The organism is Caballeronia sp., from assembly GCF_028292365.1.
In the GTDB taxonomy this organism is placed as follows: Bacteria; Pseudomonadota; Gammaproteobacteria; order Burkholderiales; family Burkholderiaceae; genus Caballeronia.
The window spans coordinates 1-47004 of record NZ_JAQGMM010000552.1; the positions used below are offsets into that span (position 1 = coordinate 1).

At 58.6% G+C, this 47004-nt stretch carries 44 protein-coding genes and 1 pseudogene; 17 read left to right on the top strand and 28 right to left on the bottom strand.

From position 1 onward, the window contains the following. The 3 genes from JWR14_RS32380 to JWR14_RS32390 form a co-directional block, all read right to left on the bottom strand. On the bottom strand, positions 1 to 333 hold a 333-nt coding region (locus JWR14_RS32380), incomplete at its 3' end, for a hypothetical protein (protein WP_299717596.1). 54 nt (positions 334 to 387) lie between these two features. Continuing rightward, positions 388 to 1755, bottom strand: coding sequence for an ATP-binding protein (locus JWR14_RS32385; RefSeq protein ID WP_299717598.1), 1368 nt, complete (start codon positions 1753 to 1755; stop codon positions 388 to 390). Then, positions 1756 to 2484, bottom strand: a complete 729-nt coding sequence (locus JWR14_RS32390; protein ID WP_299717600.1) for a response regulator transcription factor — start codon at positions 2482 to 2484, stop codon at positions 1756 to 1758. Between the two features lie 252 nt (positions 2485 to 2736). Here JWR14_RS32390 and JWR14_RS32395 point away from each other — a divergent pair, with 252 nt between their 5' ends. Both JWR14_RS32395 and JWR14_RS32400 read left to right on the top strand, forming a co-directional pair. Beyond that, a complete protein-coding gene (locus JWR14_RS32395; protein WP_299717602.1) occupies positions 2737 to 3453 on the top strand; it encodes a MipA/OmpV family protein in 717 nt (238 codons plus the stop codon). Positions 3454 to 3553: 100 nt separating this feature from the next. Next, on the top strand, positions 3554 to 4780 hold the full coding sequence (locus JWR14_RS32400; RefSeq protein ID WP_299717604.1) for an SDR family oxidoreductase: 1227 nt from the start codon (positions 3554 to 3556) through the stop codon (positions 4778 to 4780). Positions 4781 to 4889: 109 nt separating this feature from the next. On the opposite strand, the gene fliD is transcribed toward JWR14_RS32400, so the two are convergent. Next, entirely contained in the window at positions 4890 to 6392 is a 1503-nt protein-coding gene (gene fliD / locus JWR14_RS32405; RefSeq protein WP_299717606.1) for a flagellar filament capping protein FliD, read from the bottom strand. Positions 6393 to 6713: 321 nt separating this feature from the next. Beyond that, positions 6714 to 7649 (bottom strand): LysR substrate-binding domain-containing protein, encoded by a 936-nt coding sequence (locus tag JWR14_RS32410; protein WP_299717608.1) that lies wholly within the window; start codon positions 7647 to 7649, stop codon positions 6714 to 6716. 622 nt (positions 7650 to 8271) lie between these two features. Between JWR14_RS32410 and JWR14_RS32415 the strand changes: the two genes are divergently transcribed. The 5 genes from JWR14_RS32415 to JWR14_RS32435 all read left to right on the top strand — a co-directional run bounded on the left by JWR14_RS32415 (position 8272) and on the right by JWR14_RS32435 (position 12693). Next, complete coding sequence (locus JWR14_RS32415) at positions 8272 to 9195, top strand: transporter substrate-binding domain-containing protein (protein ID WP_299717610.1); 924 nt, start codon at positions 8272 to 8274, stop codon at positions 9193 to 9195. A 64-nt stretch (positions 9196 to 9259) separates the two neighbouring features. Then, on the top strand, positions 9260 to 10579 hold the full coding sequence (locus JWR14_RS32420; protein ID WP_299717612.1) for an FAD-binding oxidoreductase: 1320 nt from the start codon (positions 9260 to 9262) through the stop codon (positions 10577 to 10579). Beyond that, the gene (locus JWR14_RS32425) at positions 10570 to 11538 is read left to right on the top strand and encodes an amino acid ABC transporter permease (protein ID WP_299717614.1); all 969 of its coding nucleotides are present in this window, start codon (positions 10570 to 10572) and stop codon (positions 11536 to 11538) included. The genes JWR14_RS32420 and JWR14_RS32425 overlap by 10 nt, the downstream gene beginning before the upstream one ends. A 32-nt stretch (positions 11539 to 11570) precedes the next feature. After that, positions 11571 to 12320, top strand: a complete 750-nt coding sequence (locus JWR14_RS32430) for an amino acid ABC transporter ATP-binding protein (protein WP_299717616.1) — start codon at positions 11571 to 11573, stop codon at positions 12318 to 12320. A 322-nt stretch (positions 12321 to 12642) separates the two neighbouring features. Next, entirely contained in the window at positions 12643 to 12693 is a 51-nt protein-coding gene (locus tag JWR14_RS32435; RefSeq protein WP_299717677.1) for a hypothetical protein, read from the top strand. A 219-nt stretch (positions 12694 to 12912) separates the two neighbouring features. Here the strand turns inward: JWR14_RS32435 and JWR14_RS32440 are convergent, their stop codons facing one another. From JWR14_RS32440 to JWR14_RS32495, 12 genes are all read right to left on the bottom strand, one after another. Further along, a complete protein-coding gene (locus JWR14_RS32440) occupies positions 12913 to 13815 on the bottom strand; it encodes an SMP-30/gluconolactonase/LRE family protein (protein WP_299717618.1) in 903 nt (300 codons plus the stop codon). 15 nt (positions 13816 to 13830) lie between these two features. Further along, positions 13831 to 14790 (bottom strand): 3-hydroxyacyl-CoA dehydrogenase, encoded by a 960-nt coding sequence (locus JWR14_RS32445; protein WP_299717620.1) that lies wholly within the window; start codon positions 14788 to 14790, stop codon positions 13831 to 13833. A gap of 19 nt (positions 14791 to 14809) precedes the next feature. Continuing rightward, entirely contained in the window at positions 14810 to 16909 is a 2100-nt protein-coding gene (locus JWR14_RS32450; RefSeq protein ID WP_299717622.1) for an ABC transporter permease, read from the bottom strand. Positions 16910 to 16948: 39 nt separating this feature from the next. After that, the gene (locus JWR14_RS32455; RefSeq protein ID WP_299717624.1) at positions 16949 to 18475 is read right to left on the bottom strand and encodes a sugar ABC transporter ATP-binding protein; all 1527 of its coding nucleotides are present in this window, start codon (positions 18473 to 18475) and stop codon (positions 16949 to 16951) included. 42 nt (positions 18476 to 18517) lie between these two features. Next, on the bottom strand, positions 18518 to 19645 hold the full coding sequence (locus JWR14_RS32460; protein WP_299717626.1) for a sugar ABC transporter substrate-binding protein: 1128 nt from the start codon (positions 19643 to 19645) through the stop codon (positions 18518 to 18520). A gap of 70 nt (positions 19646 to 19715) precedes the next feature. Then, positions 19716 to 20492 (bottom strand): N-acyl homoserine lactonase family protein, encoded by a 777-nt coding sequence (locus JWR14_RS32465; protein ID WP_299717628.1) that lies wholly within the window; start codon positions 20490 to 20492, stop codon positions 19716 to 19718. 62 nt (positions 20493 to 20554) lie between these two features. Beyond that, complete coding sequence (locus tag JWR14_RS32470) at positions 20555 to 21487, bottom strand: 3-keto-5-aminohexanoate cleavage protein (protein WP_299717630.1); 933 nt, start codon at positions 21485 to 21487, stop codon at positions 20555 to 20557. Between the two features lie 42 nt (positions 21488 to 21529). Then, entirely contained in the window at positions 21530 to 22336 is an 807-nt protein-coding gene (locus JWR14_RS32475) for an SDR family oxidoreductase (RefSeq protein ID WP_299717632.1), read from the bottom strand. 45 nt (positions 22337 to 22381) lie between these two features. After that, positions 22382 to 23032 (bottom strand): GntR family transcriptional regulator, encoded by a 651-nt coding sequence (locus tag JWR14_RS32480; RefSeq protein WP_299717679.1) that lies wholly within the window; start codon positions 23030 to 23032, stop codon positions 22382 to 22384. A 342-nt stretch (positions 23033 to 23374) separates the two neighbouring features. Next, entirely contained in the window at positions 23375 to 23719 is a 345-nt protein-coding gene (locus JWR14_RS32485; protein ID WP_299717634.1) for a hypothetical protein, read from the bottom strand. A 102-nt stretch (positions 23720 to 23821) separates the two neighbouring features. Further along, on the bottom strand, positions 23822 to 24238 hold the full coding sequence (locus JWR14_RS32490; protein WP_299717636.1) for a universal stress protein: 417 nt from the start codon (positions 24236 to 24238) through the stop codon (positions 23822 to 23824). 94 nt (positions 24239 to 24332) lie between these two features. Next, positions 24333 to 24845 carry a transglycosylase SLT domain-containing protein gene (locus JWR14_RS32495; RefSeq protein WP_299717638.1) on the bottom strand — a complete coding sequence of 171 codons (513 nt, stop codon included), beginning with the start codon at positions 24843 to 24845 and terminating at the stop codon, positions 24333 to 24335. Positions 24846 to 25191: 346 nt separating this feature from the next. On the opposite strand from JWR14_RS32495, the gene JWR14_RS32500 reads away from it, so the two are divergent. Then, positions 25192 to 25413: a hypothetical protein gene (locus JWR14_RS32500; RefSeq protein WP_299717640.1), complete on the top strand. Its 222-nt coding sequence runs from the start codon at positions 25192 to 25194 to the stop codon at positions 25411 to 25413. Between the two features lie 53 nt (positions 25414 to 25466). Here the strand turns inward: JWR14_RS32500 and kdpE are convergent, their stop codons facing one another. The 6 genes from kdpE to JWR14_RS32530 all read right to left on the bottom strand — a co-directional run bounded on the left by kdpE (position 25467) and on the right by JWR14_RS32530 (position 33712). Further along, positions 25467 to 26165: a two-component system response regulator KdpE gene (gene kdpE / locus JWR14_RS32505; protein WP_299717642.1), complete on the bottom strand. Its 699-nt coding sequence runs from the start codon at positions 26163 to 26165 to the stop codon at positions 25467 to 25469. Next, positions 26162 to 28954: a sensor histidine kinase KdpD gene (locus JWR14_RS32510; RefSeq protein ID WP_299717644.1), complete on the bottom strand. Its 2793-nt coding sequence runs from the start codon at positions 28952 to 28954 to the stop codon at positions 26162 to 26164. Before JWR14_RS32510 ends, kdpE begins: the two co-directional genes overlap by 4 nt. Position 28955: 1 nt before the next feature. Beyond that, entirely contained in the window at positions 28956 to 29537 is a 582-nt protein-coding gene (gene kdpC / locus JWR14_RS32515) for a potassium-transporting ATPase subunit KdpC (protein WP_299717646.1), read from the bottom strand. An 87-nt stretch (positions 29538 to 29624) separates the two neighbouring features. Beyond that, positions 29625 to 31682, bottom strand: coding sequence for a potassium-transporting ATPase subunit KdpB (gene kdpB / locus JWR14_RS32520; RefSeq protein ID WP_299717681.1), 2058 nt, complete (start codon positions 31680 to 31682; stop codon positions 29625 to 29627). A gap of 129 nt (positions 31683 to 31811) precedes the next feature. Further along, complete coding sequence (gene kdpA / locus JWR14_RS32525; RefSeq protein ID WP_299717648.1) at positions 31812 to 33620, bottom strand: potassium-transporting ATPase subunit KdpA; 1809 nt, start codon at positions 33618 to 33620, stop codon at positions 31812 to 31814. After that, a complete protein-coding gene (locus JWR14_RS32530) occupies positions 33617 to 33712 on the bottom strand; it encodes a potassium-transporting ATPase subunit F (RefSeq protein WP_299717650.1) in 96 nt (31 codons plus the stop codon). Before JWR14_RS32530 ends, kdpA begins: the two co-directional genes overlap by 4 nt. Before the next feature lie 418 nt (positions 33713 to 34130). On the opposite strand from JWR14_RS32530, the gene JWR14_RS32535 reads away from it, so the two are divergent. Both JWR14_RS32535 and JWR14_RS32540 read left to right on the top strand, forming a co-directional pair. Then, complete coding sequence (locus JWR14_RS32535) at positions 34131 to 34367, top strand: type II toxin-antitoxin system Phd/YefM family antitoxin (protein WP_299717652.1); 237 nt, start codon at positions 34131 to 34133, stop codon at positions 34365 to 34367. Further along, positions 34367 to 34516: pseudogene (locus JWR14_RS32540) on the top strand (PIN domain-containing protein); the annotation flags it as partial. The gene JWR14_RS32535 and the pseudogene JWR14_RS32540, both read left to right, overlap by 1 nt. A gap of 115 nt (positions 34517 to 34631) precedes the next feature. Here JWR14_RS32540 and JWR14_RS32545 read toward each other — a convergent pair. Both JWR14_RS32545 and JWR14_RS32550 read right to left on the bottom strand, forming a co-directional pair. After that, positions 34632 to 35624, bottom strand: coding sequence for a sterol desaturase family protein (locus JWR14_RS32545; RefSeq protein WP_299717654.1), 993 nt, complete (start codon positions 35622 to 35624; stop codon positions 34632 to 34634). 58 nt (positions 35625 to 35682) lie between these two features. Further along, positions 35683 to 36690: a beta-propeller fold lactonase family protein gene (locus tag JWR14_RS32550; RefSeq protein WP_299717656.1), complete on the bottom strand. Its 1008-nt coding sequence runs from the start codon at positions 36688 to 36690 to the stop codon at positions 35683 to 35685. Positions 36691 to 36899: 209 nt separating this feature from the next. On the opposite strand from JWR14_RS32550, the gene JWR14_RS32555 reads away from it, so the two are divergent. From JWR14_RS32555 to JWR14_RS32570, 4 genes are all read left to right on the top strand, one after another. Next, positions 36900 to 38219 (top strand): Nramp family divalent metal transporter, encoded by a 1320-nt coding sequence (locus tag JWR14_RS32555; RefSeq protein WP_299717658.1) that lies wholly within the window; start codon positions 36900 to 36902, stop codon positions 38217 to 38219. Between the two features lie 166 nt (positions 38220 to 38385). Next, positions 38386 to 38766: a DUF2946 domain-containing protein gene (locus tag JWR14_RS32560; protein WP_299717660.1), complete on the top strand. Its 381-nt coding sequence runs from the start codon at positions 38386 to 38388 to the stop codon at positions 38764 to 38766. 111 nt (positions 38767 to 38877) lie between these two features. Beyond that, on the top strand, positions 38878 to 39795 hold the full coding sequence (locus JWR14_RS32565; protein WP_299717662.1) for a hypothetical protein: 918 nt from the start codon (positions 38878 to 38880) through the stop codon (positions 39793 to 39795). Positions 39796 to 39797: 2 nt separating this feature from the next. After that, a complete protein-coding gene (locus tag JWR14_RS32570) occupies positions 39798 to 40175 on the top strand; it encodes a copper resistance protein CopC (RefSeq protein ID WP_277032372.1) in 378 nt (125 codons plus the stop codon). Positions 40176 to 40232: 57 nt separating this feature from the next. Here JWR14_RS32570 and JWR14_RS32575 read toward each other — a convergent pair whose 3' ends face one another. Further along, positions 40233 to 41033, bottom strand: a complete 801-nt coding sequence (locus JWR14_RS32575) for a class I SAM-dependent methyltransferase (protein WP_299717666.1) — start codon at positions 41031 to 41033, stop codon at positions 40233 to 40235. A 65-nt stretch (positions 41034 to 41098) separates the two neighbouring features. Continuing rightward, the gene (locus tag JWR14_RS32580) at positions 41099 to 41947 is read right to left on the bottom strand and encodes an AraC family transcriptional regulator (protein WP_277032378.1); all 849 of its coding nucleotides are present in this window, start codon (positions 41945 to 41947) and stop codon (positions 41099 to 41101) included. A 302-nt stretch (positions 41948 to 42249) separates the two neighbouring features. On the opposite strand from JWR14_RS32580, the gene JWR14_RS32585 reads away from it, so the two are divergent. From JWR14_RS32585 to JWR14_RS32595, 3 genes are all read left to right on the top strand, one after another. Further along, positions 42250 to 43851 carry a sugar ABC transporter ATP-binding protein gene (locus tag JWR14_RS32585; RefSeq protein WP_299717669.1) on the top strand — a complete coding sequence of 534 codons (1602 nt, stop codon included), beginning with the start codon at positions 42250 to 42252 and terminating at the stop codon, positions 43849 to 43851. Then, complete coding sequence (locus JWR14_RS32590; protein WP_299717671.1) at positions 43848 to 44849, top strand: ABC transporter permease; 1002 nt, start codon at positions 43848 to 43850, stop codon at positions 44847 to 44849. Before JWR14_RS32585 ends, JWR14_RS32590 begins: the two co-directional genes overlap by 4 nt. 70 nt (positions 44850 to 44919) lie before the next feature. Next, positions 44920 to 46065 carry a substrate-binding domain-containing protein gene (locus JWR14_RS32595; RefSeq protein ID WP_299717673.1) on the top strand — a complete coding sequence of 382 codons (1146 nt, stop codon included), beginning with the start codon at positions 44920 to 44922 and terminating at the stop codon, positions 46063 to 46065. A 129-nt stretch (positions 46066 to 46194) separates the two neighbouring features. Here JWR14_RS32595 and JWR14_RS32600 read toward each other — a convergent pair whose 3' ends face one another. Then, complete coding sequence (locus tag JWR14_RS32600; RefSeq protein ID WP_299717675.1) at positions 46195 to 46620, bottom strand: GNAT family N-acetyltransferase; 426 nt, start codon at positions 46618 to 46620, stop codon at positions 46195 to 46197. Between the last annotated feature and the right edge of the window lie 384 nt (positions 46621 to 47004).

A 47004-nucleotide genomic window follows, 5' to 3' on the forward strand; every position in this document is an offset into this window, starting at 1 on the left:
AGCCGCCCGCTCGCTACTTTGCGGATAGGCAACATGGTCAGGATGACTGACTTCATTCATTAATGCTGGCCGTCTGAAGCGTAGTCGACGCGTCACGCCTAGCTGGCGATCGAAGAAAACTTCAACCACCTTGATTGCCCACGCGTGGGTGCCCTCTTGCGGAAGACGGGTTTTGCAGATCGGAACCTTGGCTAGTCCAAGCTGGGTACAAGTCGAGAGAAAATCCAGGTGACCCACACCCGCAAGCTCCGTGAGCGAAGCGTTCGGTATCATTCGGACTGCGACAAGACTGTTCGTCGCGCGCGGCGCGGTTGTGTCGAGATCGCCCAGCATGATCTCGACCGGCGTGTGCAAATGCTCCAGGCTGGCAGGACGTAGCATAGGCCATCAAAGTATGGGGTTGGTCACCGGCCGCCTCTTGTCACGGATAGTTGTCGCAACGCCTGACGTGCCCTCCACTTTCGGCAAGGACGCGGCAGGCAGCGTGATCAGAAAACGCGCGCCGCCGGAAGCGGATTCTTCCAGCCGTACCTCGCCGCCATGAACGAGCGCGACGCGACGCACAATCGCAAGCCCAAGCCCGAAACCGCCCGTGTGCCGGTCGCGGCTTGCGTCGAGCCTATGAAACGGTTCGAAGATTCGCGCACGTTCTGCAATGGGAATACCGGGACCGTCGTCGTCCACGATCAGCACGAGCGCGCCCGCCGGACCCAGGCACGCGCTAAGAGAAATGGCGCGCTGCGCGTAGCGGGTGCTGTTGCGGATCAGGTTCAACAGCGCCCTTGCGACCAGTTTCGGATCACAGACATGACTCGCAGGCGCGCCGACCGTTGTAACCGACAGGCGCAGCGCGCGGTCGGCGACGTCGTTGGCCATGCTCGCCGCCACGCTATCCAGCAGTTCGCTCACCGACACTTGCATCAGCAACATGTGCTCCGCGCCTTGTTCAAGCCGGCTTAACGTGAGCAATTCGGTCACGAGTTCATCGAGTTCACGCACGTCGCGGCGCAGCGCAAGTTGACGTTCGCGCTGGCGCTCCGGGGACTCAGGTGACTGCAACAACGCGAGGCCGAATTCGAGGCGTGCCAGAGGCGTTTTCAGCTCATGCGAGATACCATGCATCATGTCGCGCTGGTGCAGGATCGACGCTTCGATCTGCCGCGCCATTTCGTTAAACTGCTTCGAAAGATCGTAGATATTCGATTTCTTCGACAACGCCGCGCGAGTCGACAATTTACCTTTGCCGAACGCGCGGGCAGCGGCCTCGAGCTTCCTTAAGTCACGCCAGTGATAGTGGACCCAAAGGACAACGGACAACAGCGTCGCAAGCGCGACCAGGGCGTACGCCAGCGCCTTGATGTCCAGGTTGCCGGGCTCATCGGGATGGGCGTGAACGATCGTGCCGTCAGGCAATGGCAGATAGTAATCCTTTGCATCCCTGCTCAGCACCAGCTTGCCGTCGCGCAGGTCGCGCAACTGATCGGAATCGAGAACAGGGATCACGTCTTGCATCGTGAGCAGGCTAAAGCCCTCGTCGCCATGTTTTTGCAGTTCAGCCAGCGCGGCTGCCCGCTGCTCGCCCGGATGCCGTTGCAGGTAATCGGTCAACACGAACGCATAGGCTTTGACGCTCTCGCGCTGATTCGCTGTGACCCGCTCGTGGAAGAGCTGTGAGAAATATTCATTGACGAACACAATGGCTAAGCCGCCGCCCAGCAGCACGATCAAATACAGGCGGATCAGGGAGCGCAGCATTCAGTCCTCCCACGCCGACGGGCTGAACAGATAACCGCGGCCCCAGATCGTCTTGATCTTGTGCGGCTCCGGCGATGCGTCTTCAAACCGGCGCCGCAGCCGCGAAATACCGGAATCAACGGTACGGTCCAGCCCGTCGAATTCGATGCCGCGCAATTGCTTGAGGATATCGTCGCGGCTCAGCACGGTGCCGGCCGCGCGCGCCAGGATCACAAGCAGGTTGTACTCGGCGGTCTTCAGGTCGATGTCCTGACCGCGCCACGTCACCGTGCGGTTCGGCGGCGAGATCACCAGCTCGCCGAACGTGAGCGTGCCGGCAGCCACAGCCGGCGTCGTAATGTCCTCGGCCGGCTGTGACCGCCTGAGCAGTGCGCGGGCGCGCGCCACCAGCACACGCGGTTCAATCGGCTTGACAACATAATCGTCCGCGCCGGTTTCAAGTCCCGCAACCTGGTCGAAGACATCGACGCGAGCAGTCAGGATCAACACCGGCACGCTCGAGAAACCGCGAATGCGCCGGCACACTTCCATGCCGTCCATGTTGGGCAGCATCAGGTCGAGAATCACCAGCGCCGGTTTATGCTCGCGGACAGCGGCCACGGCAATGTCACCGCGCCGCACGATAGTCACCGCGAATTCATAGCCATCCAGATACTCCCCGATCAGTTGCGCGAGGCGGTCGTCGTCCTCGATCAGCAACACGTTGTACTTGGGTGAGATCTCGTTCATTTTTATTCTCCGCCTTGCGGCTGCACTAGCAACCGCCGATTCTATCCTCGCGCGCGTAAGGCAGGGCCGCGCGCAACACTCGCGGACACTTGAACACAATTCAGCACAATTTCGCCCAACTTCAAAACAGACACCGGTCGACCGCGTCCCTAGACTGCGGCTTCACTCCTAGAAAAAGACCTGACCGTGCGCAAACGCCTCTCCTATCTTTCCTGCCTGTGCTTCCCGCTACTTGGCCTGACGTATTCCTCCATGGCTCATGCCGAAAATTTCTACACGTTCGGTCTGGGCACCGGCGTCGCGCCGCGTTACCTCGGCAGCAAGGACTATCGTGGCCTGATCGCTCCAGTGTTCTCCGCTGAATTTTCCAATGGCTTTTTCATCAGCCCGTTCGAAGGCGCCGGCTATAAGAAGACCTTCGCCAATGGCATCTTCGTCTCGACGGCGCTCGACTATGACTTCGGCCGCAGCGACAGTAATCGCGCCGACCTGCCCGGCTCCAACTACCTGAAGGGCATGGGCCGCATTCCCGGCTCGCTGATGATGTCCTTCCAGGTCGGCGCCACTGTGTTCGGCGATACGACCATCAGCGTGACGCTCGACCAGCCGCTCACGCACACCACGCGCGGCGTCAGCGGGCACCTCGACGTGACAAAGCCCGTTCTGCACACGGCCAAAAACGACATCAGCATCACCGGCAGCCTGCACGCCGGCAGCGGACGTTATACGCAGACCTTTTTCGGCGTCACCGAAGCGCAGTCCGCGAGCAGTGGCTTCCGGTCCTACTCGGTGAAAGCCGGCATCGACAACGCAATGGTCTCAGCCGCGTGGACCTATTCCGTTACGCCGAAATGGTCAGTGCGGACATCCGGTGGCGTGTCGCGGATTCTCGGTTCGTCCGCGGACAGCCCCATCGTGCAAAAGAAGAGCGCTTATTTCGCAACGACAGCCGTGACTTATCGATATTAGACCCGGCGATACCAGGCGCGGCGTCGGCGCGGCAACCGTCCACTCCCCTGCTCCCGCTGCTGTTAGCCGCACCTCAATTTTCCTCTGAACGGAGAACGGTATGTTTGCATGGCAAACCCCTCTGTCCACCGCCTGGCAAGACAGCCTCACGGCGTCCACGCGCATGCATGTGGTGGGCATCGATCGACTGGTGCTGACCGGTGCTACCGGATTTATCGGCGGCACGGTGCTGGTGACGCTCATGAATGCCGGTCTGATCGAACGGCTCGTGTGTCTCGTGCGTGCGGAGAACACAGCCGAGGCGCTGACCCGCCTGCGTGCATCCGCCATACGTTGCGGTTTGCCGCACGTCCGCGCACAACGGCTGACCGAGACGAACGTGATCGTGGGAGACCTGGGCGGCGACTTTACGGAAGCGGATCTCGCGCGACTGACGGAGGCGTCGCATGTGATCAACTGCGCCGCCATGGCGTCGTTCTCCATGAATTCGCAAGTACTCGATATCAACGTGCGCGACACGTTGCGGTTCGCTTCGCACTTTGCCGACAGTCAAGTGCTGCGGCGTTTCCTGCACGTCAGCACGGCCATGGCCTGCGGCACGCAATGCAGTCCGGTCGTGTCCGAGCCCGCGTTCGACCATAACGAGAACGCGAACGAAGACGGGAGCAGGTACGGAAGCACAAGCGAACGCGAGACGAACCACCTGGTGCCCTATACGCAAAGCAAGCGCGATGTCGAGAGGCTCCTGCGCCTCTACTACCCATCGTTGCCGGTGGTCATGGTGCGGCCATCGATTGTCGTCGGACACACGGTGTTGGGCACGTTGCCCTCGCCGAGTATCTTCTGGGTGTTTCGCGTGGTGCATGGCGCGCGGCGCTTCAGTGCGAAGGCGATGACCCGGCTCGATGTGATCTCGGTCGACGATTGCGCCCGCGCGCTGGCCTTGCTCGCCGTCAAGCCGAAGCTGGCGTTCGACACCTACCACGTGTCGGCCGGATCGGAAGCGCCGACCATTGGCCAGATTATCGGCGCGATGGATGAGGCCACGGGCATATCGGGGAAACGCTACTCCATCTGCGCACCGCGCGACTTCCGCAGGATCGCGTGTGATGTGGTCGGGCGTCAGCGCTCGGGCGCGGCACGGCTGATTGAACATGCACTGGGAATCTATGCCGGGTTCGCCAACCTGGACTACCGGTTCGATAATCGCCGCCTGCGCGAAGAGATCGGCTTCGAGCCCCTGCCGTTTATCGACTATGTCAGCGAATGCGTGCGGACGTCGCGCGGCATTGGGATCGTCGAGCAGATGCGCTGGAATTTCCAGTAAGCAGCATAACTAAGCAAACACATTTACTTCGTCGCAAGACGAACCGGGGGCATCCAGACAGGACGCCCCCGGTTCGTTTACCGCTGCTCGGCACGCGGTGCGCTCCCGATCAACCCTTGCCTCCGGCCAGTGCGCCCGCACTGTTGGCCCCGCCGAACAACGCAGTCAGATAGCTCGTATTGCTGGCCATCTGCGCCATCAGCGTATTGAGCGCAGTGAACTGCGCGTTGTAGTTGTTTGTCAGTTGCGTGGCGAATGCATCCAGCTTTGTACCCTGGACCTTGATGTTGTCGAGGTCCTTGTTGAGCGCCGTTGTCCTGGTATCGAGCAGGCCATCTTTTTTCAGAAAAGTCGTGAGGGTCTTGTTCATCTCCGCGCCGATGCCGGAGCCCGCACTGAACAATGCGTTGATCGTGCCGGGCTTGGTGGTCAGCGCCGCGTTCAACACCGTGTCGTCAATCTTCAACGTGCTGTCCTTTTGCAGCGTGATGCCGATAGAACCCAGGTTCGCCATTCCCTTGACCCCGCCCGCTGAAGTCGGGACACCCTTGCTGATCACGGTCGCAAGCGCGTTCCTTACCGTGTTCATCATCGAGTCGCCAAGCAATGGCCCGCCTTGCGAACCCTTGGGTTGCGCAGCGTCGAAAGAAGTCAGCGACGCAGCCATGCTGACAAAATTGTTATACGCCGTGACGAAGGCCTTGAGCGAGGTCTGCTGGGCGGCTGTGTCTGAGCTGATGCTCAGCGTCTGGGTCATGCCCACGGACTCGGAAGTGAGGTTGATCGACAACCCCGCAATAGCCGATGTCACGCTGTTGGTCGGGCTGCTGACCTCGGTGCCGGCCACCGTCAGCAACGCGTCCCTGCCGGCCGCGGTTTGCTTCCAGTTCGCCGATGGTTCAATGGTCGTGTACGGCGCCACGGTCTTGGTCGGGTCCGTAGGGTCGACGGTCGATGTGGACGAGGTGACGTTGAGCTTCGATAACCCGGTGTTGTCACCCGAGCCGGTCGGCGTTACCTCCACCGAGATACCGCTCGCCTTGCCCGTGGTCGACGAGTGCAGCACGAGATGCGCGCCGTCGGTACCGGTGATCACCGTCGCGCTCACGCCGGGATTGCCGTAAGCCGAATTGTTCGCGGCTGCAATGCCGCTATGCGTGTTATTCGACGAATCGATGTTGATCGAAACGTCCGAGCCGCCCACCGAGAGTTTCAGCGTGCCGGGACCAAGTGTTTCCTTGGCGCCGAAGGCGCCCGAAGTGATACTTTGCGATGTCGCTATGTTAGTGACCTGGATCGCATAGCTGCCCGTGGTTGCGCCCTTGCCTGCAGTGGCCGTCAGGCCCTTGCCGTCCGCCTTGGCGGTGACAGCGGACAAAGCGGTGCCATCGGACAGCGACGCCAGCGAACTCTGCAGCAGCGACATGACCGATTTCAACGAACCGACAGCAGTCAGTTGCGAGGTGCTGGTCTTCTGTTTTGCCGCGTTAGCCGCGTTCAATCCGGCAACCCGTGCATTGACGATAGCTGCCACAAGCGCAGGGACGTCGGTATTCTTGCCGGTCGAGCCGTTGATTAGAGATTGTCCCGCGGACTTGATTGCGTCAGACATAGAAACTGGAACTCCCTTGGTTCATTCGCGTGATGAGCGGCTGAGATGCTGCTGCGCGTGTCATGAAATGTTTCTGTAAGCTACGTTAACATTACGACAAGCAAACAACATTCTTTAATTATATTTACATTACGCGATGATCAATTGAGTCTCACGACGCCGTCTGCGCGGTTATCGGGTACCGGAACGACGATTCCATTGAACGAGTTTGTTGGGCTCACGGCCGCCATCAAGCCCTGCACGGATCACGTGGCGGTGAGGTTCAGGGCATGAGGATTGATGGGCGATGCAGCGACCCGACCTCGCTCACCCAATGGCGTTTCACGCAGCTTGCGTCTGCGCCAACGTGCTGGAAGCGGCTGCGAGCAATTTGCAATGCCCCTGCAACCAGAAGGTAAAGATATCGAGTGCCTCTTTATTGATCGGGTCATCGTTATACGAAATGAAATAGCCATCGTCATTCCGAATAAAATGCGCCGTAGGCACGATCAGCCGGTTGCCAGCCAACTCCGCACATACAAAAATCTCGGGGACCAGCGCAACGCCCAATCCCGATACTGCCGCACTGGTCAACATGGTAAACAACTCAAATCTGCATCCTCTCAACGGCCTGAAATCTGCTCCCAGACCCGCACTTGAAAACCATTGTTTCCACGCACCCTCCCTTGACGACAGGTGCAACAAAGGCAATTGAGCAATCATGTCCACGGATACCTCCGATAGATGATTGACCAATTCCGCGTTGCAAACTGGAACCACCTTCCCTTCCTGGACCAGCAAGTCTCCCCGGGTGCCCTGCCACACGTCGTTGCCATAATAAATAACAGCATCGAACTGACTGTTATTCAATATAAACGGGTCCGATCTGGCTGTAATATTTATACTGATACCAGGATATTTATTTCTGAAATCTTTCAGTTTTGGAATCAACCACTGAGTACCAAAGGTCGCGCTAACGGCAATATCCAGCGATGTTCCATTCTCCCTCTGGTCTATCAAATCCTGCGTGTTTCTTTCAATACGATCGAGACAGCTCTTTATCTTCAATGCGTATGCGCTGCCATACTGCGTCAGTTCAATCCTTTTTCTCACGCGCTTGAACAAAACCACCCCCAGCTTGTTCTCCAGCCCGGCGATCTGCTTGCTGACGGCACTTTGCGTGAGATGCAACTCCTCAGCTGCACGGGTCAGGTTTCCATGCCTGGCCACACACTCGAAGATTTCCAAAGCTGACAAGCTGGGAATAATTTTTCTCATCTATTCACTCCTGAATTGAGCTTTTTACGCGAGGGGAATCCAGGCGAGATCAAGCCAGTTGCCCGCATAATCGCCAGATCCGGTGCCCATTGGATGCCATCTTTAGCGCTTCAAACCCGCTCCGGTTTTGACTAGTCGTCGCTCACCATTCGACGCATTGTCGGCGCACTCAATTGCCTTTGTCTCACGAAATATTTTAGGTCTGGCGGGTAAACACGCATTGTTTTTCGAGAATAATCGCTCGTCATGACCTCATAAAATCACGTATATCGGATCATTCCATAAGCTCATGACAATGCCACCAAATCTCCCTTTTCCAGGCTTTAATTTATGATTAATCTCCAACGACTGGCTTTCACATTAGTAACGGCTAAACGCCGCGAAGTTCGATCGGAACACTAAGGATAACCCTCGCAATCAGTCAGTCGGTCGTCGAAACCCCGACGGTAAATAAAGAAACAGGTCGATGAAGCGAACGGTCCCAAGACCGAATTTCGATTGAGCGTGCAGATAATCGCGGGTTTATTGGGAGGAGCAGTGCGTGTTTATCGTGTTCGGCGATCACATCTGATCGAGCGTTGCGCCAGAACCCCCCGGAAAGTGGTGCTACGGCTCAGCGCTCATGAGTTTCTCCGCTAGCGCGGACGCGTTGTACAAAGTACCCGAAGCAAGTCCTACAACTGGAGACGCAATCATGACAAAAAAACTTATCACCAAAACGCTGATCGGGGTCGCGCTCGGCGCCGCACTCTCGGTGGTCTCGTTGAGCACGTTCGCCGGCACCGTGCTTGACAAGGTCCAGACGAGCAAGGAACTCGACGTTGCTGTGAGCGCAAAGTGGCCTCCGCATGCATTTTTGAATGACAACCACGAATTAGCGGGCTTCGATATTGATGTCGCGAACGACATTGCGAAGCGGTTGGGTGTTCAGGTCAAATTCGATACGCCGGATTTCAACCTGGTGACTGGCGGTCACTGGCATGGCCGGTGGGATCTGGCGGTATTCTCCATCACGCCGACTATCGCGCGTGCTCGCGTGCTGGATTTTCCGGCTATTTATTACTACAGCTCCTATGTGTTTGTCGTCAACAAAGACTCCAAAGCTAAAACGCGTGAAGATCTGAAGAGCGTCACCTTTGGCGTGGAAGGAGGTACAACGGCGGATGATTATATGCATCAGGCATTGCAACTGGACGCACAGAGCCTCCCGCCTTTTAAATATCTGGACTTCCAACCCAAAACGGTTACCTATAAGTCCTCGCTACTTCCTTTTGAGGATCTTCGCTTGGGCGACGGCGTCCGGCTGGGTGCAATTATCGCGGAGAAGCAAACGGCTGAGGATGCGCTAAAACACGGGTATCCCGTACGGATCATTCCGAATGACATTGCGTTCCTGGAGCCCGTTGCAATCGTGTCGGACAAGGGCGATCCGGCATTCAACAAAAAAATTGCATCGATTATTGCGGACATGAAAAGTGATGGAACGCTTAAAAAAATCAGCGAGAAGTGGTACGGCGCCGACTACACCGAACCCAGCATGAAATAAATTCGCTGATTTTCCTGAATTGTCCAACTTAACCTGGCAGACGGGGTGTCCCCGTCTACATAACGTGTCTGAATATTCCAATAACTACTATCGCCAAACGGCTTCCGCTGATGCGCCCTATCCGCAACTAACTCGATCTGAAGAAGCAGATGTATGCATTGTGGGCGCCGGATTGGCAGGTTTGACGGCTGCCCTGGTTCTCGCCCGGGCAGGAAAGCAAGTTGTTCTGCTTGAGGCCGAGAGGATAGCCTGGGGTGCATCGGGAAGAAACGGCGGCGTTGTGAGTCCCGGTTACTCAACCAGCTTCAATAAAATTGCCAGCCGGACCGGCTACGATAACGCCAGGTTGCTCCATCTTCTGTCGATAGAAGGCGTCGAAATTGTCCGCAATAACATTGACTGCCTTGATATTCAGGAAGCCCACTTGCGTGACGGGGCGCTTCGGGTCAGCCGGTTTGAAAATTCGGTTGAAACACAGGAGCATATAAAATGGATGGAACAGACATTCGACTATCCTCTCGAATATAAATCCAAAGAGGACGTCCAAGACCTGCTGGTTTCAGAAAAGTATTTCAACGGAATTTCTGACTCTCGTGCATTTCATTTTCATCCGCTGAACTACGCTATTGGCCTGGCAAACGAACTCATAAATCTCGGCAGCAAGATCTTCGAACGCTCGAGGGCAGTCAAGATAAGCCGGAAGAACGGTACCGCCGTCATCGAAACCTTATCAGGTCTGGTACGAGCGAAGGATGTACTGATTACCTGTGGCGGATATACCGACCGGCTGGTTCCCAAACTGGCGAACAGCTATATCCCGATATCCACCTATATGGTGATAACCGAGTCGGCAAAGGAACTGATCAGTACGGCAATAAGATCCACCGCCTCGGTCGGCGACAGTCGGCGGTCCAGCGATTACTACCGCCTGGTCGATAACGGCGAGCGAATATTATGGGGTGGCATGATTACGACCCAACAGACTGAGCCGGCACGTTTGGGGATTATGCTAAAAAAACGCATGATCGAAACTTACCCGCAACTCGCCAGTATCAATATAGAAAGATCCTGGTCCGGAAAAATGGCTTATGCAAAACACCTGATGCCGCAGATCGGCAAGCTGGATGAGGGTCTATGGTATTGCATGAGTTTCGGCGGTCACGGCATGAACACCACGGCCATCGGCGGGACGGTGATTGCCGAGGCGATCCTGCGCGCGTCAGACAGGTATAAGCTTTTCAGCCCCTTTGGGCTGGAATGGAACGGAGGGATTCTAGGCACCGGCGCCGTTCAGTTGACCTACTGGCATTACCAAATAAAAGACTTCATGCAAGAACGAAAATCCCAAAATCAAATCAAGATTGGAGTGACGCCGTGCCCTTGACTAATCGAAGGAAGTACCGGACATCAACCACACTCGGGGTTTTAATTGTTCTGCCCATTCTGATTGCGTTGTATTATTATTTTTGCTTTGTTGATAACGCCTGGTTAGCTGAATTTTTCTCGAGATCTCCAGCTGCTCAGGAGCACGGAAAGTTCTACGCATCCTTGTTCAAGTGGGCGCTGGGGATTGTGTTATTTGTAATCAATTATGTTTCGCTTGGGAAAATACAAAAGCGACTACAGATCATAATTACGTCCCTGGAATTATTTTTACTTCTAGCCCTGTTCATGGCGACCTTCCAGCTGAGCCTGCCGTTCATCGCGGCTAAGGTTGGTTATTTAATCACACAGGGCGCCTTCACTACTTTATATGTATCTGCTTTATCGATCGTTATCGCATTTTGCATCGCCCTGATTACTGCAATTGCCAGATTATCGTCAAATGGCGTAGCCGTCGGAATAGCGACCTTTTACACCTCATTTTTTCGAGGTATTCCGTTACTTATTCAAATTTTTATCCTGTACATGGGGCTGCCGCAGCTGGGCTTTGTCATCAATCCCATTCCGGCCGGTATCACCGCTTTGTCCTTGTGTTACGGCGCATACATGAGCGAGGTGTTCAGGGCGGGAATCCAAAGTATTCCCCACGGCCAATGGGAGGCCTCAAGAGCGCTCGGTTTGCATAAGAGCAAGATCATGCGCCTGGTCATTCTGCCTCAGGCTCTAAAAATCATCATTCCGCCAACCGGCAATCATTTTATTGCGATGCTGAAAGACAGTTCGCTTGTCTCGGTCGTTGGCGTATGGGAGTTGACGTACGTCGCGAGCACGGTAGGAAATCGTGATTTTCGTAATATGGAGATGTTGATTACGGCGGCGGCCATTTATTGGATCATGTCAATTGTCCTCGAAATCATCCAGGGCCGAATCGAGCGCAGCTACAGTCAAGCAACCCGCTAAGATCAGAAAAATTTCCTCTTGAGGAGACCTAGATGCACGACGTCATAAAATATGCCATTACGCTCGAAAACGTTAATAAGTGGTATGGCAAGCATCATGTTTTGAAAGATATCAACCTCTCGATCAAAGACAAGGAAAAGGTAGTTATCTGCGGCCCGTCTGGATCGGGGAAGTCGACCATGATCCGATGCATCAACGGGCTTGAAGAACATCAGGAAGGAAAAATAGTGGTTGGCAACGTCGAACTGTGTGATGAACTCAAATCCCTGGATCAGATCCGCGGTGACGCGGGAATGGTTTTTCAGTCCTTCAATTTATTCCCGCACATGACCGTGCTGGAAAACTGCACATTAGGTCCCATTCATGTCCGGGGCATGAAGAGAGCAAGGGCCGAGGAATTGGCTATGACTTTGATATCCCGGGTCAACATCCGGGACCAGGCCCATAAATATCCTGGTCAACTGTCCGGCGGGCAACAACAGCGCGTGGCCATTGCCCGGGCGCTGTGCATGCAACCCAAGATCATGCTTTTTGACGAGCCAACTTCGGCGTTGGATCCGGAAATGGTAAAGGAAGTGCTGGATACCATGATCGAACTGACCGATCTTGGAATGACGATGATCTGCGTGACGCATGAGATGGGGTTTGCCAAACAAGTAGCGGATCGCGTTATTTTTATGGATAACGGTTCGATTATCGAGTCAGGGACCCCTGTTGAAATGTTTGAAGCGCCGCAGACCGATCGATTGAAGTTATTTCTCAGCCAGATACTTCACCATTGACGACTAACGGCGGTCGCTGGCTTTCCATCACCGCCTCAGGCGCGGCACTGGAGTAACGAGTAACGCGCATCCGCGCACAGCTTGTCCGGCCGACTCCACCGGAGGACATGCTCGTCCGCCAGTGCGACGGCTGGCGTTGACGCCAACACATGCTGAGCGGCGTAAGCTTGTCTCAACCCGCGTAAAAGAGCAAAAATTGCACGACGGATTTTCCTGAAGCCCGCGTTTAACCACTCGACAGACACCTGCATCGAGCGTCTTTTCCATCTCCAGGGAACCGTTATGAAAGCACTAAAAGATCGGGCTTCATCCAGGACACTGGGTGCAACGCGGACCAAACTGGCGGTGGATCGAAGGCCACTGGGCTCGCTAATCAGCGCTCAGCTACGTTCACCTTCCAGGCGAAGCCAGACGCCCATGCTTAAAACCCTGGTCGCCATTGTGTTTGCGGCCGCGGCACTTTCTGCGTGTGTCGTTTATCCCACGCGGCCGGCTTATATCAGCGGGTGTGGGTGCGCGAACATCGGGCAGCGTACTGAAATCGCTTTAGCGTTTGTCGTGCGGGCTTGAACCCGCACAGTCACCCTACCTCCTAACCGGCAAATCGCGGCTCGGGCAAGCCTTTTACGCCCAGCCCGGTGATTGCAAACAACCCACCCTTGTCGCGCTCCTTCTGCGGAATGCCCCACATGGGCCGCCCCATCGTAGTGACAAACAAGATGTCCAGGTTCGGACCGCCGAACATCACGCTTGTCAGGTTGCGCACGGGAAACTCCACTACACGATCAAGCTTGCCGTCCGGCGCAAATCGCAAGATCCGTGCGCCAAACACGAGTGCCGACCAAACATAACCCTCGGCGTCGACCGTTGCACCGTCGAACGTCCCCGCCAAATCCTGCGCCGATGCAAACACCCGCCGGTTCGCGACCGCCCCGGTCTCGATGTCGTAGTCGTATGCGTACATCTTCCTGTCGTAGCTGTCGGTGAAATAGAGCGTGCGGTTGTCCGGGCTCCAGCAGGGTCCGTTCGAACAACTGATGCCACCGTCCAGACGCGTCACGGAGCCATCCGTATCCAGGCTGTACAACGCACCGCTACGGCTCGATGGCCGGCCGCGATCGGCTTCATAACGGTCGAAGTCATACGCCATCGTGCCCGCAATAAACCGCCCTCGCCGGTCCACCTTGCCGTCGTTAAAGCGCGTCTCAGGGTCGTCGCTTTCCGGGTCGGCAATGAGCTTGACCGTCTGCGCTTCGAAGTCGTAGAAATGCAGGCCGTTCGCAAGCGCAACCACCGCGCCGCCACGCTCGCGCAACGCCATCGAACCAATGTGGCGCGGGACGAAATAACGCCGAATGTCGCTGCCGTCGGCACGGCAACTGCTGACCTCGGCAGCAGTGCTGTCGATCCAGTAAAGGCGCTGTTCCTTCACATCCCACAGCGGTCCTTCGCCTAGATGATTGTTGGCATCGACGATCAGACGGGTTTCGATCATTGCTGTCTCCGGTTATCAACTGTTGTCATCATCGGACTTCAATGTTGCGCGGCGATGCGCGAGCAAAGCCATCAGCCGCCGGTCGCGCCAGCCGCTGCGGCTTTCTATTTCGTCGAGCGGCAACACTTCGCGGCGCTCGGCATCGAGTCTCGCGATGCTGTCTGGCGACCAGTCGAACGGCACGCTGTCCTGCGCGAACGAGCGGTACATTGCGCCATAACGCGCGGCATAATCTGTCACGCCGCCGGGCGCATTCAGGTCGATAGTTTCAAACGGCCCCATGAACGACCAGCGCAGACCGAGGCCGTCGCGCATCACGGTGTCGAGATCGGCGGCGCTTGCGTAGCCTCGTGCGTATAGGCTCAACGCTTCGTCAAGCAGGACGCCTTGAAGGCGGTTCAGTAGAAAACCTGGAATCTCGCGTGCAACGGTCACGGGCTGCTGGCCCGCCTCTTCGTACAATGCACGCGCGCGGGCCAGCGTGTCCGGCGACGTCCACGGCGCACCGCATAGCTCGACCAGCGGCACGAGCGAAGGCGGATTCACAGGATGCGCGACAAAGCAACGAGCGCGGCCCGTCAGCGCTTCGGTGAAGGTGGACGCAGGCAGGCCGGACGTCGAACTGGCCAGCAATGTGTCGGGGCGCGTCAGCCTGTCCAGTTCCCCAAACAAGGTGCGCTTGACCTCCACGATCTCCGCAATGTTTTCCTGCACCAGGTCGACATCGCTTACCGCGTCCGCAAGTTGTTCACATGCCGTGACACGCGAGACGATTCGCTCCTCTGACTCGTCGATCAGCCCATATCCGGCGAGATCCGAAACACTGCCGCGAATGGACGGAATCGCGCCGTCGAGCATTGCGCGGTCCGCGTCATGAAGCCTGACCTCGAAACCCGCGCGCGCGAACACGATCGCCCACGCGCGGCCTATGCGTCCCGATCCAATCACTGCAATACGTCTGCTCAGTCTGCTCATCGTGCGGCTCCATCGACAATCATGCTTTTTTATCACGCAACGTGATCACGGCAGCCAGTACAACGAGGCCGTTGATGATGTCGCGCACGGCGGGCGGCACGGTGGTACCGGCGAGTAGCGTGCCCAGCGCGGTCAGCAACAACGCGCCGCCGAATACACCAAGATAATGACCGCGGCCGCCGGTGATCAACGCACCGCCCACGACCACCACTGCAATGGAAGGCAGCAAATAAGGGTCGCCCATGCCGAGGAAAGCCTGGCTGCTGAAGCCGGCAAGCAACAGGCCCACCACAGCCGAACACAAACCTGAGAGGCAATACACCGCGATCAAGGTTGCGCCCACACGCACGCCCGACAGCTTCGCCGCTACCGGCGAATTGCCGACCGCATAAACGCGTCGCCCAAAGGCCGTGCGATGCAGCAACAGCAATGCCAATACAAGGAACAGCGGTACGCACCACGCAGCGAGCGACAAGGGACCCACGCGCCCGTTTGTGAAATTGCTGATCACGGAGGGCGCCCATCCCTGCGGCGATCCGTTGCAATAAATCAGCGTAATCCCCTGCAGCAAGCCGTTGGCAGCAAGCGTGACCACGATCGGCGGCAAGCCCAGCACGACGACCCCGACGCCGTTGAACACGCCTACCAGCAAGCCGGCGCATAGCACCAGCGGCACGGCCCACGCCGCGGCTTCGTTGACGCCATGCGTGAGCCCGGTCAGCAACACGCCCGACAGCGTGATAAGCCAGGGCACGGAAAGATCAAGTCCGCCAGTCAGGATCACAGCGCCTTGCCCAAGCCCTAACACGGCCAGGAACAAGGTCAGCGTCAGCAAGCTAGTGTAGAAGTTGGCGCTTGCGAGGACACCGGGACCATAGACCACGCCCGTGATCGCGATCACCGCGAAGAACAGCAGATACGCCGGCACGACGTACTTTACCCATTCGCGATTGCGTTCGATCCAGTCGCTCAGAACGTGCCCCTTGAGCTCCGTATTTTCTATTGGACGGAAGTTCTCCACTTCGAACTTCACGCGCCGCGCGCCCGGGTCATTGCGTGCGCGTGTGCCGGTACGCCACGCCGTGAACCATCGTTCGGCGTAGCGTGCGCAATGATGCGCCGCCGACTGCTTGCCCACCGACGACCCGAGCACGGCCAGGATCAGGATCACGGCCTCCGCGATGGTCGTAAAAAACGCCGATACGTTGAGCACCAGCAGGATATTGACCGTGATCATCAGGGTCATCGCGGCGAACACCGTACCCACGCAACCGCCTCGTCCACCGCCTAGCCAGGTGCCGCCCAGCACGACGGCCGTGAACATGGAGAGCAGCAACGGCCGGCCCACCAGCGGATCGGCGGAGCCGGTTTGCGCCGACACATACAAGCCTGCCGCCGCGTAGAACATGCCGGCGAGTGCATAGGTCGCTATCCGATAACCTCTGACAGGCATGCCGTTCGCATAAGCGCCATCGGGATCGCTGCCGAGCGCATACAGGCCTACGCCGAAGCGCGTACGTTTGACGAAGGTCCACACCAGCAGGGCGACGACCAGCACGGCCGCTGACATGGGGACTTTATCGGGCACGAGATCGGAGGTAATGAAAGCGCCGAACTGATCGCCAATGCTCCCGCCCGGTTTGTTCTGGATCAACAGCGTCAAGCCCTGCACCATGAACATGGTGGCGAGCGTGACCACGATCGACTGCAGTCGGAACCATGCGATCAACGCGCCATTAACGAGCCCAATGCCCCCGCCAATCGCGAGAATCAATGCAACCCCACCCCATTGTTCGAGCGGCGTGCCCTGCACGAAGCGCACCGCCAGCACGTTGGACAACGACACCACCGCGGAGGCCGACAGATCGAAACCGCCGCTCAGCACAACGATGGTCTGTCCGATCCCCGCAAGCGCGAGTGTCGTGCTGCTGGAGATCACAGAGCCGATGTCGTACAGCCCGACCGGTGTGGCTGACAACGACACCCACGCGATCATCATCGCGAGCAGTGCGCCGATCGCAATGATCAAGCCTCGATAATGATCCACCCGCGCCCGAAATCCGACGTGCGCACCGGGTCGCACGACCTCGCTATCCGGCGACGCTATTGCAATTTTCATAGTCGACCTCTGATTGCCCGAACGATCTTCATACGCCCATCAACTTGAAAGCATCTTGCGCATCACGTTCTCTTCGGTGAGCGCGTCGCCCGCCAGTTCCGCGACATTGCGCCCGCGATACACCACCGACACGCGATCGCACACATTGACCAGCTCCGGCACGTCAGTGGAATAAAACAGCACGGAACCGCCGGCCGCCGCGAACGCGCGCATCAGCACGAAGATCTGGTGCTTGGTTCCCACGTCAATGCCCCGCGTAGGGTCGAACATGAGCCACACGCGGCTTTGCGTCAGCAACCATTTCGCCATCGCTATCTTCTGCTGGTTACCGCCCGAGAAAGAAAGGCACGGCTTGTAGAGCGCACGCGGATTGACTTCCATTTGCGCGAGTGCCCGCTTGATCGCGGCCTGCTCGCGTTTCCTGTCGATCAGGCCAAAGCGCGAAAAGCGCTTGATGACCGGCAACGAGACGTTCTCACCGCCGGGCAGACGCACGAACAAACCCTCGGTCTTGCGATCCTCCGGCAGGAAACTCGTCGATACCCCGGCCTTCAGCGAATCGGCGGTCGAGGTTAGCGTGACCTGCTTTCCATCGACCAGGATCTGGCCCGCGTCAATGAACTCAGCGCCGAACAGCGCCTCGAAAATTTCGCGTTGCCCCATGCCTTGCAACGCTGCGATGCCATGCACTTCGCCTGCCTTGAGCGTGAGGTCGAAGTCGTTGACCACGGCATCCACCTTGATGCCGCGTGCTTCCATCGCCGGCGTTTGAAGCGTTGACGGCGTGGCGATCTTCGGCGGATATTTGGCGTCCATCGAACGACCGATCACGAGACGAATGACCTCGTCGTCCGAGATCGAATCAGTATCGAAAGCGCCTACATCACGGCCGTTTCTATACACCGTGAGGCTGTCGCAAAACTCACGCACCTCCTGCATCCGGTGCGTGATGAACACGAAGGTCACCCCACGCGCCTTCAATTCATCAATCCGTCGCGACAACCACGCAACGTCACGTCCGGAGAGCGCGGACGTAGGTTCATCGAGCAGCAGCACTTCGGGCTGGCGGACCAGCGCCTTTGCAATCTCGATCTTCTGGCGCACCGGCAGCGCGAGATCGCGGATATAGGCACCCGGGCGGATATCGCCCAGTTCGAGCCGTTCGAGCCATTGCGCGGCTTGCTTTTGTGATTCGCGTTGCCGGATACGGCCAAACCAGCCAGTCGGTTCGACGGCCATCAGGAGGTTCTGCGCGACAGTCAGGTCTCCTACCAGCGTCATCTCCTGGAACGCCGTCTGCACACCCGCACGATGCGCGTCCCTGGGGCCACGCATGCTGACGTTACGGCCCATGATCGAGATGCTGCCCGCATCCGGCTGCATGAGACCAGACAACAGCTTGACGGTCGTCGACTTGCCGGCGCCGTTCTCGCCGAGCAGCGCATGAACGGCGCCGCGCTTGACACGCAACGACGCGTTGTCGAGCGCGACAGTGGCGCCGAACCGCTTGGTGACCTTCGAGAGGTCGAGCGCCCATTCGTTGCTGCCTGTCTCTATCGCTGTCATCGTCTCTGTCCCTGCACTCGGCATGGCGTACTCCTCTGGTCCTTAGTCCGGCTTGCCGGTCAGCGCCGCGTTGAAACCAACCTCAGTGGTCTCTGGCGAGTAGATGTCCGCAAACCATCCCGGCGGCACCTTGTCCGGCATGAACGCGGTGCAGCCGGCCTTCAGCTCATCGATGGAACCGGTCGCGCACAGTTTCGACTGCGACGTCAACACCAACGGCAGCTTGAGGGTCACATGCGCAGGGAAATCCTTGCCGTCGAGCTTGTCCACGGCCATCTTCAGCGCCAGCGCGCCGGAGTATGGCGGCGAGCCATACGAGATGGACCGGTAGCCAATCGAGCGATAGGCTCCATCGCCCTTCACCGTGCCGGGCGGCAGCATTTGTACGCGGTGACCGTTCGACGATTCACCCGCGCACGGCTTGACCTTGTCGTCCGCTATACCGGCTTCGAGTTGCATGGATGCCGCCGTGAAGCAGCCCACCTGCATCCACAGGCCGTCGATCTTGTCCCAGCTGTTCGTGGCCAGGATCTTCGACAACTCCGTCTTGGCCGTTGCCTGACTCCACATTCCCGTGCCTTCCGCCACGATCTTGATCCCCGGATACTTCGCGAACACGGCCTTCGCAGCCTCAGTGCGCGCCCGGTCCACGGAGGTGCCCGGCACGCCGTTGATCAACACGATGTTGCCCTTGCCGTTGATAGTCTTCGCGAGCCATTCAGCGGTGACGGTTCCAGCCTGCTTCTGGTCGATCGTCACGTTATGAGCGCACGGTTCGGTCACTTCTCCGTCATACGCTGCCACCACCACACCCTTCGAACAGGCGTTCTTGATGGCGCGATTCAACGCAGTCGGAGAGATCGGATAGATCACAATGGCCTTTGCGCCGGCCTGGACCATCGAGTTGATTTGCTGGATCTGTTTCTGTGCGTCGGTGCCGGCGACCTGTACTTCCAGGTCGACCTTGTCCTTGAGTCCCGGCGTGGCAGCCATGGCCTTGACCATGTTGGCGGCTTCGGTTTGCCAGTCATTGCCGACATAACTCATCGACAGGAAAATCTTGTATTTACCCGCTGCCGAGGCTTGCCCCGAGACGGCGAGCGTCGCGAGAAGCGCGGCGCCCAGTGCGAGCCGAGCCCCCCGACGGATGGTGTTCGTCAGTGCGTTCATGTCTTCCTCCGATTCTGCGTATGGTTATATGATCCGGTACTTTTCAACGCTTACTTAAACACCAGCACTACTAACTTTCAACGTGTTTTAGCCGTGCGCTGGCTGGCAGTTGAATGCCAGCAGAGCCAGCCACCACATTCGGGTCGTGACCGGGAATAACGAAGTCCGCGAGCTGCCGGATACGCCTGAGCGAAGCCAGTTCGGCCGCCGTCTCATGAACAATGCCGACCGGCACCAGATCCACTATGTTCTCCATGCAGCTTGCGCAGTCGCCGGCAATCAGGACCACGCCATCGGCCGTATCAACGGCCACCGATTGGTGCCCCGGCGTATGTCCCGGCGTTGGCACAACCCGCACGCCGGGTGCGATATCGGCTACCCCGTGCACAAATTGCCAGCGAAAATACGCGAGCGGTTCGCGGCCGATCAGAAATTCCTGGTAGAACGTTGACTGCGTCGGCAAGGGATGACCCGCGTATTCCCACTCGCTTGCCTGAACCACGAAACGCGCGTTCTTGAAAAGCGTATTGCCACCGGAATGGTCGTAATGCAGGTGTGTGTTGATGACAATATCCACGTCGTCCGCATTCCAGCCTACATACTCCTTTAACGCGCGTTCAAGCCGCTCTTCGGGCGCCTGCTCACAAGGACAGACGAAGCTCGACACCCAGCCCGGATCGTGAATCCCGGTATCCACCACAATCTTTTTGTCACCGCCTACAATCGCCGTGGACCACACCGGGACCTTGATCTGCTGGCCATAGTAGCGACCATAGATCTGCGATGAACGGTCAACGGTCAGCCAGCCCGTAGGCATTGCCACGACCTTGAGTTTCGACACAGCCACGATGGTCTCCATCGTCCAGGGTTGAAGGAGTTGAACCTGCTCGGGCACCCGCTCAGGCGACCTTAGAAATTCGTGTTGTCCGCGCCCTTGAGCCCGAGCATCGCGCGGGCCTCGTCCGGGGTTGCGATATCCAGCGAAAGACCTTCTATGACCTGGCGAATCTTCACGACCTGCGCAGCGCTTGATTCAGCCAGTTTGCCCGCTTCGATCCAGAGCGAATCCTCAAGCCCGACCCGCACGTTCGAGCCCTGCGCCACGCCCAGCGTTGCAAGCGGAATTTGATTACGTCCGGCACCGAGGATCGACCACACATAGTCGCTTCCGAATAAGCGGTCGGCGGTACGGCGCATGTGCATGAGGTCTTCCGGATGCGGCCCGATACCGCCTAGCAGGCCGAACACGCTTTGCACGAAGAACGGGGGTTTCGCGAGACCACGGTCAACGAAATGCGCCAGGTTGTACAAGTGCGAGATGTCGTAGCATTCGTACTCGAAGCGCGTACCGTTCGCGCCGCATGACGTGAGGATGTATTCAATGTCCTTGAACGTGTTCTTGAAGATCAGGTCGCGGCTATTCGCCAGATGCTGGCGCTCCCAGTCGTGCTTGAATTCCTTGAAGCGGTCGAGCATGGGATAGAGACCGAAATTCATCGAACCCATGTTCAGTGACGCTACCTCCGGCTTGAAGTGGTGAGCCGGTTTTAACCGCTCCTCCACCGTCATGTGCGGACTGCCGCCGCTCGTGATATTAATCACCGCATCGGTCTCGGCCTTGATACGCGGCAGGAACTGCTGGAACACGGCGGGGTCTTGCGTGGGCCGGCCGTCGACGGGATCGCGTGCATGCAGGTGCAGGATGGCCGCGCCTTCTTTGGCAGCAGCAAGCGCTGCGTCGCCGATCTCTTGCGGTGTAACCGGCAAATACGGTGACATCGACGGAGTGTGGATTGCGCCCGTGGGAGCACAGGTAATAATGACTTTACGCTTGGTTGCCATGCTGTAAGCCCTCGTCGGATAAGAACAGCGTTCAGAGCAGGTTCAGAGCACTTCTACGTTGCCGCACACCGAGATCGCCTGCCCCGAGATGCCGCTGCCTCCCGGCGAGCACAGGAATAGCGCGGTCGCCGCGACTTCTTCCGGCGTGGTCATGCGGCGCAGGGAAATCTTCGCGAGATACTCTTTTTCCATCTGCTCGTAAGAAAGACCCAACTGTTGCGCGCGCGCGGCGATCACCCGTTCAATTCGCGGCCCCTTCACAATGCCGGGCTGGATTGCGTTGACGCGAATGTTGTCCGGTCCCAATTCAATGGCGAGACTCTTGGTGAGACCGACAACCGCCCACTTGGTCGCCGAATAAGGCGTGCGGTACGCGTATCCGAGGCGCCCCGCCACCGATGACAATGCAATGATCGACCCGCCATCGCGCGCCTGGCGCAGCAGCGGTACCGCGCGACGTGCGAAGTAGAACTGAGCATTGAGGTTCACGTCGACGGTCTGTTCCCAGTCACCCGTGTCCATCTCGTCGATACCGCCCGTGGGACCCGCAATCCCCGCGTTATTGATCAGCACGTCGAGGCCGCCGAGCTGCGCGTGCACATCGTCGAATACGCGGTCGACCGCCGCGCGGTCCGACACGTCCGCGAGCGTCGTGGTGATCGCGTTCATCTCGGTGTTCTGTTCGGCTTCGTTGAGCGAGACGATGGCTTGCTGGCTCGAGTCGCAGACATGCACGCGCGACCCGGCGTCGACAAAAGCGCGCGCGATCACCAGACCGATACCCGACGCGCCGCCCGTGACCAGCACGCGCAATCCCGCGTGCGGTTTCAACATTTGTAGAACCGACATGCTTTGTCTCCCTCGTTATTTTTTGGCCCGGCTCACGAACCCAAATCAACCGGAGGCCCGGGCCGCTTCCCTGCTCTCCAAGCGTTCCCGCAAGTCTGCCGCCGCGCCGCCAATGTCCTCCTCAATGCCCGTCCGCGCGCCTTCTCCGTCGCCTTTCCAGAGGGCATCGACAATCTTGCGGTGCGCCGCCATGGACAACCTCATATGCGGGATGTCCGGTGCCACCAGGTTCAGGAACGGGCCAATACGCATCCAGAGATTCTGAATGGTCGCGAGCGTCAGGTCGCTTGCACCATGCGTATAGATTGCTATATGGAATTCGAAGTTGCTGCGCAGGTAGGCGGGTACATCGCCGGCTTCCACGTGGGCATCCATGGTGTCGAACACGGCTTGCAGCGCGTTCAAATGGTCCTTGGTCATCCGCGATGCCGCCCGCTTCGCCACGCAGCCTTCAAGCGCGATCCGCACGTCGCGTAGTTCTTCGAGCAGGTCCAGCGTCATAGGCGGCACCATCAGCGCGCGGCCTGGACCGTCGATCAACGCACCTTCAGCTTGCAGTCGCGTGAGCGCGGCGCGTACCGGCATGGTCGATGAACCCACTGCCTCCGCCACGCCACGCAAGCTCAACGCCTGACCGGGCGCGAACCGCCCTGTCATGATCGCCTCGCGCAACTGAGCGTAGACGCGGCCAGCCATGGTCTCGCGTGCCACCAACTCGAGCGGCAGCGCGTCCGCGCTTGTTTCACGTGTCGTCAATTAAGCAGCTCCTTACGAGATATGTGACCTGTGATCACACCGTAAGAAGAAGTTTGGTGCTCTTGCGGTTCTTAGTCAACCTTCAAGTAGTAGGGGAAAACGCGACTGCCGTGGGCGCCTGAGCGAATGATTCGGCCAAGGTAGTTTGCCAGGCGCAGCGGGAGCCAATGACCGCTTCAGGTGTGCGCGGACGACTCGTACGCGACAGTCAGCGTTCAGGCGGAGTCGTCATGACGCGAGCCGACGAGCGTTGAAGAGCGCGGGTGCGATCAGCCTAGCCGCTTAAAGTCCCACCGCAGCCGGATTCATTTCGATGTGCAAAACCACCAGCCACAACTTCGGACAATCGGGCGCGATCTTGAGCGCCGGGTTGGTCTTGTCCACGGGCGTGATACAGCCCTTCTCGCGCGCCAGCAAATACGCGCGCCGTGCGTCTGACTGCAGCCACATGCTGACAAGGCCGCACGTCAGGAAACTGAAAATGGTCGTGACGATGGTTGGAGCACTCGGGTCCAGTTGCTGCACCGCGTAGGCGAATGCCAAAGTCAGCACCTGGTTCGCCACGATAGCGACGCACACCACCTTCGCTATGCCCCTGATCCGCATGGCTGTATGAAGCTTCAACACGATTAAGTACTCTTCACTGAATTGACTAAACGCTGGCGAATGTTAGTTCGTTGATTGCCGTGCTCTTCGCCGTATTTATCGACGTGTTTTGGTCACGCTTACCTAGTGAACCATCGTCACCGGTGTTTGCGTGCTGCGCCACAACTTGTTCATCACCCGCCAGCGGGTAAAAAAGCCCAGGTGACTGGCGTCGACCAGAACAATGTCCGAGCGCTTTTCAGCCGCGCGCGCTGCAATGGTTCCAGCCACTGGCCCAAACACACGCGACCAGTGATACGGAACCCCCGCGTCGTCCAGAATGGCGCGGGTCTGGCTGAGCGCGCTCAGCATCGCGCGTTTTTCCTGCAAGCGCAGCGAGCCGCGGGAATGAAACGCACTGGCGTGCCCCTGCTCCGGAGATTCAAGCACCTCCATCAACTCAACCTCGGACACGCAGTGCTCGGAGAACAGAAAAACCGCATGCCGCGCGGCCTGAAGTGCGCCGTCCTTGTTTATCACCGGTATCAGTACCCGTAACATAAGCGTCCCCGTGTCCGCGATCACTACAACTTGATTACAGCAGCTCCCGTGTTAAACATGAGCAGAGTTTCGAGCTCGCCGCGTAAAAATTGTGTCAAGGCGACCTTGCAAGCGCAACCTTGGCTGTACCGCCCGGTGGGGTCTGCAGGCTGGCCGAGAATTGCCTCATGCGAAAAGCCACGCGTTGGGCATATCCCTTGCCACCACCGCTGTATCGTTTGAGCGCGACACCCAGGTCGCCGCCCGACGCATCAAGATACTCACGCAGGATCGACGAACCTATCCGTACATTCTCGGCGGGTTCGGTTAGATCGTTGCCCGATGCAAATACCTGCGGATGAGCAGTCGGGAGGATCTGCATCAGCCCCTGCGCGCCGGCAACGCTGACCGCCTGCCGGTCGAATCCTGACTCGGTTGCAATGACCGCGAGCAATAGCACGGGTGACATTGCATATTCGTTCGCCGCGCTGATGACCGCACGTGCAATCAGCGTGCCCTCCCGCCGGGCCACCCGGAACTGCCGCCATAACACCGCGGCTACATCTGCAACCTGGAGCGATTCGCCCGGTGAGAATTCAACGCTTGCCGATATTTGCCCGTCCGGCACTAATCCGTCATGGGTTGCGTCGTTTGGGTCAGTTGCGTCGTTTGCGTATGCCGCGCTTGCGGACATGAACAAAAACGCGCAGAGGGCAAGTTTCGCGCGCAACCGTCGCCTCGACTCTTCTGACTGATTCCCATGCATCACGGCCCCTTCTCGTTTGCGTCCGGGAAGGCTACGCCGTCCGGCATATCGGTCGGGATAAAAGCGGACCGAACCGTATCAAGAACGCATCAAGACGCGAGAGCTCAGCGCCGCATTGATGAAAGCTATACGCTCTCCTATGCTAATTAAACGCCGTCATTGCGCGAGCAGAGCGACACTTTTGGTCTTCCTCAAGAGAGTCAACAACATGCACGCCCTGGCGTTCTGGAAGCGCACTCCCAGACAAAACGAGCCGGATCACGACGGCACACGATCGGACATTGCTGGACGGCAAACGCGTCGGCGAACACTGCTCGCTGTATCGCTTAGTGGTACGGTGGTCGCGGCCGCCGCCATCACCTTGGGTCTGCCCGCGACGGGGCTGGCGGTTTATATCGCGGCTACCCTGCCCTTTGCACTCTTCCCATAAGCGGAGATTGAAAAGGGAATATTGAACGGCGCCAGACAGCGCGTAACGAACGACTATTGCGCGCCCACAAGCCTGTATCCGACCCCGGTCTCCGTCACAATATGAACCGGCTGCGCCGGATCAAGCTCCAGCTTGTGGCGAAGGTGTCCCATATATACACGCAGATAATGCTGGTTCTCCACATAAGCGGGGCCCCAGACTTCGCGCAGCAATTGCTGATGCGTGATCACTCGCCCGGCATGACGTACCAGCGTAGTCAGCAGCCGGTATTCGATCGGCGTGAGATGAATCACGTCACCATTACGCGTGACACGCCTCTCCGATAGATCCACCGACACCAGCCCAAACCGGACCTGCGGCGTCTCCTGCTGACCGCCGCGGTTACGCCGTCTTAGCTGCGCACGAATTCGCGCGAGCAACTCCGACACACCAAAGGGCTTCGTCAGATAGTCGTCCGCTCCCGCATCGAGTGCTGCCACCTTCGCGTCTTCGTGAGTGCGTGCCGAGAGTACGATCAACGGCTGTTCGGTCCAGGTACGCAGTTCACGAATCACATCGATACCGTCGGTATCCGGCAAGCCGAGATCAATGACAATAAGATCCGGCAGCCGAAAAGCCGCTTCACGCAAACCCTGCTGTCCCGTTTCAGCTTCGAACACGGTCATGCCCTGCGCTTCAAGCGTACTTCTAACGAATCGGCGAATCTGCTTGTCGTCTTCTATGACAACAATGGTCAACGTAGGCTCGCTCATGGAGTATCCGTATGCACGGCAGCGTCCGGCCCGTCGCCATCTTCCTCAGGAAGCGCCTCGAACGGAGGCGTCTGATCAGCCGGCAACGTGAACCAGAACCTTGCGCCCAACACTTTCCCTTCCCCATCCACCCTGTTCTCCGCGCCGATCTTTCCACCATGCGCCTCGACAATCGCCCGGCAGATTGCGAGGCCCAGACCAATCCCTGGCTTGGCGGATTCCTTCTCTCCACGCGTGAACTTATCGAAGAGCGTTTGTTGTATGCCCGGAGCCAGGCCCGGGCCGTTGTCGTCGACGCAGACCCTCACGTAGCGCTCGCCCGACTGCTGTTCGACCGCTGCGTGGATGGATAACGACGAATCGCGCGGCGTGTATTTCGCCGCGTTCTCAAACAGGTTGGCGAGCAGCCGTTCCATCAGAACCGCGTCCAGTTGTATCAGCGGAAGGTCCGGCGGAACGCGAACCTGCACCGTGTGCCCGGCAAGCGTGCGGCGGCATACAGCGAGCGCCGCACCGACTACCTCTTCGAGCATCAACCACTGCCGGTTCAGGCGGATGCTGCCTGCCTGGAGTCGGGCCATGTCGAGCAGATTCGTTACGAGCCCGCTCATGCGCAGTGCTTCTTCGTGGATTGCGTGAACCAGTTCGCGGGCGGTGTCGGCCGAGCCGTTGTGAATGCGCTGCTGCTCCTCCAGCACCGAAGCGAATCCGACGATCGATGTCAACGGCGTGCGCAAGTCGTGTGAGATAGCCGACAGCAACGAGTTGCGCATGCGCTCCGACTCCATGTTGACCAGCGCATCCTGCGCTATCTCGACGTAGTGGACACGTTCAAGCGCGAGTGCGATCTGGGAAGCGAATGTGTCGATCATGCGTTGTTGTTCAGGGACCGCAAGCTCGGCTGCGTGAGCGGTGATAAGCGCCATCACACCGCGTGTACGCATCGGCGCCTTGAGCGGCAGATAAAGCGCGTTGCTGGCTGGCAGCGTGTCCGTGCCGCGCCCCGCAGGCTTTTGCTGGTCGTAAACCCATTGGCCGATGTCGAGGTCGAGATCGGCGGCGTCGAGCGTGAATTGCGGATTCGGATCATCGACTTTCTGGCGGATCTTTTCCGTACTGTCGGGCAGCAAGATGGCGACCTTCGCCTGGAAGATTTCGCCTACGTGGCGGGTCCCGATTTCGATGATCTGTTCGGTCATCAACGCGCCACCCAGTTCACGCGTCATGGCATACATGGCGCCCGTGCGCCGCTCGCGTAACGATGCTACCCGCGCCTGACGCCGAAGATTCGAAGTCAGGTGACTGATCGTGAGCGAGGTCAGCAACATCACGAAAAAGGTCAGCAGGTACTGCGTATCTGAAACGGAAAAGGAAAGCCGTGGCGGCACAAAGAAGAAATCAAACGCCGCAACGCTCACGAACGAAAGCAGTACGCCGGGCCCGCGTCCGAGTCGCACCGCGGCAAACACGACGCCGAGCAAATACAACATCACAAGGTTCGTGAGGTCGATATGGCGCGACAGGAGGCTCGCCAATGCCGTGATCGCGACGCCGATGGCAGCCGCGTAAAAGTAGGCGTTGGGCGACGAGCGGGCTTCACTACGAACAGCGGCGAACACCGGGTTACCAGCATCGCGCTCGCGGCTTTCCTTTGCCGCTTTTACGCCCACCAGCGTCACGTCGATATCGTGTGCATGGTGCACCAGTGCTTCGGCAACGGGTCGATCAAAGACACGCCGCCAGCCCGGTGCGTCCGACGCCCCTGCCACGATCTTGGACACATTGCGCATGCGCGCGTACGCGACCAGCGTGGCGGCCGCGTCGGCGCCGTCAAGGGTCACAGTCTCCGCGCCCAGTTCGGACGCGAGCTTGAGCGCATCCAGCGTGCGTTTGCGCCAAACGTCGGGCAGCCGCTGCAGCTTCGGTGTCTCAACATAAACCGCGAGCCAGTCTGCCTTGAGGCTCGCCGCGAGACGCGCGGCCGAGCGCACCAGCGTGGCGCTTTCAGGCCCGGGCCCGATGCAGGCGATGAGCCGCTCACGGGCCTGCCAGATCCGGCTAATGGATTGATCAGCGCGATACTCGCGCATCTGCGCGTCCACGCGGTCAGCTGTCCGACGCAGCGCCAGTTCGCGCAGCGCAATCAGGTTGCCCTTGCGAAAAAAATTCTTTACCGCGTTTGCCGCTTGCTGCGGCATATAAACTTTCCCATCCCTCAACCGGTCGAGCAACTCTTCGGCGGGCAGGTCCACGAGCGTGACTTCATCGGCGAGATCGAACACCCGGTCCGGCACGGTTTCCCATACGCGAATACCCGTGATCTGCCCGACGATATCGTTCAGGCTTTCAAGGTGCTGGACGTTGACGGTGGTATATACATCAATGCCGGCGTCGAGCAACTCGTACACGTCCTGCCACCGTTTAAGGTGACGGGCGCCCTGGACGTTTGAATGCGCGAGTTCATCGACAAGAATCAGTTGCGGCTTGCGTGCAAGCGCGGCGTCAAGGTCGAACTCGGGCAGCTTCCGGCCGCGGTATTCGTACAGCGTCAGCGGTACGGCATCCAGCCCCTCCACCAGCGCAAGCGTCTCCTTGCGGCCATGTGTCTCGACAATCCCGACAACCGTGTCGACCCCTTCTTCACGGCGACGGTGGCCGGCCTGCAACATGGCATAAGTCTTCCCGACACCAGCCGACGCGCCGAAGAAAATCTTCAGCCTGCCACGCTGCTTTTTCTCTTCGTCACGCTGGATCTTGTCGAGCAGTTCGTCGGGATCGGGTCGGTCCATATCAGCTTGCGGGTTTCATTTCGTCAAGCGCCAGGTTCAGCTTCAGCACGTTCACGCGAGCCTCCCCAAGAATGCCGAACTGACGGCCGCTGGTTGCGCGTTGAACCAGTGCGTCGACATCGTTGTGCGTCAGCTTGCGTGCCTTGGCGACACGATCGATCTGATACGCAGCGGCCGCCGGGCTGATCTCAGGATCGAGACCACTGCCTGACGATGTCACGAGGTCAACGGGGATCGGCGCCGTGTTCGTCGGGTCTGCGTCGTGCAACGCGCTGATGCGCCCCTTCACTTCATCTGCGAGCGCCGGGTTCGTGGGCCCGAGGTTCGAAGCACTCGAACCTTGCGGGTTATACGGATTCGGCGACGTGGCCGACAGACGGCCCCAGAAATAGTTGGGTGAATCGAATTGCTGGCCCAGCAGTTCAGAGCCGACCGGCTTGCCGTTCTTCTCGATCAGGCTGCCGTTTGCCTGGCTCGGAAAGGCGGCATGGGAGACAGCGGTGACCACGACCGGATACACCAGCCCGGTCACAACGGTCAATGCCGCGAACAACACAAGCACAGGTCGAAGGATATTTTTCATGATGATTCAATCCAGTTAGATTGTAATGAGACCGAGGGTGGCAGCGGCCGGGACTGCAGCAAGCAGACCCGGCCGCTGCCTGGTCGATCAGGCCCAGCCACACGCCGTCAAAATCATGTCAATGAGCTTGATGAACGGGAACGGCAGCAAGATCCCGCCGAGGCCGTACACCAGCAGATTGCGGCGCAGCAGTGCCGCGGCACCCAGCGGCCGGTATTTCACGCCCTTCAACGCCAGCGGGATCAAGAACACGATGATCAGCGCGTTAAAGATCACGGCGGACAAGATGGCGGACGACGGCGATGTCAGATGCATGACGTCGAGCACACGCAATTGCGGGTACGTCGATGCAAACGCGGCCGGGATAATGGCGAAGTACTTGGCCACGTCGTTGGCGATCGAGAACGTCGTCAGCGAGCCGCGCGTCATCAGCATCTGCTTGCCGATCTCGACAATCTCGATCAGCTTGGTCGGATTCGAATCGAGGTCGACCATGTTGCCGGCTTCCTTCGCCGCCTGCGTGCCGGTGTTCATTGCCACGGCCACGTCGGCCTGCGCCAGCGCCGGTGCGTCGTTGGTGCCGTCGCCGGTCATCGCAACCAGCCGCCCTTCCGCCTGATAACCACGGATGGTCGCCAGCTTCGCCTCAGGCGTCGCTTCCGCGAGGAAGTCGTCAACCCCTGCTTCAGCCGCGATCGCCGCAGCCGTCAGACGGTTATCGCCCGTCACCATCACGGTCTTGATACCCATCTTGCGCAGTTCTGCAAAGCGCTCCTTGATGCCGCCCTTGACGATGTCCTTCAGCTCGATCACACCGAGGACGCGCGCACCTTCTTCGCGACGGTCGGCGACCACCAGTGGCGTGCTGCCGCGACGCGCGATTTCATCAACCGCATTCGACACTTCCTGCGGATAACGCCCGCCATGACGTTCAACGTAGGACTTGACCGCGTCGGCCGCGCCCTTGCGAATCTCGCGATCGGGCAAGTCGACGCCGCTCATGCGCGTCTGTGCGGTGAAGCCCAGGAAGGTCGCATGGAGCGTTGCCATCTCGCGCTGGCGAATGTTGAAGCGCTGCTTGGCGAGCACGACAATACTGCGTCCTTCAGGCGTTTCGTCAGCCAGCGACGACAGTTGCGCAGCGTCGGCCAGGTCCTGCTCCGAGAGACCCGGAGCCGGCACGAAGCTGGATGCCTGACGGTTGCCCAGCGTGATCGTGCCGGTCTTGTCGAGCAACAGCACGTCGACGTCACCCGCGGCTTCCACTGCACGGCCGGAAGTCGCGATCACGTTAGCCTGCATCATGCGGCTCATACCGGCCACACCGATGGCAGACAACAGACCGCCGATGGTCGTCGGGATCAGGCAGACCAGCAACGCGGCCAGCGCGGTGATCGTCACCACGTGACCGGCCTTCACTGCGCTGACCGAGAACATCGAGAACGGCAGCAGCGTGGCAGTCGCGAACAACAGCACCAGGCTCAGTGCCACGAGCAAGATGGTCAACGCGATTTCGTTAGGCGTTTTTTGACGCTTGGCGCCTTCCACCATCGCGATCATGCGGTCGAGGAACGCTTCGCCCGGATTGACCGTCACGCGCACCACGATCCAGTCCGACAGCACACGGGTACCGCCGGTCACCGCGGTAAAGTCACCGCCCGATTCGCGGATCACCGGCGCAGATTCGCCCGTGATTGCAGACTCGTCGACTGAAGCCACGCCGTCGATTACCTCGCCGTCCGCCGGGATGACATCACCCGTTTCGATCAGCACGATATCGCCCTTGCGCAACTCCGTTGCCGTCGTAATGCGCAACGACGACTTCGGATTTGCCGACTCCAGCTTCTTCGCCATCACGTCGCGCTTGGCGCTGCGCAGCGACGCCGCCTGCGCTTTCGAGCGGCCTTCGGCCAGTGCTTCGGCGAAGTTCGCGAACAAGACCGTGAACCACAGCCACAGCGAGACCGCGAGAATAAATCCTGCCGGCGCTTCAGCCTGGCCCGCGAGGGCCGCGACCCACAACACCGTGGTCAGGATACTGCCGATGTAGACGCAGAACATCACCGGGTTACGCAACTGCGTACGCGGGCCTAGTTTCCTGAACGAGTCCGCAATCGCCGGCATGACAATGGCGGGGTCGAACATCGAACGTGCTGCCGAGCGTGAACGGCCACCCGAACCACCCGGCTCCGGCGTTTTCTCCGGTGCCTTGTTCGGCGTTTTCACTGGCGGTTTGACAATTGTGTTCATACTTTCCTCTGTATCAGTGACCGCTTATTTGCCCGAGAGCATCATCAGATGCTCGACCACGGGACCCAGCGCGAGCGCGGGTACATATGTCAGTGCGCCGACCAGCACGACGGTGCCGAGCAACAACACGACAAACAGCGGACCGTGGGTCGGCAAACTGCCGGCCGTGGTGGCAATACGCTTTTTAGCGGCAAGCGCACCGGCAATAGCCAGCACCGGGATGATCGAACCGAAGCGGCCGAACCACATGGCAATGCCGGTCGAGATGTTGTAGAACGGCGTGCTTACCGTGAGACCCGCGAAGGCGCTGCCGTTGTTGTTGGCGGCAGAGCTATAGGCGTAAAGAATCTCGGAGAATCCGTGCGGCCCGGGGTTGGCTATGCCCGCGGTACCCGCTGCCGTCAGCACGCCGATCGACGCACCAAGCAGCACCAGGAACGGCGTCAGCAACACGACGATCGCCACCATCTTCATCTCGTACGACTCGATCTTCTTGCCAATGTATTCAGGCGTGCGACCGATCATCAGGCCGGCGACGAACACCGCGAGCATGGCGAAAACCAGCATCCCGTATAAGCCCGAACCCACGCCACCGAAGATCACCTCACCAAGCTGGATCAACAACAGTGGTACGAAGCCACCCATGGGCGTCAGCGAGTCATGCGCGTTGTTCACAGCACCGCACGATGCAGCCGTGGTAGCGACCGTGAAGATGCCCGACTGCGCAATGCCGAAGCGTGTTTCCTTGCCCTCAGTATTCCCGCCTGACTGCATCGCGGATGCGCTTTGGTCCACATGCAGCGACGCGAACAGCGGATTGCCGGCCTGCTCGAATGAGATTTCACCCCAGCATGCAATGGCAAACGCGATGGTCATCGCAGCGAGGATTGCGTAACCCTGCCGCTTGTCACCCACCATGCGTCCGAACACCACGCACAACGCCGCCGGAATGATCAGCATCGAGAGCATCTGGACGAAGTTGGAGAACGGAGTCGGGTTTTCGTACGGATGCGCGGAGTTGGCGTTAAAGAAGCCGCCGCCATTCGTACCGAGCATCTTGATCGCTTCCTGCGAGGCAACCGGGCCCATCGCGATCGTCTGCTTCTCGACCTTGTTGTCCACCATCACCGGATTACCCTTGGCGTCCTTGACCGCATTGCCTTGCGCGTCGGTCTTCGGCGTCTGGTAGATCGTCGTCTGAAGCGTGCCGACGTCCTGGTACGACTCGAAGTTCTGGATCACGCCCTGACTTACGAACACGAGCGCGATAACCGTTGCCAGCGGCGCAAGGATATACAGCGTGATGCGCGTCAGGTCGACCCAGAAGTTGCCGATGGTCGTCGCGGTATGACGTGCGAAACCGCGAACCAATGCAACGACAACGGCAATGCCGGTCGCGGCCGACAAGAAGTTCTGCACCGTCAGGCCAACCATCTGCGAGAGATAGCTTGCGGTCTGCTCAGGCGAGTAGTCTTGCCAGTTCGTGTTGGTCACGAAGCTGACTGCCGTGTTGAACGCACCGTCCGGGGTCATGGGACCGAGGGCCTGCGGGTTGGACGGCAGCCACTGTTGCAAGCGCAGGAAACCGAACACGACGAGCGCGCCGAGTGCGTTGAACGCAATCACAGCGAATGCGTAGTGCTTCCACGACATTTCCGACTTGTCGTCGACGCCCGCGAGCTTGTACAGCAGCGTTTCTATTGGCCGGCCGATGCGTCGAACAACGACTGACGAACCATCGAGCACGGAGGTCATATATCGGCCGAGCGGAATCGCTAGCGCGATCAGCACGACGATAAAAAGGCCCGTTTGAAATACGGTATTGGCGTTCATTCCAGATCCTCCGCACGCAATAGTGCGTACACGAGGTACACGAACAAGAGCAGAGTCGAAGCACCTGCCAGAAACAGCATCCAGGTGGTCATGGGCGACCTCCCGGGGCGCGACGCAGTTTGTCGCAACCGATGGCAAGAGCCGCGCACACTGCCCAAAAGGCGATGATGCCGGCGATATATAGCAGGTCCATTGTTTTGATCTCCCGTAGCGGATTTGGACGTGCTGAAGGTTAGTTGATCGGGCGTAAACGGCCGGAAAAGAGAACTGCCGTGGATATAAAAAAAGTGTAAAGACGCGGGGAGAAGCAGGCGGGGCGCGGGGGGAGTGGCGTACGGGGTATCGTCGCGTGGAGCCGATCTGGGTGGCAGGCGAGCAGCCGGCCCGGTGTGCCGTCATATTAGGCGCGGCGCGACCGGCTGGGGGAGCATGGGACGAACAAAGTCCAACGCAACGGTTGACCTGTGAACGACAGTGGACTGACCTGGACTTGGTCCACTAGGAGCAAATATGCAAACTATCAATATTCACGATGCCAAGACGCATTTTTCGAAGCTTGTCGACGCCGCGGCAAATGGTGAAGAAATTATCATTGCGAAGGCTGGCAAGCCCGCTGCAAGACGGGCACCGATTCAGCATGAACGGATTCCTCTTCGTTTTGGCGGGTTAAAAGGAAAGGTGAAAATTGCCGACGATTTTGATGCACCTCTGCCCGACGACCGGATTGCTGCGTTTGAGGGCCGTTGATGCGTCTACTCCTCGACACTCACATATACCTGTGGGCCGTAACCGATAGCCGGAAATTATCAAAGCACGCGCGCAAACTGATTACCGACGCAGACGAAGTTTTCGTCAGCAGCGCAAGCATAGGGGAAGCATCGATCAAGGTTGGACTTGAGAACGCATTTTTGGTGAATGACCATTTGTCGTTGCCGCGAACCTGTTAAGTTCGGTCGCATTTCGCCAATGAGTCTCCGTCATTCGCAGCCGACTTAACCGGCTGCGCTTCAATCAGGCAGAACTTGTATTACGGCGCAGACGCCGTGCAATCCGCCCAAACGCGTGCCACTGCTGCGCCAACACGCCGTGCCCATAGTCGCGTCCCAAACCTTCCGGCGCAGGCAACTGGTCGCGAATACCGGTGGGTTCAGTCGAACGATTCCACGCCGCCGTCTTGAACAACACATCCCACCACGGAAACAAGACGCCGAAGTTACACCCATAGCGCGTGCCTTCATGACCATAACCAATCGCATGATGCCGCCGATGAAAAGTAGGGCTCACCAGTAAGCGATCAAGGTACGGCACAACCGGCAAGTGCGCATTCACATGCTGGATGCTTTGCAGCACATTGCCAACCGCGACCAGCACAACAAACTGCGATGGCTGCACGCCGATAAAAAGCGAAATAGCTGCGAAGAACGCTGCCTGGATGATGTCATCGAGGAAATGATTGCGGTCGTCCGCCCACAGCGACATCTGTTGTTGACTGTGATGAACCGCGTGCAGCTCCCACCAAACGCCAAAGCGATGTTGCCAACGGTGATACCAGTAACCGGCAAAATCCAGGATCACCAGATAGATCAGGAACGACACGACCGGTTGATCGGTCACGCCGGGCCAGACATTATCGATGTCAATATTCGGTATGTCGTAGATCGCAATCAGGCTTTGCCAGTGATTAAACAGAGGCTGCAACAGGAAGAAGAACGTGAGATTGATAATGCCGAGCTTGGCGATCCATGTGTAGATCACGTCAGCGCGAACCGCCTTCCTGTCCTGCCATGTTTCGATCGGCCGCAGCGCCTCCAGCGGCCGCAGGATCGCGAACGTCAGGAGGATCTCCAGCGCGCCGATGATCACCCAGTAGAGCGCGTCGTATGTATCTTCGTCATAGCCCATCAAACCGACCCTGAAGAAGATCGGCTGGACGACGTCGACGTATAAGAGCGTCTGCAGCGTAGAGACCGCATTGTCCAACTGCGCGACGATTTCAGTAATCATGGGGTTCCTTTAGCGCCACCTGAAAATAAACCAAGCCGAATAAAAACGCTGCGCAGGGTCAGTCCGGATTCGGTGCGTACACCGGCGCCCGGTCCGCAAAATAAAGCCCATGTGGAGAACGTCCGACTGCAATGGTGTCGATCAGCTTGCGGCTGTTGAGATCGATCACGCCAACGTGTCGCGCAAAACGGAACGTCACCCAGAGCGTCTTGCGATCGGCGGACAATTCCATGTCGTCGGGTCCTGGCAATAGCCCACCTATATCCCCAACCTTTTGCAACGTCGTGTAGTCCAGGATGCTGATCGTGCTGGCCACGCGATTCGTCACGGCAACATGTTTGCCGTCGTCAAGATTACGAAAGTTGTGCGCGCCTTTGCCTGTCTGAATGCGTTTGACGACTTGCTGCTTATGCCAGTCGACAACGGCGACATCGTCTTCACCCGTCATGCCCACCAGCAAGTCCCGATCACCCGGCGTCATCCATAGACCCGCCGGCGTGTTTCCAACGGGCATTTTCCACTTGACGGTTTGCGTGGCCAGATCGATTGCGGCAAGCTCGCCCGAGTCCTGTAACGTCACGAATACCGTGCTCGCATCCGAAGAAAATGTCATATGGCTGGGCGTTTTAGCCAGCGGAATACGCTTGACGATAGTAAGGTCGTGGCCGTCGTATTTGTAGATATCGACCCGGTCCAGTCTCAGGCCCGCGGTGACAAACCATTTACGGTCGGGAGAAAAACCGAGCTGGTAGGGATCTTCTATGCCCTCCACGCGCTTTTGTACCTTGCCGCTGTGCGGATCGACAAAGATCAGATCATTCGATACCGAGTCGGCCACAATGAGCGAATTGCCGTCTGGCGTCACCATCAGGTGATGCGGTTCCTTACCTGTCGGCGCGGTCCCCACGACCTTTCGGTTCGCTTCGTCGATCAAGGTGAGTTGCGCTTCACCGGAATCAAGCACGATGACTTTGGAGGCGGCCGGCGTATCCGCCAGCGCGACATTTTGGAAAAGCAAGGTAACAACTGCCGTTACCGAAAGGTTTCTGATTGCAGTGCTAAGCATATTGAAAGGTATTGATAACGAGAATGCCCAAAAGGGCTAAAACTGTGCTCTGATTGCTTAACGCGCTTATTGACCGTCGACTAACAAGCAAGCGACGAGCAAGCGACAAACGCATAAAGCAATTAATGCACTGCATGTGAGACCGCCATGATGACCGCAATCCGGTCCGCATAAAGCGACCTATTATCTCTAACGTATTGAGTCAAGCAATGGATGACCGCGTCCGCACTGAAACCAGCCGATCGATGAGCGACAGTACGACTCTCGCCATGCGTGACGTGCTGGAAGGCCGACGCACGGGCTGGTCCGTGCTCCTGCCCTTTGCCGGACCGGCAGTCGTGGTCTCCGTCGCTTATATGGATCCGGGGAATTTCGCGACCAATATCCAGGCCGGCGCGCGATATGGGTATGGATTATTGTGGGTTGTGCTGTTGGCAAATGTCATTGCCATGTTATTCCAGTCACTTTCCGCAAAACTGGGCATTGTCACCGGGCGCAATCTCGCGGAGCTATGCCGGGATCATTTACCCAAGCCGCTCGTTTATGTCATGTGGGGCGTCAGCGAAGTCGCCGCCATGGCCACCGACCTGGCCGAATTCCTGGGTGGCGCGATCGGCCTGAGTTTGCTTTTTCACATGCCTTTGCTGATCGGCATGACCGTCACGGCGATCGTGACATATGGCTTGCTGTTCTTCGAGAAAGCAGGATACCGGCCCCTGGAACTGATTATTGGCGCATTGGTCGGCATCATCGGCCTGTCTTATCTTGCGGAGCTCTTTATTGCGCCGGTCGCGTGGGCCCAGGTCGGGCTGCATCTGTTCAAACCGGACTTACCCGACGCGCAAGCCGTGACCATCGCGGTGGGTATTGTCGGGGCAACGGTCATGCCGCATGCACTCTTCCTTCATTCGGGACTCACCCAAGGCCGTCATCCCCCCAAGACCGAGGGCGAACGCAAGAGGTTGCTCACGTTCTCTAACCTGGAAGTGATCATCGCGCTGACCATTGCCGGCTTGATCAACATGGCCATGGTCATCATGGCATCCGGCGCGTTTCACTCCGGTCATCCGGAAGTGGCCGAGATCGAGACTGCTTATCACACGCTCGTGCCGCTGCTGGGCATTGCGGCTGCGGGCATTTTCCTGCTCTCATTGATCGCGTCGGGCATTTCCAGTTCGGTAGTAGGAACCATGGCCGGTCAAATGATCATGCAGGGGTTTGTCGGCTTCCGTATTCCGCTATGGCTGCGCCGCGCGATCACCATGGTGCCGAGTTTCATCGTGGTCTGGCTGGGCGTGAACGCTACGCAAGCGCTGGTCATGAGTCAGGTCGTGCTCAGTCTTGCGCTGCCGTTCCCCATGGCGGCACTCGTATGGTTCACGTGTCGCCAGGATGTCATGGGTTCATACAAGAACCGGACGCTGATAAAAACCACCGCGATTGTCGCGGCATGCGCGGTGTTGTCGCTCAACATGATCCTCTTGCTGCAGGCATTCGGCGTGGAAATTCCTGGCTTGCCAAGCGTCTGAGTGACCGGCATCCCGCATGGGGTTCAATGCCGCGCACGCTGCATGAATTACGCACGAACGATCACTTCATGCAGCTTGTTGGCGCATGAAGATTATTGCGTTTTGAAGGGATTAACGCGTGGCATAATCGGCGCCATATCGTCGACCGCCCGGTGTTGATCACAGCATGTTCCGCCGTCGCTTACTGAAGATCGGAAGTATCCTGGGATTGCTTGCAATCCTGATGACTTCGATCGCGCCGACGGTCTCGCACGCGCTAGCCTCGCATGACCGGCTAGGCCAGGCGCTCAGCACGTATTGCTCGGCTGACCCGGCCTTTAGCGAAGCGGACAACAGCGAGTCCTCCTCGCACTCCGGTGCACTGCATTGGCAGGCTTGCGGTTATTGCGGCCTGCTCGCTCACTTCCCCGTCCTGACCGGTTCTACGGTGGCCTTCGCCGCCGTTGTGCCGGTAACCAGTGCTCCGCTTTCCGTGGTACGCGCTACCGTTCGCGCGTTGCCGCTTTTCATTGCCGCCCAGCCGCGCGCGCCTCCCGTCGTTTCCTGACCCACTTCGTGCCTATTGCTCGCGCCGATGACATCGGCGCGATGCCGTGGCGTACCCAAACGCGACGGCTCGCAATAGCGCGCTCACCACGATCAGGACAAAGGAAACACGATGCGTACGCTTCTAAAGCGGCACGCGGCGCCTGCACGCGCCGCTCTTATATGGGCGGCCGGCGCCGCCTGCCTTGCGGGGTCCTCACTTGCCTCGGCACACGCGGTGGTCGGCGACCGGGTCTTCCCGGCGACGATGGCCGTGGACGACCCCGGTGTCGGCGATGAATTCGATTTCCAGTACGGCCACATCAAAAGCCCGACCGACGACGGTGACAACATGAACGTCAACACTGCCTCGTTCGAATGGGACAAGCTGATTACATCGAACCTGGCGTTCAGCATTGGCAGTGCCTATGTCACGCAGAACGCGCCCAACGGCGGCTCCGCGAAGGGCTTCGACAACGTCACGCTCGGCCTGAAATATCTGGCTTACTCTAACGCTCGCCATGAGTTGATGGCATCGGTCGGCGTGAACACGGAACTGGGCGGCACGGGTGCTCACGCGATTAGCGATTCGTCTTCCACCATCACGCCGACGGTTTATTTCGGCAAGGGTTTCGGTGACCTTCCCTCGAGTCTCGGCTTCCTGAAGCCGTTCGCGATCACGGGCGAAATCGGACCTAACCTGACGACGTCGCGATCGTCACCAAACTCGCTGGACTGGGGCACGACGATCCAGTACAGCATTCCGTATTTGCAGCAGCAGGTGAAGGACCTCGGCTTGCCCCAGCCGTTCGCCAACCTGATCCCGGTGGTTGAGTTCCCGATGAACACCTGCACCGCGGGTCCGTGCTCCGGCCATACAACCGGGACCATCAACCCCGGGTTCATCTGGCTGAACCGCTATGGTCAACTAGGTATCGAAGCGCAGATTCCCGTCAATCGCGCATCGGGCAACCACGTTGGCATCCTGCTTCAGGCGCATCTGTATTTCGACGATATCTTCCCTAACTCTGTTGGCAAGCCGCTCTTCTAACCATGAAAATAGCTCTTTTGCACTCTGTCACTGTGCGTACGTTAATCGTTGCCGCCGCGCTTGCGAGTGCGCAACTCGCTCACGCGCATGCTTATCCACAACATCAGGAACCGGGCGCGGGAGCCACTGTGTCGACTTCGCAAAAGGAAGTGGCGATCGAGTTCGACGATGGACTCGAACCTGCATTCAGTTCGATCGCCGTCACCGATGCGCAGGGCAAGCCTGTCACCAGCGCAAAATCAGTGGTTGATCCAGCGGACAAGAAACACATGTCGGTTGCTCTGAATGCGTTGACGCCCGGCGTTTATTCGGTCGCCTGGATTGCCGTCGCCGACGACGGGCATCGCACGCAGGGGCACTACAGTTTCAAGGTTAAATAGGTAAGAATCGAGCGCCGTCGCGAGTTACGCAAGTGTGTGACTTGCGACGACCGGTCTTTATTTTCGCCCCACGCCCTTAAAGAACGTGTAGCAAAACACGCCATCGTCTTGCGTGGTCCGATGCAGATCCCTGATGCCGTCATCGAAATCTTCCTGTTTAATCAGGCCGGCCGATATGGCGGACGTACGCACGCCCTCGATCATCGCGGTGAAGGTCTTGCGCGTGAATCCGTCCACCAGATCGGGCCGGCTCGAGTCCGCGTACACCATGCGCGGCGACACGCGAACCTGACTAAAAGCCGCCGCGTTCATCAGTGGATATAACTGCCGGCCAATAAGCGCGTTTCCGCCGGCTTGCTGTTGCAATGTGATCTGACACTGAATGGCCGCACGAGCCGCCACACTGTCCGGATGAAAATAGGTCGAGCCGTGATCCCCTTCAATGACCGTGACCGTACCGCCCGGCTTGAGCAAACGCTTGAGCCGCGTGAGTGCTTCCATCGGCCGGCCGAGATGCTCCAGCACAAAGCAGACAAAAACGTGGTCGAAAGACCCAGGCTCGAACGGTAGTGAAAAAATATCGGCTTGCTGGAACGTGACGTTCGTCAATCCGGCTGCACGGGTCTTTTGTTGCGCTGCGTCGATAGACTGGGAATTGATGTCAATAGACGTAAATCGTGCAGACGGGCTCCGCGCGGCTAGCGTAACCGTCTGCGCACCGACGCCGCAACCGGCCTCCAGTACGGTGTGACCGGCGGGATAAACCGTGTCGAAGTGCAGCAAGTCAGTGAGCGTTCGCGCCTGGTTTTGCAGGCGCTCGTTCTCATTCGGTTGATAGCCGTGTACATACGCATCCATGAAACCAGACCTCCTTCAAGTAGATGGCCCAGTGTCACGATTTACCCCGGCGCTCGTCTTGAACGTTATTGCAGCGCGCGCACAGCAACCTTCTGCCACGCACCGGGCGTGAATCCAAAATGACGGATAAATAGCCGCGTCATGTGGCTTTGATCCGCGAAACCACAAGCGGCTGCCGCATGCGCCAAGCTTAGTCCATTGCGAATCAGACCTCGCGCCCGCTCGGTGCGCTGCTGCAACAACCACGCATGTGGCGGCACGCCATAAGTCTTTTCGAAGCGGCGCAGCACCTGGTATTTACTAAGGCCGGACATGGCGGCTAGTTCGGTGAGCGTTGGCGGATTAAGCAGGTCGTCGCCCAGCCGCTCGCGGACTCGTCTCAGGTCACCTCCGATTTCCCGGGCGGGTGGAATGGTCGAATAAACGCTCAACAAGAGCACGCAGGTCTGGACCAGAGATTCTTCACACGCAAGAACATGGGTGTTGGCCGATTGCTGTTCCGCGCCGCCACTCTCCACGCGGCGAAACAGTTCCCGCAGTGCAACACCAAGCCTCTCGTCTTCTATGACAGGGCGGGTGAGCGCTATGTCTGCGGCAGTGCGAGACTGAGGATCCCCCAGCATGGAACCGATCACCCCGGGCTCCAGATACACCATGCGCCAGCGACGCGAAGGGCCACCAACCGGACGCCCGTCGTGTACTTCACCGGGGTTGGTCGTGATCAGATTGCCTGCATGAGCCTCGACCTGTCCCTGACCGCTAGCGGAGCTCTGCGCACCGCTCTCCAGCAGCCCAAGACCAAACGTTGCGTGCCAGTGCTTGCCGTAATGACGAGCGCTATTGATGTCCGTGCAATAGACATCCGCCCAAGGCGAGCCGAAAACCCGGCAGGTGTGATCTGGATTGACCTTCATGCCTCGAAGACTATCGCAAGTTGAGCGGAAGTTGAGCGGCGCGTAACCCGGAAACCCGGTAAACCGCCCGCTACCAGCATCGAATCGAATTCAAGCCGGGTTTACCAGAAACGAAATAATAGTTACATAGAAAGATACGATTATCACATTTAGACGGCATTCGACCCGCCCCAATGGCCGCAAATGTTATTGACTCGCCATTTGGGTGATGAGAAGATCACAACATTGTTTTGCGATCAAATAGCAAAAAATCGCAAAAACCATAAAATAATTTCGTCATGCAGACGAAGGAGACAAGCGAGATGAGTGAGCCGGTTGCGGCCGCATCATCGCCTCAGGTTCCGTTGATCCGTGTTGCGGGCGTCACCAAACGGTTTGGCGGCGTGCAAGCGCTTCGCGGGGTCAACCTCGAAGTACTTCCCGGAGAAGTCCACGCGTTACTGGGCGAAAACGGAGCCGGGAAGTCAACGCTGATCAAGATCCTGAGCGGTGTCCATGCTTACGATGAAGGGTCCATCGAAATCGCGGGCAAGCGAGTCGCGTTCGAGTCCCCGGCGCAATCACGCGCTGCCGGTGTGGCCGTCGTCTACCAGGACCTGAGCCTGGTCGAGTCCTTGTCGGTCGGGGCAAACCTGATGCTGGGACGGGAGCCACGCACGCGCCTGGGCTTCGTGAAAAAACGCCAGCTCATGGCCATGGTCAACGACTTTCTTCGTGCCCACGGTATCCCGCTCGACGCACGAACACCTGTGGGTTCCCTCCCCTTCGCTTATCGCCAGATGACGGAGATCTGCAAGGCGTTGATGGGAGACGTACGCATACTGATCCTCGACGAACCCACTTCGGCGCTGACCGGCGGCGAGGAACAAATTCTCTTCGATGCTATTCGCACGGTGACCAGCCGCGGCGTGGGCGTCATCTATGTCACGCACCGGCTGAACGAGGTCTTTCGTATTTCCCAGCGTGTCACGGTGTTCCGTGACGGGCTGAATGTCGGGATGTTCCCAACAGCGGAAACCGACATGAAACAACTGGTGACGGCAATTATCGGCCCCGGCCACGCGGCCTTGCATGCGCGGGAAAGGACCGCTACGGGCTCGGCGGGCGATCTGCCTGCGCAAGCGAACCAAGCGAGGAAGAACGTCGCTGAAGCCGCCCAGCCCGTCCTTACGTTGTCCAAAGTAGGCAACGACCGGCTTCGCGACGTTGATCTCATTGTCGGCAAGGGCGAAGTCCACGGACTTGCAGGATTGATCGGCAGCGGCCGTACCGAGATCCTGGAGACCATCTTCGGACTCAGGGCAGTCGATACCGGCAGCATTGTGATCGACGATCAGGCGATGTCACGAATAACGCCGGCTCTCGCCATCAAACTTGGCGTCGCGCTCGTGCCGGAAGACCGCCATGTGCAGGGCCTGGTTCTCGATCACTCCATAGAACGAAACCTGACCTTGCCGCGGCTGCCACAATTTTCCCGTTGGGGTTGGCTGCGGAGCCAGGCCGCCGTGCAGCAGGCGCAAAGCTCGATGAAAAAGCTCGCCGTCAAAGCACCCGGGTCGTCCACCTACGTCAAGTTCCTGTCCGGCGGCAATCAGCAGAAAGTGGTTTTCGCCAAGTGGGATCACCCGCGGCCCAAGCTGCTTTTACTCGATGAACCCACGGTCGGCGTCGACGTCGGCGCGCGCGAGGAAATATACGGCGTGATCCAGGACGCCGCCCGGGCCGGTACAGGTGTACTTGTGGTGTCGTCGGATCTCGATGAGCTTCTGCGCCTGTGCGACCGGATCTCGATTGTCGTCGATGGCCGCATAGTCAATACCCTGGATCGCGCGCACCTCGGCAACGCCGAAGCGCTGCATCACCTGATTCAGCTTTCCCGTTCTTCCATCGAGCTCGCAACATGAACGACTCTGTCTCGACGCCCGCGACCGACGGGCAAGCCGCCCTATCGCGACGCAGCCGCAAGTGGCAATTGGTGAAACTCCTTTTGCAGGGCGACCGGCCCTATGCGCTCTATTTCGCGTTTGCAATCCTGTTGGTAGTGTTCAGTTTCGCGTCGCCGTGGTTTCTCTCCATCGACAACTTCCTGAACATCGGCCGCCAGACCGCGCTCGTTTCCATCATCGCGATCGGCATGACGTTTGTGATCATTGCGCGGCAGATCGACTTGTCCGTAGGGTCCGCGCTGGCGCTGTCCGGCATGTCGGCTGCGCTTGCAATGGCCCATGTCGGCGACAACTGGATCATCGGCGCCATCGCGGGCATTGGGACCGGTGCAATCGTGGGCGCGATCAACGGCGTTGTTGTCACCCGGCTGAACATTCCCTCGTTCCTCGTCACTTTGGGAACGCTTAGCGCGGCGCGCGGGCTGGCACTGCTGGTCACCACCACGCGGCCGGTCATCATCACCAACGACTCCTTTGTTTCGATCTTCGGCGAGGGCGACATTTTCGGCGTGCCGGTGCCAATCATCTGGACCTTGCTCGCGGTGATTGCAGGCATCTTGCTGCTTCACTACAGCGTATTCGGCCGGCAGATTTATGCGGCCGGCGGCAACCCGACCGCAGCGCTTTATTCAGGCATCAACATCCGGCGCGTGACCACGCTTGCGTTCATCCTCACCGGTGCGCTTGCAGGGCTCGCCGCCCTCGTTCTCTCCGCGCGCTCTCACGCGGCGCGGCCCGATGTCGTGCAAGGACTCGAGCTCGATGTGATCGCCTCCGTGACGCTGGGCGGTTGCAGCCTGTTCGGTGGCAGGGGCTTCGTGCTCGGCACGCTGCTGGGCAGCCTCATTATCGGAACACTCAATAACGGTCTTGTTTTGCTGGGCGTGAGTTCTTCGCTCCAGCTTGTCATCAAGGGGGCGATCATCGTCGCGGCGGTCGCCTTTACAAAGAAGTGACGGGGGATGCCGATCACTCGCGATGCAGTGGGCAGGGGACGCAGTACATCAAAACCAACGGAGGAGAATCATGAAACATCGTCGTGGCTCAAGAATGGTTTTAGCCGGCATGATGGCAGCGGCAGGCGTTGCGGCCCTGTCTTCTTTCGACGCCAGCGCGCAATGCGTGACCGGATTACCGGTTGCATCGATAGGACCGACAACGATCGTCGGGCAAGGTCCGAATGGCGAAAAGGCGGCGTCGGTGGATACGGTGAAACTGAGCGATGCTGACGCGGCCAAGGTCAAGGCCGGCAAGTTCAAGGTTGGCATTTCCATGCAGACCATGAATCTCGACTGGTCGCAACTGCAGGTGCAGGGCATCACCGACACGCTGAAGAAATACGGCGTGGAAGTCATTGGCACGGCGTCGGCCGAGTATCAGGTCGACAAGCAGATTGCGGATATCGAGAACACCATTCAGCGCCACCCGGATGGCATCATCTCCATTCCGGTCGATGGGACCGCGACCGCGGCAACCTACAAGAAGGTGTCGCAAGCCGGCATCAAGCTGGTGTTCATGGATAACGTGCCTGCGGGCCTGAAGCATCCGGAACAATATTCGTCGATGATCTCCGCTGACAGCGAAGGCAATGGCCAGATTGCGGCGAAGGTTCTTGCGTCGTGCGTGCCCAAGGGAGCCACCATAGGACTGGTCAATTTCGGCGTGGATTACTTCAGCACGAAGGAGCGCACCAAGGCGGTCAATGACTGGATGAAAAAGAATCGGCCCGACCTCAAGATCAAGCAAGTCGACTTCACGGACCCGTCGAAAGTCGGGCAGATTGCGGGGGACTTTCTGACGGGTAACCCGGACGTGAAGGGACTGTTTGCCGTGTGGGATCAACCGGCGTTGGACACGCTGACGTCCATGCGAGCGCAGGGCGTGAACATCCCGGTCACCACAGTCGATCTTGGCCTTGAATCCGCGATCGAGATCGCCAAGGGCGGACCGCTGAAAGCAACGGGTTCGCAGCGTCCCTATGACCAGGGCGTGGCCGAGGCAATGGCCATGATGAAGGCGCTCATTGGACAGACGCCGCCGGCGTGGATCGGCGTGCAGTCGTTGGCGGTTGTTCAGTCGAACGTGCTCGAAGCGTACAAGACCGTCTTCAAGAAAGATCCGCCGGCTCAACTCGCGGATGCTTGCACGAAGGCAAAGCCGGCTTGTGGCTGATTGACGCTTGAGTGATGCTTAAGTGATGCCGGCGAAGCATGTTGAACTGCTGCGTGCTTCGCCCGCTTTTCCCTCACGGCTTTGCGAACTATGGGTGTCAACGGGTTAGCGTGACCGGCTAGCCGAGACTTAAAGCGCACGCGAAAGTCGCGTCAGCGTATCAACGGGGTGCCACCCGGCCTTTTCCCAAAAAGCCATGGCGACCTCGTTATCAACCACGACATCCAGATGCACCCATCCCAGGTGATGTTCCCGCAGGCGCTCGATACATCTGTCGATCATTGCCTTGGCGAGGCCTTGACCGCGCGATGCCGGTGCAACCACGACGTGCTGGAGGAATCCGCGGCGGCCATCGTGGCTAGCGAGAGCGCAGCCTACGAGCTCGTTGTCATCGACAGCAATGACGCTCAGTCCCGGGTTTCTGGCAAGTAACCGTTCAATTCCATCGCGGCTATCGGTAATCGGTCGAATGTCGACACCCGGCGTGCTCTTCCACAGTGCAACAACAGCGTCATAGTCAGCTAATACCATTTCTCGAATCTGTGCGCCCATCATCCATCCTGTCAAGAGCTGTTGTTTAACGCCAGGATCTTCCGCTTACGCTTGGTCCCAGCGAAGCCAAGCAATCGTGCCGATCACACCAATCGCCAAATGCGGGATTTTGGCGGCGTTACCCTACTGCTTGGGTTGCTTACGTTCAACATTCTATCTATCCGCCTTGCCGTTTTTCAACCGCCTCACGGTCGAGAAAAACGGCCACTAAAAACCTCGATGGAATAAACCGGTCCGCGCATGTGTTCTCGGTGCGTAAGACGCACGCCTTGCCTCGCTCCGCGGTTTCCCCACTCACCCATGCCTCCGATGAAATTCAGCGACCTTTCCTCCCCTGCTTTCTTTGAAAATCCCTACCCCTTCTACGAGCAGCTTCGCGCAGAAGGC

What these genes read in the sequence shown, in the direction of transcription:
- JWR14_RS32530 (WP_299717650.1), bottom strand. Translation starts at nt 33,712, where the DNA reads ATGACCACCTGGATGCTGTTTCTGGCAGGTGCTTCGACTCTGCTCTTG.
- JWR14_RS32480 (WP_299717679.1), bottom strand. Translation starts at nt 23,032, where the DNA reads ATGGCTGGCCGCGTCTACGCTCAGTTGCGCGAGGCGATCATGACAGGG.
- JWR14_RS32410 (WP_299717608.1), bottom strand. Translation starts at nt 7,649, where the DNA reads ATGAGAAAAATTATTCCCAGCTTGTCAGCTTTGGAAATCTTCGAGTGT.
- JWR14_RS32470 (WP_299717630.1), bottom strand. Translation starts at nt 21,487, where the DNA reads ATGGCAACCAAGCGTAAAGTCATTATTACCTGTGCTCCCACGGGCGCA.
- JWR14_RS32585 (WP_299717669.1), top strand. Translation starts at nt 42,250, where the DNA reads ATGAGTGAGCCGGTTGCGGCCGCATCATCGCCTCAGGTTCCGTTGATC.
- kdpB (WP_299717681.1), bottom strand. Translation starts at nt 31,682, where the DNA reads ATGTTCGACCCCGCCATTGTCATGCCGGCGATTGCGGACTCGTTCAGG.
- JWR14_RS32415 (WP_299717610.1), top strand. Translation starts at nt 8,272, where the DNA reads ATGAGTTTCTCCGCTAGCGCGGACGCGTTGTACAAAGTACCCGAAGCA.
- JWR14_RS32575 (WP_299717666.1), bottom strand. Translation starts at nt 41,033, where the DNA reads ATGGATGCGTATGTACACGGCTATCAACCGAATGAGAACGAGCGCCTG.
- JWR14_RS32580 (WP_277032378.1), bottom strand. Translation starts at nt 41,947, where the DNA reads ATGAAGGTCAATCCAGATCACACCTGCCGGGTTTTCGGCTCGCCTTGG.
- JWR14_RS32570 (WP_277032372.1), top strand. Translation starts at nt 39,798, where the DNA reads ATGAAAATAGCTCTTTTGCACTCTGTCACTGTGCGTACGTTAATCGTT.
- JWR14_RS32390 (WP_299717600.1), bottom strand. Translation starts at nt 2,484, where the DNA reads ATGAACGAGATCTCACCCAAGTACAACGTGTTGCTGATCGAGGACGAC.
- JWR14_RS32440 (WP_299717618.1), bottom strand. Translation starts at nt 13,815, where the DNA reads ATGATCGAAACCCGTCTGATCGTCGATGCCAACAATCATCTAGGCGAA.
- JWR14_RS32595 (WP_299717673.1), top strand. Translation starts at nt 44,920, where the DNA reads ATGAAACATCGTCGTGGCTCAAGAATGGTTTTAGCCGGCATGATGGCA.
- JWR14_RS32555 (WP_299717658.1), top strand. Translation starts at nt 36,900, where the DNA reads ATGGATGACCGCGTCCGCACTGAAACCAGCCGATCGATGAGCGACAGT.
- JWR14_RS32475 (WP_299717632.1), bottom strand. Translation starts at nt 22,336, where the DNA reads ATGTCGGTTCTACAAATGTTGAAACCGCACGCGGGATTGCGCGTGCTG.
- JWR14_RS32510 (WP_299717644.1), bottom strand. Translation starts at nt 28,954, where the DNA reads ATGGACCGACCCGATCCCGACGAACTGCTCGACAAGATCCAGCGTGAC.
- JWR14_RS32560 (WP_299717660.1), top strand. Translation starts at nt 38,386, where the DNA reads ATGTTCCGCCGTCGCTTACTGAAGATCGGAAGTATCCTGGGATTGCTT.
- kdpE (WP_299717642.1), bottom strand. Translation starts at nt 26,165, where the DNA reads ATGAGCGAGCCTACGTTGACCATTGTTGTCATAGAAGACGACAAGCAG.
- JWR14_RS32600 (WP_299717675.1), bottom strand. Translation starts at nt 46,620, where the DNA reads ATGATGGGCGCACAGATTCGAGAAATGGTATTAGCTGACTATGACGCT.
- JWR14_RS32565 (WP_299717662.1), top strand. Translation starts at nt 38,878, where the DNA reads ATGCGTACGCTTCTAAAGCGGCACGCGGCGCCTGCACGCGCCGCTCTT.
- JWR14_RS32545 (WP_299717654.1), bottom strand. Translation starts at nt 35,624, where the DNA reads ATGATTACTGAAATCGTCGCGCAGTTGGACAATGCGGTCTCTACGCTG.
- JWR14_RS32385 (WP_299717598.1), bottom strand. Translation starts at nt 1,755, where the DNA reads ATGCTGCGCTCCCTGATCCGCCTGTATTTGATCGTGCTGCTGGGCGGC.
- JWR14_RS32490 (WP_299717636.1), bottom strand. Translation starts at nt 24,238, where the DNA reads ATGTTACGGGTACTGATACCGGTGATAAACAAGGACGGCGCACTTCAG.
- JWR14_RS32430 (WP_299717616.1), top strand. Translation starts at nt 11,571, where the DNA reads ATGCACGACGTCATAAAATATGCCATTACGCTCGAAAACGTTAATAAG.
- JWR14_RS32550 (WP_299717656.1), bottom strand. Translation starts at nt 36,690, where the DNA reads ATGCTTAGCACTGCAATCAGAAACCTTTCGGTAACGGCAGTTGTTACC.
- JWR14_RS32590 (WP_299717671.1), top strand. Translation starts at nt 43,848, where the DNA reads ATGAACGACTCTGTCTCGACGCCCGCGACCGACGGGCAAGCCGCCCTA.
- fliD (WP_299717606.1), bottom strand. Translation starts at nt 6,392, where the DNA reads ATGTCTGACGCAATCAAGTCCGCGGGACAATCTCTAATCAACGGCTCG.
- kdpC (WP_299717646.1), bottom strand. Translation starts at nt 29,537, where the DNA reads ATGAAAAATATCCTTCGACCTGTGCTTGTGTTGTTCGCGGCATTGACC.
- JWR14_RS32450 (WP_299717622.1), bottom strand. Translation starts at nt 16,909, where the DNA reads ATGAAAATTGCAATAGCGTCGCCGGATAGCGAGGTCGTGCGACCCGGT.
- JWR14_RS32460 (WP_299717626.1), bottom strand. Translation starts at nt 19,645, where the DNA reads ATGAACGCACTGACGAACACCATCCGTCGGGGGGCTCGGCTCGCACTG.
- kdpA (WP_299717648.1), bottom strand. Translation starts at nt 33,620, where the DNA reads ATGAACGCCAATACCGTATTTCAAACGGGCCTTTTTATCGTCGTGCTG.
- JWR14_RS32455 (WP_299717624.1), bottom strand. Translation starts at nt 18,475, where the DNA reads ATGACAGCGATAGAGACAGGCAGCAACGAATGGGCGCTCGACCTCTCG.
- JWR14_RS32445 (WP_299717620.1), bottom strand. Translation starts at nt 14,790, where the DNA reads ATGAGCAGACTGAGCAGACGTATTGCAGTGATTGGATCGGGACGCATA.
- JWR14_RS32395 (WP_299717602.1), top strand. Translation starts at nt 2,737, where the DNA reads ATGGCTCATGCCGAAAATTTCTACACGTTCGGTCTGGGCACCGGCGTC.
- JWR14_RS32400 (WP_299717604.1), top strand. Translation starts at nt 3,554, where the DNA reads ATGTTTGCATGGCAAACCCCTCTGTCCACCGCCTGGCAAGACAGCCTC.
- JWR14_RS32535 (WP_299717652.1), top strand. Translation starts at nt 34,131, where the DNA reads ATGCAAACTATCAATATTCACGATGCCAAGACGCATTTTTCGAAGCTT.
- JWR14_RS32500 (WP_299717640.1), top strand. Translation starts at nt 25,192, where the DNA reads ATGCACGCCCTGGCGTTCTGGAAGCGCACTCCCAGACAAAACGAGCCG.